The sequence below is a fragment of the Rhodococcus sp. P1Y genome (genome assembly GCF_003641205.1).
In the GTDB taxonomy this organism is placed as follows: Bacteria; Actinomycetota; Actinomycetes; order Mycobacteriales; family Mycobacteriaceae; genus Rhodococcoides.
In genome coordinates this window covers 343,180-400,850 of record NZ_CP032762.1, presented here as the reverse complement: position 1 = coordinate 400,850, position 57,671 = coordinate 343,180, and the positions used below count along the sequence as shown (strand labels likewise).

Below are 57,671 nucleotides of genomic sequence, written 5' to 3'. Positions count from 1 at the left end.
AAAGTACGACGCCACCTATCAGGCAGAACTTCGCTGGTGGGCCGGCCACTCGTTCGCTTCCGAGGGTATACCTGCGCGCGCTCTTGCCGATCAGCCGGAATCAGCGAATGTCGCTGTGGGAAGGAGTTTTCCGATGCCCCACGATGTCCGGAATCGACCGTCCACCGCTGATGCACCTGACGAATCGACCATCGTCCTGCTCAGCACGCAGTCCGATGAGCACCTCGACTGGCTGCACTGTGGACAGGTGCTCTCGTCGATTCTGCTCGACGCCACGGTCGATGGGTTGGCGACGTGCCCGCTCACGCACATGACCGAGCAGCCCGGCAGCCGAGCACTCGTCGAATCATTGGCCCCCCACAGCGGATTTCCGCAAGTTCTTGTCCGACTCGGTCTGGCACCTTCGGGGCGTGCACCCAAACCTACTCCACGGCAACCACTCTCCTCGATCCTCACGACCTCGTCATCCTCACCCCCTGCACATCCCACACCCTGAACATCCCATGAGAGGCCAGAGAGCGATGAACGACATCACTGAACCGACTGTCCCGATCCTCGTGTGCGTGGACGGTTCGGACGAAGCCCTTGCCGCGACGCGATGGGCAGCGGGCTACGCTGCGCGAATCCACGCGCCGCTGCGACTGGTACACACGGTTCCCGACGGAGATTGGTATGGATCGGCGGCGTTCGTCGACGGCGGCGCCTTGGAAGACGACCTGCGCCGGATCGGTGAGAATCATCTTGCCCTCGCTACGGACGCAGCTCACGCCGTCGCGCCGGACCAACTCGTCGAGACCGTGATCGCCGACGGAACCCTCTCCGACTTCGTTGCAACCACCTCGGCGAGCCTGATCGTGTTGGGTTCACGCAGACGGAGTGCCGCTCGTGATCTGCTGCTGGGAAGCAACACGATTGGCGTTCTCGAGCGTGCTACGGGCCCGGTGCTGATCTGCCGGCCCGGGTCCGAGCAAGCAGATGATCGACGGCCGATCGTGGTCGGTGTCGATGCGAGCACACAATCGGATCGGGCGCTGACCCTGGCCATGGACATCGCGCACACCTTCGGCCGTCCACTGGTCGCGGCGAATTACTGGGGTGTGGCCGCCCAGGCAGGCATCGGTCTCGGAGCCGGCTACATCGATTGGGAAAGAGTGCGTGCGGAGGAAAAGCGCTGGCTCGATGCGCACGTATCGGTTCTGCATGAAAAGTACCCTGATGTCCCGCTCACCACGATCAGCTCGGATCAGTCACCGGGGCGGGCCCTGACCGCCCTGTCCGCAGACGCCATGATCGTCGCGGTGGGCTCGCGCGGCCGCGGTGCATTCCTGGGGACGCTCCTTGGCTCGGTAAGCCAGAACCTGCTCCACCACGCCGAATGCTCGGTATTGATCGTGCGATGAAGTCGTGTTGCACAGGACCCAAGACCATGTCGTGAAGGTCCAAAGGCCCTGTGCAACAGGGTGCTATCGAATTCTAATGGAACTCGCACCCAGGCAAGGGCGCGATTCGGAACGAACATGGTTTCGTGACGAGCGAGCCGTGACCCGCACTCGAAAAAGGGGAGTACTCATGATTCTGGCAAACCATCAGCGAATAGTCGTGGGAGTAGACGGCTCGACGAGCAGTGCTCGAGCTGCGCAGTGGGCAGCGGCCACGGCTGCCCGCTTGAATTCACCGCTTCATGTCGTCAGCGCCGTGCAGGACCCGACCTTCTACATGGCGGAGTCCGCTCTCGTCGTCCCGGCAGAGGTATGGCAGCAGCAGCGGCGCACCGCCGAAGACATCGTGGACAACCTGGCTGCATCCATTCGCGAGAGCCACCCGGGCTTGGCGGTCAGTACCGGTGTCGACACGGCATCGGCGACCGACTTGCTCGTCGAGCTATCGCACACGTCTCGACTGCTTGTGGTCGGTAATTCCGGATCCGGATTGCTGATCTCGATTCTGCTCGGCAGCACAGCACGATACGTGATCGACCACGCGCGATGCCCGGTCGTGGTGTGGCGCGACACCCATGCGGCCGATCGATCCGATGAACCGGTGGTCGTGGGCGTCGACGGGAGTGCCACCAGCGAAGTTGCCGTCGAGAGTGCCTTCGACATCGCATCCCACCTCGGAGTACCACTGGTCGCCGTCCACGCCTGGGATGCGGTGTCCCGTACAGGCGGCGTTACTCTTCCCGGCCTGATCGACTGGCCCGCACTCGAACTGGAGGAGCGAGCTCTGCTGGCGGAGAGCCTCGCGGGATGGGCCGACAAGTATCCCGATGTAACGGTCGAACACGTGGTTCGGCAAGGTAGCGCGGCCCGCACCCTGGTCGAACTGTCCGCGAAGTCTCAGCTGGTCGTGGTCGGGAGCCACGGACGACGCGGTATCAAACGACTGATGCTGGGGTCGACGAGTAGCAATCTCGCTCATCACGGACGGTGCCCGGTGCTGATATGCCGGAACAGTGAGTAGCCACGAGAGCTGAACATAGCCGACCACGGTCACCCGCGTACTCACCTGGGGATCGTGGTCGGTGTCGTTCAGGCCGCAGGCACAATCATCGTCGGAATTTTCGTGTGATGCAGCACCGCGCGGCTCGTCGACCCCATCACCAGGGGCGGTATGGATCCACGGCTGCGGGCGCCGACCACCACCAACTGGGCGTCGTGGGAGCAACCCAACAGAGCACGCGATGGAAAGTCCTGCACGATCGTAGTAGACACCTGTACCGACGGGTACTTCTGCGCCCAGGACCCGACGCGTTCATCGAGCCACCTCTTCGTTGCTGCGGCCGGATCCATGTGCGGGGCGCGCTCGACGACTTCACTGAACACCGCACCAGCGTCTACTTGCTCGCATGCATGCACTACGTGGACTCCGACTCGAAGCCGCGCCGCTTGATCGAATGCGGCATGCAGTACCGCATCGTCGCGTGGTGAACGGTCGAGCCCGACGACGACCGGAGCATCAGCCGCGGTGTCGGCGGGTGTGTAGGTCTCGGGAACGACGACGATCGGGCACCGTGCGTTCGAGGCGACAACGGTGCTGACGGATCCGAACACTGCCCTGGCGAACCTGCCTTGGTCGTGTGAACCCAACACGATCAGTCGTGCGGTTACGGCATACTCGGTCAGTGCTTGTGTGGGACGCTCGGATTCGAGCACGGTCTCGATCGCCAGCGAATCGCGCGCGACGGACTGGGCAACGACTTGGGCCGTAGCCAGGGTCGACCTTGCTCGTGCGTGCGAGCTAGACGATCGCCCGCTGCGAAGGTTGACGGCGTCGGAGAGGGTCGTCCCGGACGCGACACCGGCGTGCATCAACACCAACGTGTGCCCCGATGCATCGGCGTATTCGGCAGCCCATCTGATTGCGCCCCGGGAGGACGCCGAACCATCGACTCCTACGACAATCGAGCTCGGATGTGTGATCTTCGGGTGTGTGATCTCTGCGTGCGTCATACGTTCGATCATGCTGCGGACAAGGCTGTATCGACAGGGCTGTTCAGTTCATAGCTGGCCGTCGAATGTCCCCATTGCCGGGGACTTTCGGCCCTGTGCGAGAGATCTGCTCCCCGGGCACGTAGGGCTGCACCAGTCAGCCACGCCGCGCTGTTGTCTCTGTCGGCAGTTGGGTGGCGCGGCGTGGCACGGCGTCGTAGGGCAATCGGGAAGGACAGACACGCTGATGAATTTCCGATGCCAACTCCGCGACCGCCTCGGTCAGTGCCGTATTCGCCTCGATCATCTCTTGCAGTGTCGCGGTGTTGGACAACGTGTGCACCGCTACTTCGCTGCTGACCGAGTCGGCTCTTTTGGCGGAAATGAGCAGTATCGCTCCTTGGAGGCCGGCGATCATGGACAGGAAGAGATTGAGAAGAATGAAGGGGTAGGGGTCGAAGCCGTCGCTTCCGTTGTATACAGCCCACACACCCATCGTGGTGAGGAAAGCGAACACGAACGGCCAGGAGCCCATGCCGTTGCGGACGTAGTCGGCGGCGCGTTCACCGACGCTGAGTGCGGTTCCTGTCCGAACGCCGGGATGTATTCTCCACCGGTTCATTTCGCACTTCGATCGCTCGACAGCGGTCGTTGTCGCGGCGCTCGGTGACCCGCGCGTGAGGGCGTCACGTCAGCGTGGATGTGGATGTGGATGTGGATGCGGCGAGCTGTGCACCGATGCCACGGGTCCACGCGTCGACGTCGGCGTGTGAGCGGTCGTCTCCGTCGCGGGCACGTATGAGCCGCACGACCACTCGCTCGCGGGCGGACAGTGTCGAGAGGTCGAGTTTCCCTCCGAACGTGCGGTGTTCGACCGCCCAGGACGCTTCATCCCACGACGATGTCGGCGACGAGGACCCACTCGCGCCGATCGGCCCGCTCGAGAACAGCCAGACGGGTCGTGTCTCGAGTTCGGCTTGCTCCCGGGTGACCAGGTTTCGCGCGCCCTTGAGCCAGCGTCCCATGTAGACGGCGCTGCCGATTATCACGGCGTCGTACTCTGCGATGCTCTCTACCTCGTCGACATCGCGCACGTCGATGACCGCGGCGATACCGGACCGGGTGAGTGTTTCGTTCAACGACTGCGAGATCCACTGTGCGATATCGCGAGTGGAGCCATGACGACTCGCGGTGGCGATCAGGATACGCATGTCGATTCTGCTTTCGTCGGAGAAGTGGGTGTTGTCGGGCTGTCGAGGCAAAGCCACGGCGCGGCGAGGTTCATTCGGCTACATGAACTAGGTTCTTCACGGTTTCGACGCCTCCCGCGCTGTGTGCTGCCCGGCCGATGGCGTTGCATTCGGCGACGGACCGCGCGGTCCCTGCGAGTACGACGTGCCCCGCTCCGTCGGCAGAGATGGAGATGCGGTCCATTTCGTCGGCGATGTCGCGCTCGAGTACTGCTTCGATGTGTCGGGCTATGTGCTCCACGGCAATTGACGGACTTACTTCGATGGAGTTGCGTACGCGTCGTACGCCCTGGACGGACGATGCCGCTTGTTCGGCTGCTCTACGTTGAAAATCCCAGGAAACGACGCCACCGAGAAAAACGCAACCGCGTGTGACGGTGGAGTGAACTGCGCCAGAGGGGATCTCCGCCGTCTCTGCCAGTACTGTCGCCAGGTCGTGGGCTATGTCAGTATCGCTGACGGGGAGGCTGTCACTCGCGATACCGATATCCTGCGCCACTGCGACGACGCCCGCGACTTTCCACGCCGCGCGCTCGGCGAGCGCGATCTGCGAGAAGTCCGCGACGCCCCCGGTCAGAGTGACGCTGCCGTCGGCGACAGCAATCCCGATATGCGTCCGGTCGAGGCCCGGCGTCCACTTCAATTCGAGCCGCACGCGATCTTTCAGCTCGGCATCGCTTGTCCGTGTCGTGTTCATGAAGCCAGCATCGAGCACGCCGCGCTGGATACACAGAGTCGTTGGTCCCACGAAGTCATCGGATCGAGCACAGTGTCGACCGAAACGGGCGCTGCAGCACGAGGACTCTTTCGAGACTTTCGGCCCTCCCAGGTGCCGTCACGACGGAGCAGTGTTGATGCGGTACCGATCCGCAATTCATGGGGAGTGAACATGGATACGAACACCACTGCTCATCGCAGGAAGCTGAGCGCACTGAAGGATGTTGCGGCAGAGGGCCTCCTGCTGGCCGGCGTCGCGGCTGTCGGTCTCAGCCTGACCGTGTCGGCGTCCGGTCGAACCGTGTGGGGTATCGCCGCCGGCGTCGTGGCGCTGGCCGCGTTCGTACTGGCCGTGGCTATTTTCCGCGCCGGACGGGGCGAGACGGCGGACGCGGTGAAACCTCCGGAGCCCGTGTCGGGCGATTCGGCGGTCAGACAGACCGAACGGGGGCACCTCGACACCGATGCGATCACCCTGGTTCTGCCCGACAGTGCGTCGCCTGTTGTCTTCCCCGTCACCACCGTGACGCGGAGCGGTGTGGTCGAGGCTGTGATCGTCGGGGAATACGGTCCGTCCGGTGGCACTGCCCCCGAGGGAAGTATGTTGAGATCCACTGTGTTGGGCCGATGGCCGCATGCTCGGGTGTTGGAGCGACGATCCACCGCCGACCGGGGTGCCGACCCTCGCGGTTACGAGGCGTTCTACGTCGAGTTGAGCGCCGACGGCACCCGGTGCGACGTCGACGACGAAGACGTCTTCGCGCTCGTGCGGTGATACCGGGCGGTCGCCACCGCCACGTGCCCATGTGGTGGTTGTGCGGCCTTTCACGAGATGTAGATCCGTTCTGCAGACCCCACCGTCGCAGGTCTCTTCCGAAGGCGCCGCAAGGGTCTTTCGTCCATACATTTCGGGACTTTGTGGAATCGCGGGCGCGAGCAGACGACAGCTACCGTGGTCTGACGGGCAGGGCGCGATCCGTTCCTCTGCGTACACGATCGGACAAACATGCTCTCCTACAGTCTCAACCATGAATGGCGGGGTCAGTGCCCGGAATGCCGCGGCGTCACACTCGGTGAGAACGTCATCGATACGGTGCGCGCCAGCGTGGTCGCCAACCGAATCTATGCGGTGTGCGGCACCTGCGGCTGGGAAGGGCAAGGTGCGCCATAACCCTCGATTCCTGCGGACCAGGTCGAATGCGAGCGTAGCGGCCGCCCTGCTACGCGAATGGCTGTTAACCTCGGGGTTCTGGGTCGGCCACGGTCGGCATTGCGCGAGGAGCGACCGATGGACTCGACAGAGGACGAGCGTCTTCGTCGAATCGTGGATTCCCTGCCGTCGTTGATCGGCTATTGGGATCGCGACTCGAGAAATGTCTTCGCCAATCACGCCTACCGTGAGTACTTCGGGCGGTCTCCCGAACAGATTCGTGGAATTCACATCAAGGAGTTGCTCGGGGACACCTTGTACGAAGCCAACCTTCCGTTCATCGAAGGGGTTCTCGCCGGCGACGAGCAGGTGTTCGACCGCACACTCACCGATGTGCACGGACGCTTTCGCTATACGCAGGCGTCGTACCCACCCGACTTCGTCGGCGGTGACGTTGTCGGCTTCTTCGTTCAAGTAGCCGATGTCAGCGAACGCGTTGTGGCCGAGAAGCAGCGCGACGATGCTATTCGACTGTTCGAGATCGCCATGGACAACGCACCGATAGGTAAAGCAGTCCTGACCGTGAACGGCAAATGGTTACGCGTGAACAGGGCGCTGTGTGATTTGACGGGATACAGCGCCGCCGAGTTGGAGGGGATGTCGTTTCGAGACATCAACCACCCTGCGGATCTTTCCGATGCAGATTCGGCTCTTGCAGCGCTGGTGACGGGAGCCTCGGAGAAGGTGTCGAGCGTCAAGAGATACGTTCGCAAAGACGGCTCCACAGTGTGGGTGCACCGCACTGCCGTACTGGTGCCAGGGGAGCAATACGGCGTCGACGACGTGGTGATTGCACAGATTCAAGACATCACCGCTCAGCGGGCGGCGGAAGAGGAATTGGCTCGCTTGGCTGTGACGGACGCGCTTACTGGCCTGGCCAACCGGCACGCCTTGATGCAGCGTATGCAGACGGAACAGAGCGAGTCCCGTGCGCTACGGGTGTTGTTCGTCGACCTCGACAAGTTCAAGGAAGTGAACGACGCGTTCGGGCACGCCGCGGGTGATGTCATCCTGGTCGAAGTCGCGAAGAGATTGACTGAGGCAGTAGGGAATTCGGGTCTTGCGTGCAGAATCGGAGGCGACGAATTCGTCGTGCTCGTCTTTCGGAACGAACTCGAGATGTCGGATCTAGCGGACGCAATCACACGGGCTGTCGACGGTGCGTACGCTGTCGACGGTAAACGTGTGTCTCTGTCCGCGTCGGTCGGCTGGTCGTGCGGCGAGGGAAATCCTGATCTGATTCTGGCGCAAGCCGACCGCCGCATGTACAGGGCCAAGGCTGCGAGCTCGTCCAATCGACGGCACGTGGATGGTAGCGGTCCCGCGTAGTTACGGAATCGGCACCGGACGTTCTCGCCGTCGCGGAAGGTCAGCTACGACGCTGGTCGGCGTGGAGCGTTCCGAGCAAGCTCAGTCTTTCGGCCGTCGCACTGCCGGGCGGCGCGCTGTAGACAACGAGTTGCTGGCCACGCGCGCCTCGTACGTCGAATGTGTGATAGTCGATGCTCAATTGTCCGACCTCGGGATGAACGAGTTGCTTTCTATCCCTTGTTTTCTCGCGAACCGTGGGTCGACGCCACAGTTCACCGAACTCTGCACTGGCCTCCAGGAGTCCGTCGATGACCTCTTTCAGTCTCGGATAGTCCGCGTTCGATCCGGTGGCATGACGCAGACTTGCGACTACGTTCTCGGCGGAGAGGGCCCATTGACCGTAGAACGAGCTTCCTGCCTGGTCGAGAAAAGTCATGTGCGCGAGGTTGTCCGCGTGCTCGAACGGTGAGAACAACGCCTCGCAGAGGGCGTTGGCCACGAGTATGTCCAGGGCCGGATTGAGAACGAATGCCGGCGTGTGAAGAAAACCGTGAAGCAGCTGGCGCAGCGAGGGATCGATGGTGTCGACGGGGAGTCGGCGCCGTCGGGTCGGTACCAGCCCGGTTAGTGCGTAAAGATGCTCTCGTGCTTCGTCATTGAGCTGCAATGCATCACAGAGCGCATCGAGGATCTGCGGCGACGGCCGGCGTTCTCGACCCTGCTCCAGTCTGGCGTAGTAGTCGGTGTTCATCCCGGCCAGGACCGCGACTTCCTCGCGTCGTAGCCCGGCCACACGTCGCCGGCCCATGGTCGTCAGACCTGCGTCTGCGGGTTGCACGCGTGAGCGCGCTGTTCGCAGGTACTCCCCGAGCGCAGAACCGGTCATCGATTCAGATTATGTGAAGGACGGCCCGCGTACCTGGGTACCTCATGCCCAGGCTCGAGCCGTCCTGGTGCCCCGCTCGTTCCACCGGCATCGTCGATCAGGTCAACGACACCTACCGGGAGAAGCACATGAAACAGCTGAAAAAGACCGTTCTCATCACCGGCGCCAGCAGCGGCATCGGGGAAGCAACCGCGCTACGTCTCGCAGCGGACGGTCACCGTGTCTACCTCGGTGCGCGGCGCACCGATCGGCTGGCGGTGTTGGCCGAAAGGATCACGGCCGATGGCGGAATCGCCGAGGTCCGGTCGCTCGATGTCACCGACGCCGCTGACACCGCGGCCTTCGTGGAGTCAGCGCGGGACCGCTTCGGCAGCGTCGATGTCATCGTCAACAATGCGGGTGTCATGCCGCTGTCCCCGCTGGCTGCGCTGAAGACCGACGAGTGGGATCGAATGATCGACGTCAACATTCGAGGAGTTCTTCACGGCATCGCCGCCGGATTACCGGTCATGCAGGAACAGGGCAGTGGACACATCGTCAACATCGCATCCGTCGGCGCGTGGGAGGTACCTGCGACGAGCGCTGTGTACAGCGCAACCAAGTTCGCCGTTCGCGCGATCACGGAGGGGTTGCGGATCGAAACCGACGGATCCATCCGCGTCACTCTGGTCTCGCCCGGTGTCACGGAATCCGAACTAGCCGAATCGATCTCCGACCAGGAGTCGCGAGAAGCCATGCGCACGTATCGCGCGGTCGCGCTCCCGGCATCGGCGATCGCCGGCGCTGTTGCCTACGCCATCTCGCAACCTGCTGAGGTGGACGTCAATTCGATCATCGTGCGTCCGACGGCAAGCATGCAATAGGCGACTGTCGACATCCAGCGGCTATTCGATGACGATGTCGACGCTGTCGGAAACGGGGACGGATTGGCACGCGAGCCGCATACCTTTGCCCAATTCGTAGTCGTCGAGCGTCTCGTTGACGCGCATGTGAACCTTGCCGCTTCTGAGAGTGAAAGCGCAAGCGCCGCAGGTACCTTCGCGGCACACGAACGGAGCGTCGATGCCCTGCGCGAGCATTGCGTCGAGTAGAACGGTGTCGGGCGGGCAATGGAAGGAGTGGTCCTCGCCTTCGACCTCCGCGGTGACGGGTGTGCCTGACCCTGGCTCGGCAGGACCGGGGGAGTGCACGGCGTGAAACGGGTTGGTCTGGATGGACGTGAAGATTTCGCGATGAATGTCGTCCGGGGACAGTCCTGCGGCGAGCAGAGCGCGGCGCGCTAGGTCCATGAACGGCGCAGGCCCGCAGAGATAGGCGTCGGCGCCGGGTTCGGTGGGGACGAGTTCGCGCACTCCGCTGTCGGTCGGCATACCGAGTTCGGATTCGAACCAGTGGCTCACCTTCAGGCGGGTCGGGTAGCGCTGCAGCAGATCGTTCAGGGTGTCGGCGAACATGACGGAATCCGGCGATCGGTTGGCGTAGATCAGAGTGACGGACTCGTCTTGAACCGCCAACGCAGTCTTGAGGATGGACATGATCGGGGTGATGCCGCTGCCGGCTGCAATGAGAACGAGAGGCCGATCCCATCTCGACGGCACGAAAGTGCCCGCAGGCGCAAGCGCCGAGAGGGTGAGACCGACTTCGGCGTTGTTGCACAACCAATTCGAGGCGTAGCCGCCTGACGTGCGTTTGACCGAGATTGCCGGGCGCGATTCGGTGTCCGGGCTGCTCGACAGCGAGTAACAACGTGCGACGGACATGTCCTGTTCGTGGGGGATCTCGAGCGTCAGGAATTGCCCGGGCCTGTAGTCGAACGCAGTGGTACCGACGGAAAAGACCAGGGTTACGGCGTCGGACGTCTCCTCGATGACCTCCTCGATCTTCAGGCGGAGGGTGCGCGCTCCGGTGGTGGCGGCGTCTACCGAATCGATCGTCACGACGGGTTCCTTTCGAGCGCGGGCGGGGTCGGTCACACGGCAAAGGCCGCGATCTGCCTGAAAAAATCCATTGCCGGATGTCTCACTGAACTATAGGCCATTGACAAATGGCACAATTAACGGTGATGCTTTCGTAATGACGACGACGTGGGTACCCCCACACCTGCCGACGCGTGGGTCGCGCCGCTCACGTTGTGCGGCGCGCATGACGGCACTGACGCTTCGCCCGATCGCGTCTCGGCTTCCGTCCAACCGGGCCGGGGTGCAGATAGCTCGGACTCTCGTCGAGGTCGCAATGCGTGCGGGCGGCGGCGTGGCACGTGGAACGGCGGTTACCGCGGTCGACGAAGACGGAGTCGTCGGCGAGTGGGTCGACGCCACCGGACGGGCGCAGCCGACCGAGGCGCCCGGCACAGAAGCCGGGGTGGTGCTGTATCTGCACGGCAGCGCGTACGCGATCTGCTCGGCTCGTACGCACCGCGGCCTCGCATCACGGCTGTCGCGTGACGCGGGCACGCCAGTGTTCGTCGTGGATTACCGACTAGCCCCAGAGTTTCCGTTTCCGGCAGCCGCCGACGATATCGAGCGGGCGTACCGATGGCTGCTCGATCAGGGTTACCAACCCGGCAGCATCGTTGTCGCCGGGGACTCCGCGGGCGGGCACCTCGCGCTCGACCTTGTCATCGACAACGCTCGACGGTCCGTACCGCAACCTGCCGCGGTGGTGCTCTTCTCCCCGCTCATCGACCTGACATTCGAGTTGGCCGAAGGACGTGAACGTGTACGGCGGGATCCGATGATCTCCGCTGCCGGTGCACGGTCGCTCACCGCGCTGTACACATCGAACGAGCAACCCGACATACCGCGTCTGCGACTTGCGGTCGAGGCCGGAACGCTACTGCCGCCTTTTCTCGTGCACGCGGGCGGGGCAGAGATGCTGGTCGCCGACGCCGAGTATCTGCGTGATCTCCTCGAAGCCAACGAAGGCACATGCACACTCGAAATCTGGCCCGACCAAATGCACGTCTTTCAAGCGCTTCCTCGGCTTTCCCCCGAGGCTGGCCCAGCGCTGCGCCGGGCAGCCCAGTTCATTCGCACCGAACTCGCCCACACCGCGCCGAAGCACTCCACCCCGTGACACGAATCGAGAAGCCATGTTCGGATTGAACTCGACCCCCAAACCGTCGTACGACGCCAACGCCGTCGTGACCGGCGCCGGCAGCGGTATCGGCCGTGCCTTCGCGCTCGAACTCGCCCGGCGCGGTGGCCGTGTCGTCTGCGCCGATATCTCACTCGAGCGCGCGCAGGAGACCGTCCGGCTTCTCGGCGACCGCGGCTATGCCGTGCAGTGCGATGTCGCCGTCCAATCGCAGGTCGAAGATCTCGCGCTGTTCGCCGAGCTCGAGTTCGGCGGCGCCCCCACCGTGGTCATCAACAACGCGGGCGTCGGCATCGGCGGTCAGCCGATCGGCAACGTCGGTCAGGAGGACTGGAACTGGGCGCTGGGCATCAATCTGTGGGGCGTCATCCACGGATGCGAGACGTTTGTTCCCCAGATGCGGGCAGCAGGACGGGGCGGGATCATCAACGTCGCCTCGGCCGCCGGATTCGCGGCGGCACCGACCATGGGCCCCTACAACGTCGGCAAGGCCGGCGTCATGTCCCTCTCGGAGACGTTGGCCGCCGAACTGTCGGGAACCGGACTGCGCGTGAGCGTGCTGTGCCCGACGTTCGTCAAAACCAACGTCGCCGTCGACGGCCGCATCACCGCGCAATCGTCACAGCTTGCGCAAAACCTCATGCGGTGGACCGGATTTTCACCCGAACGCGTCGCTGCATCGACTCTCGACGCGTTCGACAAAGGTCGTCTCTATGTCGTCCCGCAGCTCGACGCCAAGGCCATCTGGCTCGCCAAGCGTCTCGCTCCGACCCTCTACACCCGCGGCGCGGGCCTGCTCAACCGCCTCATGCCGAACGAGCCTGCTCCACAGACAATCTCCGTATCTTCTTCGACGACAGGAAAGTGACGATGACCGAGAACTTCGATTTCGATGCCATGTTGACCAAAATCAAGGATCGTCAGTGGTCTCTCGCCGACATCGACTGGGACGCACCCGGTGCCGAGTTGATCAGCCCGCAGCTGCACGCCAAACTCAAGCCCTTCATGTCCGACCTGATGTGGATCGAGAACGTCGGTGCTCGCGGCTTCGCCGCCATGGCCCGAAAGGCCCCCACCGAGACACTTCGTGACATCTACCGCCACTTTCATGCCGAAGAGCAAAAGCACGCGAACGCCGAGTTGGCGCTGATGCGGCGGTGGGGGATGCTCGAGAACGACGAAATTCCACAGCCGAACGTCAACGTCAAACTCATCATCGATTGGCTGGACAAATACTCCGACCAGACCTCACTCGCGGTGCTGGGCACCGTCATTCCAATGCTCGAAGTCGCCCTCGACGGCGCCTTGGTGAAGTTCATCGTCGACGAAATCGACGACCCGGTCTGCCAGGAAGTGTTCAAACGTATCAACGCCGACGAATCACGGCACCTGGCAGTCGATTTCGAGGTCATCGAACTTCTCGGTCACGCGAAGATGCGTAAGATCATCGTCGAAACCGTCGGCGCGTGGATGAACCCGTCGCTGATCATCGGCACGCTGCGATACATCCCGTTGCTGAACAAGATGCGCGACAACATCGTCGATATGGGTGTCGACGAGGAGCGTCTCTACACCGCCATGAAGCGGTTCAAGAAGGTCGGTGAGCGCAGCCCATTCCCGAAGCGCCTGCCCATGTACCGCTTCATCAGCTGGCACGGATCGGTTGTCATCGATCGCGCTCATCCCTATCACCGCTTCGCGGACTCGATGGTCAAGTTGACCGCGAAGTACCCCAAACGTCTGCTCCGCGGCCAGCCCACCTGGTCGAAGGAACTCACCTACGAGCCCGTCGCATGAGCGGCCGTGAGGTGTTGGACGTCGCGGTCATCGGCGGCGGGTTCGCCGGAATCGGTGCTGCTGTCCAGTTGACGCAGCGCGGCATACGAGACATTGCCATCCTCGAACGTGGCACGCGCGCAGGGGGCACGTGGCGCGACAACACCTATCCCGGTGCAGCGTGCGACATTCCGTCACGGCTCTACTCCTACAGTTTCGCGCCGAACCCGGACTGGTCGCACACCTACTCCGGCAGCGCAGAAATACTCGGATACGTCGACTCGATGGTCGACAAGTTCGAGCTGGGTCGCTATTTCAGGTTCGAGCACAACGTCGCGAACCTTGCCTGGCACGAAGAGTCATCGCTGTGGGAGATCACGATCGACGACCGCGAACCGGTCTTCGCCCGTAGCGTCGTCATGGCGTCGGGCCCCCTCGCCAATGTCAGCCTGCCGAAAATTCGCGGTATCGAGACTTACGAGGGCGAGAAGATCCACAGTGCCCGGTGGAACCACGACTACGACTTCGCGGGCAAGAAAGTGGCCGTCGTCGGAACCGGTGCCAGCGGGGTACAGATCGTGCCGGAGCTGGTGCGTGTCGCGGACTCGGTCAAAGTCTTCCAGCGCACACCAGGGTGGGTGCTCCCGCGCAGCAACTTCAGCACACGCAAGGCCACGCGTGAGGTCTATCGACGACTCCCGTTCACCCAGACTCTGGCCCGTAAGGCCTGGTTCTGGGGCCACGAGTCGGTCGCCTTGGGTGTGGTGTGGAAGTCACCGCTGACCCGCGTGGTCGAAGGCGTGTCCAAGCTGCATCTACGCAGCCAAGTGCGCGACCCGTGGTTGCGCCGTCAGCTCACACCCGAGTTCAGGGCCGGATGCAAACGACTGCTGATGACCAGCCAGTACTACCCGGCGCTGCAGAAGGACAACTGCACCCTGGTCACTTGGCCCATCGCCAATATCTCCCCGAAGGGGATCCGGACGGTCGAGGGCATCGAGCACCAATTCGACGCCATCGTGTTCGCGACGGGATTCGACGTGTCCAAAGCCGGCACGCCCATCCCGATCACCGGACGCGACGGACGCGTTCTGTCTGAGGAGTGGAGCAAAGGCGCGTACGCCTACAAGTCCGTCGCGGTGTCCGGGTACCCGAACATGTACTTCACGTTCGGGCCGAATTCCGGACCCGGCCACAGTTCGGCGCTGGTCTACATGGAGGCACAGATCGACTACATCGTCGATGCCATCGCCACCGCAGTGAACCAGAACTTCGTCCTCGACGTCCGCGCGGACGTGCAGGCGCAGTACAACGACGAACTGCAGAAGCGGCTGACCAAGACGACGTGGAACTCCGGATGCTCGAGCTGGTACCTCACCGAAGACGGGTTCAACGCCACCATGTATCCCGGCTTCGCGACGCAGTACGTCAAGCAACTCGAGACGGTGGAACTCCCGGACTACTCGGTCACCACCGCGAACGTCGCGATCGCCGTCGACGACCTCGTCGCCGGCTCTGTCTGATCGCGCGCGTACGGGCGTACCGCGAGCCAGGACTGCTCCCGCCCCCGCAGAAGCGGGGGCGGGTCGGCGTGTGCGACGACTCGCACCTCACGAACCGGCCAGTGCCGCGACGATGACATCGGCCAAACGATCGAGATAATCACTGTCCACGTCTGCTCCCCTGACGGTCGACCGCCAGTACACCGGCCCTGCTACCAGATCCAGGGCCAACTCGAAGTCCATGTCCTCCGGTAGTTCACCTCGTTCAACCGCGCGCTGGAAGATCTGAACCGAACGCTCCCTACGCGGAATGCCGATCATCTGCTTGTGAAGTTCACCGAGACGAGGGTTGCGGGCAGACTCGGCGACCAGGTCGGGGAGGATTTTGGAAAAGCGCGGTTCGTCGATCCAGTCGACGAATCCGCTGAGCGTCGCTCTCAGATCGCCTCGGAACGTACCGGTATCCGGTGCCTCCGAAACCCCGACGCTGAACTCGGACAGCACGGCGACCACCATCTCCTCCTTCGACGGCCATCTGCGATACAGAGCGCTCTTTCCTACGCGCGCTCGCTTCGCCACGCGCTCCATCGACAAACGGCCGTAACCTGTCTCAGAAAACTCGTCGAGTACTGCCTCGACGATCGAACGCGTAACTGTCGACTGAAGTACAGCCGCACCGGTCGGTCTTCCTGGACTCATGAGCCCTATCCTACCCAGTGGACGGGACGGTACCGTCTCGCGTACGTCGGGCGAGACGGTACCGTATCGTCCACCTGAGGAGGAAGCATGAACGAACACATCGTGGACCGCGCACTCCGACTTCTTCTGAGCCACGACATGGAAGGATTTTCGGACCTCTGGGCTCCGGATGGGGTCATCGAATTTCCCTTCGCTGCAGTCGGTTACCCCTCGCGGATCGTGGGCCGAGAAGCGATCCGCCAATACATGAGCGGGTACAGCGACATTCTCGACGTTCGAGAACTCACGTCGAAAACGATTCACGCAACGGCAGATCCAGACGTTACTGTCGCTGAATTCGAGCTTGCGGGCATCGCTCCCAAGACGGGAAAGCCCTACTCGATGAGGTATGTCGCCATCATCACGACAGACGGGAGTCAAATTAGAAACTACCGCGACTATTGGAGTCCGTTGGCGGCGGCGGAAGCGATCGGCACGACGAGTGAACTCACAGCTTTCGGCGGGGGTGCGGCGTGATACTCGTTCTCGGCTCGACCGGTACGACAGGAAGTCGCGTCGCTCAGGCGCTCGACGCGCGCAACGTTGAAACCCGTCTCGCTACACGGCATCCGGTATCACCCAACGACGTATTCTTCGACTGGGGCGATGTCGACAGTCACGCGCAAGCGCTTCATGACGTCACCGGGGTCTATGTCGTCGCACCCGTAGGCTCGGCCGACCCATTGCCGGTCGTCGCGCACTTCCTCGAACTTGCTGTGCAACAGGGTATTCGGCGATTCGTTGCACTGAGTTCCTCTGCCTTGGATCGGGGTACGCCGGGCCTCGGCGAGATCCACGACGCGGTCGCGTCGATGGTTCCAGAATGGGCCGTCCTCCGCCCGTCGTGGTTCATGCAGAACTTCGTCGGACGTACCCCTCTCGCCGATGGTGTTCGAGACGGCGAAATAGTCAGCGCAACCGGGGAGGGGCGAGTCGCGTTCGTCGACGCGCTGGATATCGCAGCCGTCGCTGCGCACGCCTTGACGGACCCCGAACCGCACAACACCGATCACATAGTCACCGGGCCGACACCTCTCAGCTACGGAGATGCGGCCGCACTCATATCCGCACGGACTCGTACCGAAATCTCACACCGTTCGATCACTGTCGACGAACTGGCACAACGCTACATCGAACACGGCCTCCCGGCTGATTTCGCAGGGATTCTCGCCGCCATGGACGCAGACATCTCCCGGGGCGCCGAGGATCGGGCAACCGACGTCGTCGAGCGAGTTACCGGGCAACCGGCACGGACGTTCGAGGCCTTCGTGAAGGCTCATTTCGCGACGATCCCGTCGGGGAACTGACTCACCCTATCTCCGATTTCGACGTCTCCCTCAACCGGTGGCGGCCTCGTCCATCGCCGCGGCGATGCATCTTCGAAGATGTCGATCCTGGCATCCCCACAGGTCGGTTCCACGTTCAGTCCACCGGTTTGGCGCTGCCGGCGATCGGCAGCTTGGGAGTGCGCGGGCGTGCGAGTGGTGGACGCCCGCTGATCCGCACTCGATCGATGAAGTGGCGGATCGGCTATGCCGAATTCGCCGTCGATGTCCCAGGGCCGGACCACAGAGCGGACCGCAACGTTTCTCGGAATCGCGTGGTGCTTGTGCAATGTGCGATGTGCATATGGCACAACGACCTTTGCACATCGTTTCGCAGCACCTTACGAAAGGACTCCTAGTGAGATTGATCGGCGGACGATATGCCCTCGTCATCGCGACGATATCCGCGGTTGTAGCAGCCAGTAGCGGCTGCGCAACCAATGACAGCACCTCGGACATTTCGGAGGCAACTTCGGACTCACGGTCGATAACCGTCGATGCGCCGGCCGGCGTCGTCGAGGGCGTGGCCTCTGACACGGGCAGCGAGTTTCTCGGGATTCCTTACGCGCAAGCGCCAATCGGTGATCTCAGGTGGCAACCGCCTGTGCCGGCAGCCCCGTGGGATGGTGTTCGTGACGCAACAGAGTTCGGTCCAACGTGTGCTCAGGCAGCGAAAGGCGGGGCGGACGCCATCGACAACGAAGACTGCCTCAGCCTCAACGTCTACACACCCTCGGGCGAATCGACGGAGCCGCGGCCGGTCATGTTCTGGATTCACGGTGGCGGGTTCACCTCGGGATCGGGAGATCAATACGACGGGTCTGCCCTGGCAGAAACCAACGACCTGGTGGTTGTCACGATCAACTACAGGTTGGGGTTTCTAGGATTTCTGGATGTTCCAGGTATGACTGGTGGCGAACGGAACTTCGGTCTACTCGATCAACAAGCTGCCATGCGTTGGACGCGGGACAACATTGCTGCGTTCGGCGGTGACCCGAATCGCGTGACCATTTTCGGAAGTTCCGCGGGCGGACACTCCGTGTGTGCGCATCTGGCCTCACCATCGGCAGTCGGTTTGTTCCAAGGCGCGATAATACAAAGCGGTGGATGCCCGAGTCATTCCCGAGACGAAGCCATGACGGACGGCAAGAACTTCGCAGCTGAGAGCGGCTGCGCCGATATCGACGCCGTGATCAGTTGTCTCCGAACGAAAACCGGAGAACAGCTTACCGCCGCGAGCGCGAAGTTCAGTGGCATCTTGACGGGTCCTCTGCCCATCGCTGGAACCCCCGAGCTACCTGTCCCGCCGAGTGACGCTGTGCGCTCGGGGAACTTCAACAATATTCCGATCCTCATCGGTTCGACACGTAATGAAACCCGTTCGTGGGCAAAGCCGTTCGCTGACGCGAACAAGCAGATGTACGAAATGGAGATCCGCAAGGAGTTCGGCCCGAATGCCGACGAAGTTCTAGCGCGATACCCGTACGACTCGTACCCCAGTACGAATGCAGCGACGTACGCATTGGGTGACGTGTGGACCGACAGTGGAGTGTTCTATGGGCTCGGCGGGTGTCAAGACCGGGAGCTCGCCCGCCGTATATCCGAGTATCAGCCACAGACGTACTCGTATCGGTTCGACGGCGAAAATACTCCGCTCGACGACGCGGCTGACCTCATCGTCGGATCGGCCCACTCGTCGGAAAAGCCCTACCTGTGGCCGAGCGAAAAGACCGAAGCATTCACTGACGACAAGCGTGAACTCTCACACGACATGATGAGGTACTGGGGAGCGTTCGCAGCCAACTCCGACCCGAACGTCGCAGGACAGGCCCCGTGGACCGCGACATCGAACGGAAGTGTCATGTCACTGCATGGCAACGACTCCGGTGTGATCAGTGACGCTCAGTTCACCGAAGATCACCACTGCGATCTGTGGGACCGTATCGAATACCCCTGGTTGACTTACAATCCGGCGCCGTGAGGGATACCTGATCCCAGGTCGGCATCCATCTCGATGCCTTGTCTGCGGGATCGTTTGCCCGAATGCACCGTCCTGCATCGCCGGGAGGCGGAGTGAGCGGGGACCATTCGCGTTCCGAACCGAGAACGCCCGCACGGCCACCGACAGGCGTCCGTGCGGGTGAGTGGTGTCCCGTCTGCTGAGCAGTTCGCTGAGCTTGAAGCGATTCGAGGTGACCAGAAACAATGCGGACGCCAATATCCCGACGAGGCAGGCGAGGAGAAACCCCGACGTAATCGAAACCCACAAAGCTTCCACCGCACGTGCTCCGATGAACCTCGTATCCAGGATTCTGGGTTCGAATACACTAGTTGCGTTTATCGGACGTCAACTGCTTTCCACGGCGGGCGCCGGTGTGGATGTAGTTGTCGATAACGATGGCACCGTTGACCATTACGAAGGGAGCTGCGTCAGCGTAGGCGGTTGGTGCTTTGAAAGTGGGCTGTTGTCGCAGGGCATTGGTATCGAAAATCGCTAGGTCCGCGCAGTACCCCTCGAGAAGTCGTCCTCGTCGGGCGATGCCGAAATGATCCGCCACCATCGAGGTCATCTTGCGGATGGCTTCTTCGAAGGTGAGCGTGTGCGTCGTCATGACGTGATGGGCGAGGTAGTGGGTGTGACCGTAGAAGAACAGGGGGTGTTGGGTTCGGGTGAAGAGTGGACCTTGGATTGAGCTGGTGAAACCGTCGACCCCGAGAGCAAAGAGGGGATGCCCGATGGCTTCGGACAGGTGGTCCTCGGTGAACAACGAGCCGATGAACTGGACTCCGGCCATTTCGCTCCCCGCGGATTCGAGAACATCGAAATAGCAGTCCCATTCGTCTTTCCCGAGTCGCGCCGCGATCTCAGGGAACGTGAGGCCTTCGAGCTCGGGTGTTCCTGGGCTTGTCGATAAGGTGACGCGCTCCCACTGGCCCCGATGGATGAATCTCCAGTACCGATCGCAGTCGTCCCTCAGTCGCTCGCGTACCGACGGATCGCGCAAGCTGGCGGCAGCGTTCGCTGGTGGTTCTTCGATGAACCACGGTGGCAGTATGCCCGTGGCCATTCCGATGCCGTGGGGGTACGGCGTCATGTCAGCGAGGACATCGATGCCGGCTTCCCGCTCGTGGACAAGACGATAGACTGCTTCGGCCCATGCGTGGTCGCGTGCCCCTGTGTTGTGTCGAACGTTGAGATGAGAGAGTTGGGCTCGAAGATCACCGCTGCGTACGATATCGAAGAATTCGTCGATCGCCGAGTCGAGGCTTTCATCTCTGTTTCGAATATGGCTGGCGTACATCGCGTTACGTCTTCCAAGGGTGCCGGCGAGTTTACGAAGTTCCTCGCGAGTACTGGATCGGCCGGACCCGTATTCGAGGCCCGTGGACATGCCGACCGCCCCAGCTTCCAGTGCTGCTTCGAGATGGTGAACCAACGAGGCGGCCTGCGTTTCATCGACTCGACTGCCGCGAATGCCCGCGGCGTCGCGCAAAGCACTGTGACCGACGAACCAGAGCAAGTTCTGCGCCGTGCCGCCGGAGTGGACGACGTCGAGGTACCCGGCAAAACTTCGCCATTCGCAGGCTCCGCTGTATCCGAATGACCTCAATCCTGCGAGGACTGTTTCTGCTGACGCCTGGCTCAGCGGTGCATGGGTCACTCCGCAGTTTCCTACCACCTCGGATGTGACGCCTTGTCGGATCGTGCTCTGTGCGTCTCTGTTCGCCAACAATGACCAATCACTATGGCTGTGTGGATCGATGAGCCCAGGGCAGATCGTCAAGCCTGTCGCATCGATGACGCGATCGGCGGCGATCTTCTGTCCGCGGCCGATGTAGGTGAGTGTGTCCTCGACAATCCCGATGTCGGCGCGGCTGGCGGGCTTTCCGGTTCCGTCGACAATGGTTCCGCCGACAATGGCAATATCGAACATCTGGTTTCCTCGCGTCCTCATGAAAATGATCAGGTCAGATCAGTGCTGTACCGGTCAGTTGTTCGGGTCAGAAGCGCGAGGGATACGAGCGCACCCACGACAAGATAGGTCGCCGGTGCGAGCGGACTGTGAGTTTGAGATGCCAGGAATGTGTTCACGAACGGAGCAGTGCCACCGAAGAGAGCCACACTGACGTTATAGCTGCTCGCGAACGCGGTGCTGCGAATCTTCGTTGGAAAGAACTCGACGAACATGGACGCCATCGGCCCGCTGACGGCGGCGAAAGACATAACGAACAGCAACTGCCCGATGAGAACTGGAACGAAACTGCCGCTCGTCACCAGCAGGAAGACTGGGAAAGTCACAATAGTCAAGGCGCTCATGCCGGCAATCATGAGTGGTTTCCGCCCGATCCGGTCGGACAGTGCGCCGAACCCCACGATCGCCGGTATCTGGAGTGAGAGCGCTATGACGTTACTGGTGAGCGCGGAGGAGAGCGGCAAATCCGTCACCCCTGAGATGAACGCTGGAAAGCTGGTCGCGGTGTAACCGGCGACAGTAATGCCGAAGACGATTCCAACAAGCATCAACCAGTCCCGTAGCGGCGTGTGCGCTTGCTGTGCAGTTTGGTTCGGCGTCAGATTTGCATTCGCATTCGCATTCGCATTCGCGGTACCGGTGACACCTTGCTGGGCGAGTAGGGCCTTGTACGCCGGTGACTCGTCGAGTTTGAGTCGCACATATAGTCCGATTGCCGCGACCGCACCCCCAAGGATGAAAGGTACTCGCCATACGCCGGCATCGATTGTCGATTCAGGCAAGGTGGTGATGAGGATTGTTGCGACACCGGTGCCCAGAAGAAAGCCGCCGACTGTCGACGCCTGCATGATCCCCCCGAAGAGACCGCGTCGTCCAGTGCGAGCGTGTTCGATGAGGTAAGTCGCACCGCCGGTCCACTCTGCTCCCACCGCGAACCCTTGGATCATTCTCAGCGCGATCAGCAGTAGAGGCGCCGCGATACCGATGGAGGAGAACGTCGGCAATAGGCCGATCAACACGCTGGATCCGCCGACGACGATCATAGTGATAGCCAGCATTTTTCGCCGGCCAGCACGGTCCCCCATGCGACCGAAGAAGTATGCTCCGAGGGGCCGGCAGACAAATCCGACGGCGTAGGTCCCGAGGGTGATCAGGAGTGAGACGGTGGGGTCGTCAGTGGGGAAGAACAGTCGTGCCATCACGACGGCGAGTGCGCCGTAGATTGCGAAGTCGTACCACTCCAGAACAGTGCCGAACATGCTGGACGCAATGACTTTCGCGGGCACTCGCTGCTGCTGGGAAACGCTTGTGTGGGTTGTGGCCATAGTAATTCCGATCCTGGTTGGAAGAAGATTCAGGTGAGCGGCGTCGATGTTTCTGAAGGGGGGGAGGAAGGTTCTGTATTTTTGATACAAAGCCCGGAGTCCGTTGCACCCTATGCGGACTCACCAATGAAGGCTTTTCGTGAATAAGGTTGCTTGACAAGGTCTGCGCTTGCCTGAGCCGATTGATGTCAGCGGGGCTGATTCTCGAGCCTCCGCTTGGGCCCTGCGATGAGACACGGGCACCGGTTGGCCAAGGGGCCGTTCTGTGATCGTCAGTCCCAGGTTGGTGCCTCGTCGCGGACGTAGTGGGTTGTGAACTTTTCTGCACGTAATCGCGAATGATGCGTCCGGTGAACAAACCCAAAGATGTTCCCGGAGTTACTATTGGGGGCCGATCTTCGATCTACTTTGCTGAACGGGACATCAGGTTGCTCGCGAACGTCGGATCAACGGGGAAGTAGGGCGTCGACGTCGGTGAACTGACCTAAAGATTCTCGATCGAGTTCGATTCCTAGCCCGGGTCCCTCGGGGATGGCGAGCATGCCGTCGGAGTCCAAGACCCAAGGTTCAGTGCAGATCCCATCGACGTAGTCCGATCCCGCGATGTACTCCACGAGATCGGTCTCAGCGAGGGCGGACGCGAGTTGGAGGTCGGCGGCGAGCCCGATTCCGGTGTTCCATCCGTGGGGAATCAAGCGGATTCCGCGATCTTGTGCCATCCATCCGATTCGGCGCTGTTCGCTGAGGCCGCCGACCTTCGTTACATCCGGCTGGACGATGTCGAATGCTCCCTGTTCGACCCAGGGGAGAAAGCTCTGACGCCTGGTGAACACTTCGCCACCAGAGATGGGGACCGGGGCGGACCTACGCAATTCCACGTAGTCGGCGAGCGCGTCAGGGGAGAGTGGTTCTTCGAACCAGGACACCTCGTACTGATCGAGCATGCGTGCGGTACGCAACGCCCATTTGAGGTCGTTTCTCCAGTTGCTGTCGCTTCCACCCGCGTCGACCATGAGTAGTGAATCCGGCCCAATCGCACTCCGTGCGGCTTTGACGATCTCTTCGTCTTGGCGTGTGTCGACCCGGCCGAACGGACCCCAGCCGATCTTGAACGCTGTCCAGCCCCGATCCTTCAGGTCCGACAGTTGATCGGACATCCGCTGTGGTTCGTCCATCAACAGGGAAGCGTAGGGGCGCACGCGCTCTCGGTATCGTCCACCGAGCAATCGGCCCACCGGTTGACCCGTTGCCTTGCCGAGAATGTCCCACAGGGCAATGTCGACGCCGGAGATCGTATGGGTTACGGAGCCGCCACGCCCCATCCAGAACGTCGTGCGATGCAGGCGCTCACTGACGCGTTCCGGTTCGAGTGGATTTTCTCCCAGAAGAGATGGTTCGAGTAGTTGGAGTGCCGCTCTGGCGAGATTTTCGGTCGTGAAAACGCTCCCGACCCCGACGATCCCTTCGTCGGTGTGCACCGCGACGAGTGTGTGCACGACGTCGTCTGCGCGCAGTTCTTCCTCCCACCCACCCAACGGTGTCTTTCCGCGTAGGCCGGCCACTGTCACCTTGATGATTTTCACGTTGTCTCTATCTGCTCGGTGTGAGATTCGTCGCCGAGTCTAAAGCCATGCATGGCAGATGGTCAACCATCTGCCATATTCAATGTGCCATGATTGAGAAAATCTCTCAGAGCTGGAAGGAACACATGACTACCCTCGATCTGGCTCCCGGAGAATTGCCGGAATCGCGACGAGAGTGGCTGTTGAAGCGTCTGCGGAAGGCAATCACGACGGGACAGCTCAGCCCTGGCGACAGGCTCGTCGAGCGAGATATCTCAGCGCAGACGGGGGTAAGCCGCGGGCCGGTACGGGAGGCCATCATGTTGCTCGAGCAGGAGGGGCTGGTTATCTCCTCTTCGTTCAAAGGAGCCGCGGTCGTCGCTGTCTCGCGCGAGGAGGCGGAGAACGTTCTGATTCCTATTCGTTTGGTGCTCGAAGAATTCGCGTTCCGGCACGCCACGAACAAGCTTTCTGATGCGGTGTTCGAGAAATTGGAATCGCTGATCGAGGAAATGCGAAGTGCTGCGGCCAACGATGATCGGCAGTTGATCGCAGACGCAGATACCCGATTTCACGAGACCGTCATTGCCGAATGCGGGTGGATTCATTGTGTGCAGGTGTGGAGGACGATCTCTCCGCGGGTACGGATGTACTTTGCCGCAGATGCAGTTCAACACGAATCGCTTGACACCGTTCCGGCGCAACATGTCGAACTGTTGGATGTTCTCCGCCTCGGAGATCCGGAGCTCAGTGCACAGGCGATTCGCAAACACATTGTCGACCGGCCGTAAAGCGTTCGCGCTGGCCGGGCACTCCCGGACGAGAGGCCGCCCAGGCCGAGGTCTACAGGTGATACGGACAAACAGAGCCCAGGGTGTTAGTCGAGCTTTCGAATGCGCTCTCCCAAGGCACTTTTCCACACTACTGGCAACTGCCGGCACTGGCGGCGACGCCTCGGCCCGCCGCTCGAAAACAGTCCACGAGGTCGTCGACCCAGGAACCGCAGACGAGCGAACCACCTCAGTCGGATCAACTTTGAAGGGCATCAGCTGTGAACAATCCCGACATTCGAATTGCTGCAACCGACGACCTAATCGCTGCCGCGGACACGCTGGCTGCTGCGTTCGCCGACTACCCTTGGACACGATGGGTGATCCCCGAGGACAACTACACCGCACGGCTGCACGAACTGCAGCATCTGTATCTGCAACACGCGCATCGACACGGGGTTGTTTTGATCACCGATGACTACGCAGGGGTCGCGGCCCTGCTCCCCGGGGACGCGCCAATGCCCGCGGACGAGACCATGGCGCGGATCATCGATCTATACGCAGATCGGATCAACCGCCTTTCCCCAGGTGAATCGACACCGGGATCGTGGACGCTGGAAACCCTCGGCGTGAACACGCACAGCCAAGGACGCGGGATCGGCGGGCGGCTCATCGAAAAAGCCATCGAGGAAGTCGACAAACGGAACGCTACTGTATTGGCTTTGGAGACTTCGGATTTGCGAAACGTCCGACTGTACGAACGGCACGGATTCAGTATAGTGAGCCACTCTGCGCCCCGTGACGAACCGGAGGTGTGGTCCATGATCCACGCGTTCTCAGACCTTCGGTGAGGGCCGCTCTCATTGGGCAAGTTCGTGAATGACGAGCTACGGGAAGTGGCGTGTGCGAGGTCAGCTCGAACACGTCGGTAGTGCGGTACGGGTCCCTACCCGCTGCCTCGCCGCTCACCGTAAGAGACGCCGGATCAAGGTTCGGCGTATCGGTTGCCGATGTGTTCTCCGACGATGTGGAGTAGGCGTGCTGCTTCCCTCATGGCGACGTCCACGTTCGGTTCGTAGGACGTCAGTGTGTAGATGTCGGACACCCCTGCTGCACGGGCCTCGTCATCGCTGACTTCGCTTCGACCCACCGCGGCAACAACGGTGACTCCCTGCTTGCGGGCAGCTCGGGCGACCCCGATCGGTCCCTTTCCGTGCAGGCTTTGTGCGTCGAGGGAACCTTCGCCCACTACGACGAGGTCTGTGTCGGCGAGGACCTCGTCGAAGCCGGTCAATTCGAGCATGAAGTCGATGCCGGGAACCAAGCGTGCGCGCAGAACGGCGGCGAGACCGAAAGCAAGTCCACCCGCCGCGCCTGCACCGGGGAGGTACCTCGCGTCGTGGCCTGTAGCCGATTCGACCTGATCGGCCCATAACTGCAAGTGCGCGTCGAGGATTCCGACGTCGTGTGGAGTGGCACCCTTCTGCGGACCGTAGACCGCAGCAGCACCTGTCGGACCCGTCAAAGGATTGTCGACGTCACAGACGACTACGACGTCGGTTGAAACAAGACGCGGATCGATGCTGTCGAAGGTAGCGCCGCCGGCGTGGACCACAGCGCCTAGTGCGCGCAGTGCTCCTTGTCCGCCGTCCGTGGTGGCGCTGCCTCCGACTCCGATGACGATGCGGTCCGCTCCTCGATTCAGGGCGTCCGCGATCATCTCACCGACCCCGAACGTCGTTGAGTCCGACGCAGACTTCGATGTGGGGCCGCCAGGCACAAGCGCAAGACCAGCGGCTGCCGACATCTCCATCACCGCGCAGCCATCGAGGAATGCGTACGCGGCGTCGACGATGTCGCCTGTCGGCCCGGTGACCGCACAGTCGACCTGCTCCCAGCCCCGCGCGAGCATCATCTGCACTGTGCCTTCGCCGCCGTCCGCGATGGGGAACTCGACGACGTCCGCATGCGGGATTGTTGTGCGGATTCCGCGAGCCACCGCATCGGCAACCTGCTGGGCGGTCAACGAACCCTTGAATTTGTCAGGTGCCACAACGATTCTCGGACCGGTCATGGCTGATCAGAAACCGACGTGTTCGGTGCCCTTGAGGCCAAGACGTGTCCGCGCCTCGGCGGGGCTGGCCGGGCTGCGATCGAACAACGCAGCAAGTTCGACAGCTTTGCCGACGAGGTCTGCATTGGACTTCGCCACCTCGGTGCGCCGGACGCGCAGGTTGTCTTCGATTCCGACGCGGATGTTGCCGCCGAGCATGAGAGACATTGCCGCGAGGTTGAATTCGTTCGGATAGCCCACACCGGCTGTCGACCAGGTGAACGAGTCCTGACCGAAAAGACGTTCCGCTGTGCGCAGCATGTGGATGAGCTGGTCCGGCTCGCCGCCGTTCGCCCCGAGCACTCCGAGGACGAACTGAATGTTGAACGGCGCTTCGAGATGGCCGTCTTTGATGAGCTGCTTGAGGTTGAACAGTTGGCCCACGTCGTAGACCTCGATCTCCGGACGCGTGTTCGATTCTTTCATCAGCGCGGCCATGTATTCCATGTCGGCGAAGGTGTTCTTGAAGATGTAGTCCCGGGTGCCTTCGAGGTACTCCCGTTCCCAGTCTGCGAACGGGAGGTCGCGCGCCGCGACCGGAAAGATGCCGAAGTTGAAGCTGCCGGCGTTGAACGTACCCATTTCCGGGCGGAACTTCAGGACCGACCCGCGTTCCTCGATGGTCATGCCGCGTCCGCCACCGGTAGTCGGCTGGAGTACAGCATCGGTTTCCTTCTTCAGTTCGGTCAGAAGTCGGTCGAACAGGTCCAGGTCCGCGACCGGCTTGCCGGTTGCTTCCTCACGGACGTGCAAGTGCAGGATCGAGGCGCCTGCTTCGGCTGCTCGAACTCCTTCGCGCACAATCTGATCGACGGTTACCGGGATGGCCGGGCTCTGCGCAGGTACGGTCATGCCGCCGGTGAGTGCACAGGTGATGATGACTTTGTCGTCCATGATGAAAAGAACTCCTAGGTGTGGTGGGTATCGAGCTAGTGGACTGGGAGGGCGGCAAGTTCGGCGAGGACCGAGCGTGTCGGTGTGCGTATCCCGCGCTCGCACTCGTGGACGATGTCGACGATGCGCGAATTCAGGGGGGCGCTGACGGCGACTTTCGCTGCCGTTGCGGTCACTCCGCCATTGATGACGTCGACCTCGGTCAGCGCGCCACGTTCGAGGTCTTGGAGCATCGACGCCTTTGTCGGTCCGAGTGTGGCCATCAGCTTCTCGAGCGACGCATCGGCAGATCGTCGGTCACTCGCGTCTCGCACCACCAGGGACTCCGGTCGGATCCCAGCCACTTCGTCGAGTTCGATGCCGAGAGACCTCGAGACGTCGTAGCCTTCGGCCCACAGGCGGAACGCGGCGTCACGGCCGTCCGCGTCGGCTGCGATCTCGGCGTACGTGAGCCCGCTGACAGCACCGAGTCCCGAAAATGTGCTGTTCAGAAGGAGTTTGGCCCATACCTGGCCGAGTACATTGTCAACGAGTCTGACGTGGGCAGCAGCGGACAGGATCGCCGCAAGTGTTTCTGCACGGCGGGAGCGAGTCCCGTCTTTCTCTCCGAGGACGAACGGCGCCACGGTGGTCTGCGCGAGGTGTCCGACACCGAGATTGGTAGCACCCCACTCGACGACTCCGATGAGGAACCTGTCGCTCCCGACGAGTTGTTCGACGGTGTCCTGGACGAGGCCGTTGCCGAAGGACACGTACGTATCGACCAGGCGGCGCTCGACGAGGGGGGTCAGAGCAGGCTCTATGTAGAGCGCCTTGAGGAACACCAGCGCGAAATCGAAGGTCCCGGTCAGCTCGGATGCGCTCGCGACCGCGTCGATCTTCACCAGCGACACCTGTCCGAGCTCGTCGAACGTCAACCCGGGATCTCGCATGGCCGCCACGTGCGCGGCGTTGGCGTCGAGGACTGTGATGTCGTGTCCGGCGCGCGCGAGATGCGCGGCAGTGACACCGCCGATCGCTCCGGCTCCGACGATCAGGACTCGGGGGCTCATAGGTGTGCCTCCTCGTTGGAAGTGACGCGGGCGGAGGTGATGCGGGGGAAGAGGGCGAGACTGATTGCTGCGCCGATGAGCAGCAGTCCGATGACGAACCAGAGTCCGGAGATGGGGTTACCTGTCGCCTCTTCGAGCAGACCCATGACGAACGGTCCGACGAACCCGCCGAGAATACCGAGGGTGTTGACCAATGCCAGACCGCCTGCCAGCGCGGCGCCGGCGAGACGAGACGCGGGCACGGTGAACAGGATGGCCTGCACGACGAAGAACATCGAGGCCGCGATGCAGAATCCGATCAACGCCAGCACAGGGGCGGACACTGCGGCGATGAGGAAGCCGATGATCATCGAACAGAGTCCACCGAAAAGAATGAAGCGGGAGCGACGGGGGTTGGTGGCGAAGCGGGGGAGCGCAAGTGTTCCTACTGCCGCTGCGATCCAAGGTAGGGCGGTGATGAGTCCGATGGTGAAGTCGGAGAACGTTCCCCACCCGGCGATGATGGACGGAAGGAAGTACGTCAGGCTGTAGACGGCGATCTGGTGGGTGAAGTAGACCAGGATCACCAGGATGATCTGCTTGTCCCGAAGGATGCTGAGGAATGAATGTGTGCCGGAATCAGCTGCTCCCTCGGCTTGTTCACGCTCGAGTCGGGCGGTGAGGTGTGCGGCCTGATCCGCGGTGAGCCACTTCGCGTCTTTGGGCCCGTTGGGTAGGAATTTCCAGACGATGAAGGCGAGTCCGACTGCCGGTAGTCCCTCGATGACGAACATCCATTGCCAGCCGTTCCAGCCAAGGACGCCGTCCATTCCGAGCAGTGCGCCGCCGATGGGTGCGCCGACGATATTGGCGATGCACACTGCGACGAGAAACATGCCGTTGGCGCGAGCTCGATCCTGCTTGCCGAACCAGTAGGTCATGTACAGCATCACGCCGGGGAAGAGTCCAGCTTCGGCGATACCCAGCAGCACTCGCAGGATGTAGAAGGACGTTTCGCCCTGCACGAATGCCATTGCGGCCGAGAGCAACCCCCACGTGATCATGATCCGGGTGATCCACCACCGCGCACCGACCTTGTGCATGGCGTAGTTGCTCGGTACCTCGAACAGTGCATATGCGAGGAAGAACAGTCCGGCGCCGAGACCGTATGCGGCGGCGGAAATCCCGACATCGGCCTCGAGCGCTGTCTTGGCCAGTCCGATGTTGGTTCGGTCGATGAAGGCCATGATGTACGCGGCGATGACCAAGGGCATGATCTTGCGGAAGATGAGCTTCGGCGAGACCTCGTGTTCACCTAGCTCGGGCGAGCGTGCGTGGGCGTGTTCGGACATGGGAGTACCCCCGTTCGGGTCAGTGGTGTCGAAAGCAATGGGTTGTAGCTGTATGGAGACAGTGCGGAAGGGAGTCGGCGGCTTAGGTCATGGTCCTTTTCTGACGCAGCCGCAGGTCGTGCCGATGCGCATTTCGTGTGCCCGCAGGACCGATTGGAACGATCCGCCGACCCCGTCGATGCGGCGCACCAACAGTTCGAGCGCCTGCTCGGCAAGTTCTCGGCGTGGTTGCCGGACCGTGGTCAGTTCGACGAGTGAAGACGCACCTGGGAACAGGCCGTCGAACCCGGTGACGGCGACGTCCTGCGGAACACGAATGTTGTTGACGCGCAACGCACTGATAGCACCGAGTGCGATCACGTCGCTGCCGCAGACCAGAGCTCGGGGGAGCACTTTGCTGCTCAGGAGCTGCTGCACGGCCTGCGCACCGCCGGATTCGCTGAGGTAGGTGGTGATGCCGCGCCCATTCGAGACACGCAACCCGTGTCGGTCGATCACGCTTCGGAAGCCGGCCTCGCGGGCCGCGGACGCACTCGAGGTTCGTGGTCCAGTGATGGTTACGATATCGGTGTAACCGTGCCCGACGACGTGCTCCATCATCTGCGTAGCTGCAGTGAAGTCGTCGATGCCGACGAAATCACCGGCGACGCTCTCGATACGGCGCGACAGTTGAACAAAGGGAATGTGCGCGCTGCGCAGAGAGCGGATGACATCTCCGTCGTCCGGATGCAGCACAGTGAGCACCACCCCGTCGACTTGGCGGGCGATCATGGCCTCGGTGATGCTGCGCAGCGTGTCCGGATCTTCTTGAGTGTGTGAAACGAAGACCTCGTACCCCTTGCCGCGGGCCGCGTCTATCGCGCCGGCGGCGATCTCGGCGTAGAAGGGATTGGCGATGTCGGTCAACACCAGACCGATGACGCGAGTGCGTTGGGCTCTGAGCTGATCGGCTCGAACACTCGAGGTGTGACCCAGGCGCTGCGCTACATCGAGAACATGCGAGCGCGTCTCGGCCGACACACCCGCTCGTCCGTTCATGACGTACGACACCGTGGCAGTCGAGACACCCGCTGTGCGTGCGACCTGCGCGGCGGAGATGCGAGGGCGAATCGTCGAACTCGCCGCAAAGCCGTCAGCGCTGCCGACGATGTCATTCTCACCGCTCGGTCTCACTGCCTCCACCTCCTCAGGTTCTGCCGTAGTGGGGTCCGAGATTAAGTGTGATGTGAATCATTAAGCAACGTTAAGCTACGGCGCGGTCCTCACCCCACTGAGACGGCGAGGGTGGGGGAGAACTCCGGCAGGTCACAACCGCTGAAGGCGCGTAGGTGGCCTTACAGAACAGCTGCGGAGCATGACCTCGGTCGCTGAAGGAGCCGAAAGTGACGAACCTCATAACTTAACGTTGCTTAACAGTGACGCCGTTCCTAGTGTTCCCTCGGTCGACCCGAACACCGGCACCGCCGCTGGGAAGTCGGCACGTTCACTGAAAGGACGAAGATGGACATCGGTCCTGTTCTCTCTCGACGGGCTCTGTTGCGTGGCACGGCCGGCGCATCCCTGATGGGTCTACTGGCGGCGTGTTCCGCGACGCCCGATACGTCGGCCGGTGGATCGGGCGGCTATCGCATCGGTTACTCGAACGGGGTTATCGGTAACTCATGGCGAGGTCAGTTCGTCGCGAACATCGAAGACAAGGGCGTGCAGCTGCGGCAGTCCGGGGTCGTGTCGGAACTGCGCATCGTCAACAGTGCGGCCGACATCACGCAGCAGATCAGTCAGCTCAACAATTTCCTGAGCTCCGACCTCGATGCCGTGCTGATCGATCCGGTGTCGGCCGGCTCGGTCCAGGCCGTCATTCCGCGCCTTCAGGCGGCTGGAATGCTGGTGGTGGTCTCCAACGATCCTGCGCCGACGCCGGACGCACTGAACGTTATCGGTGACAACAGCACGTGGTGGCGGATGCAAACACAATGGCTCGTCGAACAATTGGGCGGACAGGGCAAGATTGTGATGGTCACTGGAGTGCCAGGATCCACCGCAGACGTCCAGCGGGTGAAGGCTGCGCAAGAAGTGCTCGCAGATGCACCAGGAATAGAGGTGGTCGCCTCGGTTCCCGGGTTCTGGGATCCCGCAAAAGCGCGCACGGCGATGGCCAACGTCCTCGCCACGCAATCGCAGATCGACGGCGTCTTGATGCAAGATGTGATGGCGGAAGGCGTCATTCGCGCCTTCCAATCCTCAGACCGAGCACTGCCGAAGGTGATGACCGGCGACTACACGGCAGGGTTCTTGCGCACCTGGGCGTCGCTGCCCGATCTGGTGTCCATCGGGGTGCCGTATTCCCCCACCAACGGTGCGGATTCCATCGAGTTCACCGTACGTCTGTTGCAGGGCAGAGAGATCCGGCCGGACATGCTTTCGCCGAACCCCGAACGCGAGGACTTGCGCAACGCAGTCCTGCTCGCTCCGTCTCTGGCCATCACTCGTGACGGGAAACCCGGGCCGTGGACTCCGGCGGGGACGGATGTCATCAGTTTGGACGACGCTTTGGCCCGGGTGGAGGGCAAGCCGGACAACTACACACTCGAGGCACCCATGCCCGTCGATCGAATCGAGGAGTTCTTCTGATGACGCTGCGGGTACGGAACATTACGAAGGACTACGGTCACGTGCGGGCGCTCCAAGGCGCCGATCTTGTTTTGCGGCCTGGTGAAATACGGGCGCTGTTGGGCGGGAACGGGTCCGGTAAGAGCACCCTCACGAAAGTGCTCACCGGTGTCACAGCTCCGGATGGCGGCACGATCGACATCGACGGCGCCGAGGCTCTCGTCGCTGGCCCCAATGCAGCAGCTCGGCTCGGCATTGCGGCGACATACCAGGAGGTCGCGCTGGCCGGCGATCTCACAGTCGCCGAGAATTTGTGTGTACGGCGGATGCCGACCCGTTTGAAAGTGTTGGCCGCGCCGTCGCGTAGCAACGATGCCCTGTCTGCCGCCCTCGGCCGTGTCGGTTTGTCGGCGTCGATTCTCGGCAAGTACGTCCGCGATCTCGATCTCGAGCAACGATCGTTGGTCGAACTGGCGCGGGTGCTCGCATCCCGGCCGAAATACGTGGTGCTCGACGAGCTCACCGCATCCCTTCGGGCCGAACGTGTCGACCTCGTCGGTGACATCATTGCCGAGCTTTCCGCCGCTGGCACAGCGGTCCTCTTCGTCTCGCATCGACTCGAAGAGATAGAACGGTTCTGCACGAGTGCGACGGTGCTCAGAAATGGGCGCGTCGTCCTGGACGGCTCATTGTCCGAACTCAGTATCGAAGACCTCGTCACCGCCATGACCGGTGAGACTCAAGCCGCAGACGACCGCCGACGTGTGGTCCGAGCAGCGGGGGAGGCGGGAGGTGCGGTATTGGTCGCCGACGAACTCAGGGTTCCGGGCGCGTCCGGCCCGATCTCGCTGACCTTGGAGTCCAAGACCGTGACGGGTATTGCGGGACTGAGCGGACAAGGGCAGGGCGAGCTGCTTCGTGCTCTTGCCGGTACCGCACCGGCGGAGGGCACCATCACCGTCGGCGGTCGCGCGTTGTCATTGGGGAACGTGCGCGAGTTCGTCTCGCGCGGAGTCGGATTCGTATCCGGTGAGCGTGACCGTGAGATGTCGTTCGGGGTACGGACCGTGGACGAAAATGCGCGATCGGTCTCGATCTCGCGACGCACGCAGTTCGACGTCGGTGCGATGCTCGGCCGATTGCAGCTTCCCTCGACCCACCGCAAGGCGGCGATGAGTGGACTGTCCGGAGGGCAGCAGCAGAAGGTGATACTCGGCCGTTGGTTGGGGTCGAACCCGACGGTCCTCGTCGCAGACGACCCCACGCGCGGCATCGACATCGGGGCGCGCCGAGAGATTCACCGTCTGATCCGGGAGATAGCCGACGCCGGGTCTGCAGTGCTGATCACGTCGAGCGACGATCACGAACTGGCAGAGGTGTGCGACCGCGTGATCGTCATCTACCGCGGCGAGATGGTCGCAGAACTGTCCGGCGCCGATGTCACCGAGCAGAAGATCGCGGACGCGTCCGTCCGGAGCGGACTCCTACACAGCGCCAGGAAGGCAGCACGATGACCACACTGGACTCGACTCGATCACGGCCGGAGAGCCGCGACGTCGACGCGTCACCCACGAGGGTGCAGCAGATGCGTCGGTGGCCCGGCCTTCCCATCTTGGTTCTGTTCGTCATCATGCTGCTCGTGTGTACCGCGCTTCGGCCCCAGTTCGTCACTGCACCGTCGTTGTCCGGCTTTCTTGCGATCTTCGCGCCGTCGATCTGTCTCGCAATCGGAGTCGGCTTCGTGATGTCGGTAGGAAGCATCGACCTGTCCATCGGCCCGTTGATGGGTGTCGCGAACATCCTCACCGTGCTGCTGGGCTCGGTTGGCTTCTCGCTGTTCACGGCAGGACCGAGCGGGGCTGCTGCCGCCTGCTCCGAACCTGGATTATGTTCGCAAGGACTGCCGTTCGCCCTCGCAGCGACGATCGCGATTGCGGTGACCGGACTGTTCGGATTGATCAACGGGCTGCTCGTGGCCTGTGTTCGCCTGCAGCCGCTACTGGCGACGCTCGCCAGTGGGTTCGTCGTCACCGGAATCGGCCTGTGGTTCTTCCCGAAACCCGGCGGCAGCGTCAGCTCGGCGGCAGTCAGCGCGTACGGCACACCTGCACTGCTCTCACTACCACTGCTGGCCATCGCTGTAGTCGTACTGGTTGCGGTTCTGCTGGCGAAGTCGCCGCTGGGAGTGCGGATGCGGGCTGTCGGTAGCGATCGCCAGCGCGCGTATTCCGCTTTGATCGACGTCTCCCGCACCACGGTCCTCGCCTTCACCACAGCCGGCGTACTCGCCGGCGTCGCCGGAGTGTTGTTCACGCTGTCCGTCGCGTCCGCCGACCCCACCATCGGAGTGACATTTACCCTCAACGCCATTGCGGGAGCTGTTCTCGGTGGGGCAGCACTTCGCGGCGGCCGACTCGACCCGCTCGGGCCACTACTGGGAGCCGCAACTCTCGGTCTCGTCGGGGTTCTCATCGACGCGCTCGACGTTCCCACGTACTTCCAACAACTCGCATCGGGAGTGATCATCGTCGTCGCCCTCGCGGCGACCACCCGCACCGCACGCGCCAGAAAGGCACGATCATGACCGCGACAACAGTGACCGACTCGACGGACGCAGGCCCCGGAATCCGTGCGCGGATCCGGCGGGCGACGTGGATCCCGGCGGTTGCCACCGCGGTGATCCTGTTCGTCCTGGGAGGTGTGCTCTCCCCGGGTTACGCCACGTGGCAGAACCTCAACGACATCCTCGCGGTCGCCGCCATTCTCGCGATCGCCGCGGCAGGGCAGACTCTGGTCATCATCGCGGGCGACTTCGGTATAGACCTGTCCATCGGCGCGGTCATGTCGCTGACGGCTGTGCTCGCATACATGACCATGGCAGGCGGCGCGTCGATGCTGCCCGTCGCACTGGTCGTCGTCATCGTGGTCGGTGCCGTATTCGGCCTTGTCAACGGCCTCATCGTGACCGTGTTCAAACTGCCCGCGCTGGTCGTGACGCTCGGTACCCTCGTCATCGCCGCCGGGCTGACCTTTGCCATCGCCCAGGGAGGAACACCCGCCGGATCCGTACCCGCTGTGTTGTTGGATCTGTCATCGGCCAGCATCGGAGGCATCAGACCGATCACCCTGATCGCCGTACTTCTTGTGGGACTCCTGGCTGTCTACCTCAAACGCAGTCGGTTCGGACGTCAACTGCTCCTCGTCGGCAGCAATCGTGAGGCGGCCCGGCTCAGTGGAATTCCCGTCCGGCGTGTCGTGATCACCGCGTTCGTCGGAGCCGGTGTTCTCGCTGGCATCGCAGGAATCCTGCTGCTCGGATACGCGGGCACTGCGAACCTCTCGCTCGGCGCGGACTACCAAATTCTGACCATATCGGCAGCGGTGATCGGCGGTGCAGCACTGTCCGGCGGCGACGGCAATGTCGTTCGCACCGCCGCAGGAGCGATCGCGCTGCAAGTGCTCACGACTTTCCTGTTGACTGTGGGAGTGGGCAACGCCGTACGACAGATCGTCACGGGGTTGATATTGCTCGTACTATTGCTGGCCAATTCACGAACCCCGCGCCTACGCGCATGACCAGGAGCCCAGTTATGACCCCCTCTGTCGCATCCGATGGGTCGATTCCGATCTACCGAGTCACGGCCCTGCGCCAAGGGTGGCTCGAGGTGGACCGCAGCTCCCAGACATACCTGCACGGCTACGGCGAATCCCTCTGGGTGCCGGTATGGGCCTACCTCGTTCAGGGCGAGGCGATCCCGAACATCCTCGTCGACACCGGCATTGCTGATCCCGGCTGGGTCACCGACGCAGTCGCACCGTGCCGACAGTCGGCGGACGAAACCATCACCGGATCGTTACGCACACAGGGTCTCGAGCCCGAGGACATCGGGATTGTCGTCAACACGCACCTGCACTACGACCACAGCGACAATAATCCGCTCTTCGCGCACGCCAAGTTCTTCGTATCGCGTATCGAATGGGACAGTGCAGCAGAACCTTTCGAACTACAGGAAGACATCTACACAGGCCGATGGCTCGCCGGAGCTCTCACGCCGTTCCACTACACGTTGATCGAGGGCAAGTACTTCGACATCGCCCCCGGCATCCGACTGATGCAGACCCCTGGGCACTGCCCGGGTATTCAGACGGTCCTGGTCAACACCGCTGAAGGGGTCGCGGCGATCTGCGGCGACACGATGAACTCGCCCGAGAACATCAGACTCAACACGCCACCGGGTATCGTCACCGACGTCGTCGCGGCAATGGACTCCATTCACCGCATCGTCGCCAACTCCGACGTCGTGCTGACCGGGCACGACCCAGGCCTCGACCACGGCCAGAACTCGGCTTTTCCTCGTGTCGACGATTTCAGCCCAGCGGCAGGCAGGACACCGAGCGCTGGGGATGGTGAGCGGATCGTTGCGGCTACCGTCGGGCCTGCCTGACGCGATTGGCTAGCCGCCTACGGCGCAGGCGTCACTCACACAAAAGGTTCCCGAGGTTGATCGGTCGCGAGCTGGGTACCTTCCGGCATGGACGATTCGCGCGAAGGACCCGAAGACGGCGATTCCGGAGCCGATCAATCCACCCCGGTGTTCCAGCCACCTGAACTTCGGACCGCGGACGACCGTGCCGCAACGCGGCTCGAGCTGTTCTTCGACCTCGCCTACGTACTGGTCGTCCACCAGCTCGCGATAGGTCTCAAGGACGATCTGGGTGTGCACGGGGTAGCTGTGTTCGCCGGGTTGTTCGCGATCACGTGGTGGTCGTGGGTAACCACGACGTTGTATGCCAACCGGTTCGACACCAACGATGTTCTCTACCGGGTGCTCAAACTCGCCGCCACCTTCGCGGTCGCGGTGATGGCGGCGAGCGCGACCACGGCCATCGGGGGTAGTGGAACGGTTGCGTTCGGCATCGGCTACATCGCGACGCGAGTGATTCTTGCCGGCCTCTACTTCCGTGCGTGGCGCCATATCGCCGACGTGCGCGTCACCATCGACCTCTATCTCGCGGCGACGGTCATCAGCGCGATTATCTGGACGATTTCGCTGTTCATGCCAACCCCGGTTACGTACATCCTGTGGGCGGTGGGTATTGCTGTCGAGGCGGCGGCTCCGTTCGCGGCCACCCGGTGGGGCCAGAATGTGCCGTTGCACCTCGACCACCTTCCGGAGCGATTCGGACTCTTCGTCATTCTCGTTCTGGGGGAGTCTATTTCGGCCGTCGTGCTCGGAATGCACGACACGTCGTGGGCGTGGTCGTCGCTCTCGGTGGCGGCGTTGGGGTTCACCATCGCGGCTGCAGTGTGGTGGATGTACTTCGACATCGCCGGTGCCGAAGCGAAATTCGAGATTCAGGACGACGACGAGGCGGTGGGCAGCGGCCGCGCCGACGGCTATATCTACGGGCACCTTCCCCTCACTCTGGGGATCGCCCTGCTCGGTGTCGGGATCCAGCAGTACGTTCTGCATCCCGTCGGAGAACTCACCGACGCCGGCCGCTGGATCCTCTGCGGCGGGTAGCTCTGTTCGTCGTCGGAATCAGTTCTATCCTCGGATGGAGCTCGGGTGACTGGAAGACGGTTGTCCCGTGGCCGGGGTTGGCCATTCCGGTTGTGTTGGTCCTGGGCGCCGTCGACAACGCTCTTCCGTTCGCGTCCGCGATCGTGCTCGCTCTTGGTGCCATCCTCGCAGTGGTCACCGGAATCATTCGGCGGCAACGAAGTGCCGTCGAGACCTCTGAAACCTGACCCTAGGACGCCCGCTCGAACGTATCGTCTCGGTACCGACACTTGCGTCCGGCATGGCCGCTGAAGACAGCGCAACACAGACAGGTGAGGGTGGTTTAGATTAGGGGATCCAAACTACGCTCGAAGGAGACTCGATGAACCCTGTGGTGAATCGACGGACTGCGTTGTCGATGACGTTCGTGTCGGTCGGCGGTCTCGTCGTTGCCGGCTGCACCAACGGCTCGACGGCACCAGTGGAGACTTCGGACTTCGATTCGCATGCGGAGAACGGCGCGTTCCCTGTGACGATCGAGCACAAGTTCGGGTCGACGACCATCGACGCCCCTCCTGCTCGTATCGCTGCGGTCGGCATCGGCGATTCCGACGTCCTGCTGTCGTTGGGTCTGACGCCGGTGTTGGTTCCGGTGTGGAAGGGCTCGACCGACGACGGCATCGGCATCTGGGCCGAACCGACCGTCAAGGGCGACGACCCGGTAGCACTCGCGAATGCGACAACCGGGTTCGATGTGGAGACAATCGCCGCCGCATCCCCTGATCTGATTATCGCCGTCAACAACGCCATCGACGAGAACGTCTATGCACAGCTCAGCGCCATCGCGCCGACGGTGCTGCACGCTGCCGATCAGACCGACTGGGTGCTACCGTGGCAGGAAGTGACCACCAGAATTGGACGCTCGGTGGGCCAGCCGAGCGCGGCTCGAGCTGAGGTAGATCGCGTCGAAACCCTTGTGTCACAGGCTCGCATCGACAACCCACAGTTCGTCGGAAAGACGGCAGCGTTGGTGATCAGGTGGAGTGACGGCAACCTACGCGCATTCAGTCCGAACTCGGCGCGGGCCCAGCTGTTGACAGCACTCGGCTTCGAGCCTCCCGCCGCGTTGGCCTCCCGCTTCGAGGGCAAGCTGAATACCGAACTGTCGGCCGAAAGCTACAGCCTGCTCGAATGCGACTACCTGTTCTTCGACAATTACGAACTGGCTCGCGGGTCGATGGAGTCGCAGGAGACGTTTACCAATCTGGGCGTCGTCCGCAGCGGTGGATTGATCGCACTGGATCCGATTGTTTCCGACGCGGTTTCGATGCCGAACCCGTTGACCATCCCGTTCGTGTTGTCGGCGTTCATCGACGACATCAAGGCAGTCGACGCGGCCAGATAGCGTCCGATATCGACGACCAGATGCCGAGCACGAGCGCAGGCGCGGCGATGCAGCCGGCGACCACCAACCATGGGGTCGCCGCTGCTACGCTGCCGTCGTCGAGGCGGTCGTAGAGATACCCGACACCGATCGTGCCGATCAGCGACAGGCATCCGCCGATGGTGTTCAACAGCCCGAAATGTGCACCGAGATAACGTTCCCCGGCAGTTTTGGCGAGCGTGTCTCGCATCGACGGCACCATCAACATCTGCCCGAGGTGCAGTAGTGCGATCCACCCTGCAATCTGCAGATACGGCCACACCGAATCTGTGAGGTTCCCGGGCCCGAAGGCCGGAATCACGAACGATGCCGCCATCACGGCCAATCCGATAGTCGTTGCAGCCCGCGATCCCATTCGCGCCGCAACGGCAACCATCGGCCGTTGACCGACGATCACCAGTACCGCTGCACCCACGTAGAACCAACCGAGTAGGTTCTGCGAGCCGACTCGCAACGATAGTTGCTCGGGCAGCATCAGATACAGCTGCGCGAGCGCGACGAACTGCGCGCTGCACAGGGTGGCCAGGACGACGTAGCGGCGATTGCTCAGAACCGCGCGCCATACCCGGGTGATGGAAGTGCCGACGACGCTGTCGCCTTCGGTTGCGGTGGGAAACAGGAAGTAGAAGCCGATCCACATTCCGGCGAACAGGACCGCGGCAACTGCGGCCGAGGCCGAGAACGGAAAAATCAGGAGCACCGCTCCCAGTGCGGGCCCGAGGACGGTGCCGAGCCGACTGCTCATCTGTTCGTAGCCGAACAGTTCCGTGCGCTTCATAACACCTGAGTCTTCGAGCTGTCGGCCGATGTCGGCGTTGGCCGATTCCACCGCCGGCGCGAACAGCGCAGCGGCGAAACCGATCAGCAGAATCCCGACGATCACCGCAGCGAGGCTGCTCGCAACGGCCAGCGTAACGAAGCCGACAATGCGTATTGCTATGCCCCACAGAATGACCGGTCTACGCCCGAAGCGATCGGCGATGCTGCCGCCGAGAAAGAACATGCCCTGCTGACTGAACGTGCGCAGACCCAAGACGAGCCCGACGATCCAACTCGCGAACCCGAGCTCCTCGGACAGGTGCACCGCAAGAAACGGAACCACCAGATAGAACCCGACATTGAACAACACCATCGACGCCAGCACGAGCTTGACCACCGGCGGAAGGTCACGCAGTCGACCTCGCGCCGAGGCAGAACTGGGTCCAGGGTTGATCGTCACGAGCGTCGACACTACTGGCGCGGTGGCCGATGTAGTGGGCTGGCCGAGTCGGACCGTCGCGGGGTCAGGCCGGACACTGCTATTTCGAACAGTGTGTGTCGAACGTCGACCGGTCGACCTCGATGAATGGGTGGTGGTCGTAGTACTCACATGTGCAGTCCACGACGTCACAGAAGTATGGTCCGTCGCGGTCTTGCCCGGTCGGGCCCAGCACGTGTCGAGTCAGCGGATGATCACACGCAGCGCAGATGTACGCATAGACGTCCATGATGACGTACTCCGATCCGATGGGTGAACGTACGAGAAGACCCTACGAACTCTGATACGGCGGGCGCATCAGGGAACACCCCCTACCCCACCCTGAGACAGCAGGCGACGGCCACTCCCTTATGGGTGCCCCGAAGAAGTGCGTGCAAGCACCCGGCCCAAAGCCATTGCCGCAGTGCGGACCGCGGGGGCGAGCAGTTCCGGTGTGAACTGGTCCTTGGGTACCGACACCGACAGTGCCGCAATGGGTTCGCCGGCCAGCATCACGGGCGAAGCCAGGCAGCATCCACCAAGCGCGGCCTCCTCGCGCTCGATCGCGATGCCGGTACGGCGAATTGCATCCAGTTCGCGAGCGAGGGTTTTCGGATCAGTGATCGACATCGGCGTGTATCGACGCAGTGGACGGGAAAGGACCTCGTCCTGCACAGCCGGGTCCGCTGAAGCCAACAGCGCCTTCCCGACCGCGGTACAGGTCAGCGGTAACCGACCGCCGATCTGCGAGGGCAGAGGAAACGAGGAATGGCCGTGAATCTTCTCGACGTAGACCGCTTCGTGTCCGTCGCGAACCGCGAGGTGTACGGTCTGCTCGGTCACCGCGAACAGGTCCTGCATGAACGGCACCGCGGCAGTGCGCAGTCGGTGTTTGAGCCCGACGCGTTCCCCCAGTTCGAACAATGCCATTCCCAGCTCGAAGGTGTTTCCGCGACGTGTGAGCCAGCCGAGATCCGCCAGATCGACCAGCAACCGATGTGTGGTCGAACGCGGCAACCCCGTTCGGGTGGAGACCTCGGCCAGCGTCAGTGCCGCCCCGCGAGGAAACACGTCCAGCACCAGCGCTGATCGCTGCAGCACCGACAAGGCGTCCCGTTTCATGGGACGGATCCTATCCATATCGGCGACGTGGGAATAGCGTCGCACTCATGACCACTGTGGAACAGCACACGATCGACGACGCGGCCGCCCGCCTGGCCGATGCCGCGAAGACAGCCACACCGTGCGCGCCGGTCCGCGACCTCATCGGACGCGAGGACATCGATGCCGCATACCGCATCCAATCACGCAACATCGATGCATTGCTCAGGTCTGGCCGCACCGTCGTCGGCCGCAAGATCGGACTGACCTCGCCGGCCGTGCAGAAGCAAATGGGGGTCGATCGACCTGATTTCGGCGTCCTACTGGACGATTTCGACGTCTCCCGCGACGCCGAAGTGGATTCGGGGCGGCTGTTGCAACCTCGGATCGAAGCCGAAATAGCGTTCGTTCTCTCTTCGGACATCGACGAGCCCATCACGGCAGAGAATGCACCGTCGTTCGTCGACCAGGTCTTCGCGTCGTTCGAGATCGTCGACAGTCGGGTCGCGGGCTGGGACATCAGCTTGGCGGACACCGTCGCAGACAATGCTTCCTCTGGTCTGTACGTCCTGGGTGATTCCATCTCCCGCGGGGCTGCGCCAGACCTCACCGAGGTCACCATGACAATGACAGCCGACGGCGTGCAGGTCTCGTCCGGTAAGGGTTCGGACTGCCTCGGCAGCCCCTGGGAGGCGTTGGCGTGGTTGGCCAACACCTCCTTGTCCTATGGATCCCCCCTCCGCGCAGGCGAAGTGATTCTTTCCGGGGCCCTCGGCCCCATGGTTCCCGTAACCCCCGGCTCGACGTACGCCGCCTCCATTTCCGGAATCGGCTCCGTCACCGCAACCTTCAGCGCAACGAAAGCAGGACGAGAATGAGCAAGACCAAAGTAGCGGTGATTGGGTCCGGCAACATCGGGACCGATCTCGTCATCAAGTTGAAGCGCGTCGCGAAGAATGTCGAGATCGCCGTTCTCGTCGGCATCGACCCGGCGTCGGACGGTCTCGCGCGGGCACGTCGGTTGGGTATCAGCACTGTGGACTCGGGCGTGCAAGGACTGATCGAGCACCCCGAGTTCGCCGACATCGACATCATCTTCGACTCGACCTCCGCCAAGGCGCACATCGCCAACGAGGAAGCTCTCCGGCCGTTCGGCAAGCGACTGATCGACCTCACTCCTGCGGCGGTCGGGCCGTATGTCGTCCCGGCAGTGAATCTCGACGAGCATCTCGACGCACCCGATGTGAACATGGTGACCTGCGGTGGGCAGGCGACCATCCCCATCGTCGCCGCGATCTCGCAGGTGACGCCGGTGCACTACGCGGAGATCGTCGCCTCGATCGCGTCGAAGTCCGCCGGTCCCGGTACCCGCGCGAACATCGACGAATTCACCGAGACCACCTCGGAAGCGATCGAAAAGGTCGGGGGAGCGGCGCACGGCAAAGCCATCATCGTCCTCAACCCCGCCGAGCCGCCGCTGATGATGCGCGACACCGTTCTGGCGCTGGTATCGAACCCGGACCAGGACGCGATCCGTGCGTCCGTTCTGGACATGGTCGACAAGGTTTCGTCGTACGTGCCGGGTTACCGTCTCAAGCAGGAAGTGCAGTTCACCCAGCTCGACGACGAAGAATCCGTCGCCACCCTGACCGGCGGCGTGGACAAAGGACCCGGCCTGTGGAAGGTCTCGGTGTTCCTCGAAGTCGAAGGCGCCGCGCACTACCTGCCCGCATATGCCGGCAACCTCGACATCATGACCTCCGCCGCCCTGCAGGTAGCGGAGAAGATCGCGGAGAACGCAACACTGGAGGCAGCACGATGAGCAGTGGCATCACGACACGACCGAATGCAACCGACGGGGCGGCCCTGTACATCCAGGACGTCACGCTGCGCGACGGAATGCACGCTATGCGGCACCGCATCAGCCCCGAGAACGTCGCACGAGTAGCCAGCGCTCTCGACAGCGCTGGCGTGGACGCTATCGAGGTCACGCACGGTGACGGTCTCGCCGGCCACAGCCTGACCTACGGTCCGGGCAGCAACACCGACTGGGAATGGATCGAAGCGGCTGCCGCTGTGGTGCACCGCGCCAAACTCACCACCTTGCTGCTCCCCGGAGTGGGGACTGTGAAAGAACTCGAACACGCCTTCAAGCTCGGTGTCACCTCGGTCCGTGTGGCGACGCACTGCACCGAAGCCGACGTCTCCGCGCAGCACATCGGCAAAGCCCGCGAACTCGGAATGGATGTCTCCGGGTTCCTGATGATGTCGCATCTCGCCGAACCGGCTCAGCTGGCGGAGCAGGCGAAATTGATGGAATCGTATGGTGCGCACTGTGTGTATGTCACCGACTCGGGCGGCCGACTGACCATGAACGGCGTCCGTGACCGAGTGCGCGCGTACCGGGACGTTCTCGACGCCGACACCCAGATCGGAATCCACGCACACCAGAATCTGTCGTTGTCGGTGGCGAACTCTGTTGTGGCAGTGGAAGAAGGCGTTACCCGAGTCGACGCATCTCTCGCCGGCCACGGGGCAGGTGCGGGCAACTGTCCGATCGAGCCGTTCGTTGCGGTGGCCGACCTGAATGGGTGGAAGCACAATTGCGACTTGTTCGGTCTGCAGGACGCGGCCGACGACATCGTTCGACCGTTGCAGGACAGGCCAGTTCAGGTCGACCGCGAAACGCTGACCCTCGGGTACGCCGGTGTCTACTCGAGCTTCCTCCGTCACGCCGAGGCGGCTGCGAAGCAGTACGGACTCGACACCCGAGCGATCCTGCTCGCGGTCGGTGAGCGCGGACTCGTCGGCGGTCAGGAAGACTTGATCACCGACATCGCCCTCGACTTGGTTGCGTCCAAGAGCTGACAGGCAAGCCCGCGGAGATCTCACACGTGTTGCCCCTGATCGTGCGTGTTGCGTCCGGTCGCCGAACCGGACGCAACCACGGGACAGGATGTTGTTAGGCTCACCTTCCTAAGATCCCAGGAGGCGCAGTCGGCGTCGGGACCACATCTGCGGAGGCTCACGTTGACTTCTCGATCGTACGACTGGCGGCGGGTCGGCCTCAGTGCCCTTGTTGCGGTGACTGCTGCTGCGTTGGTCGGGGCGTGTGCGGGCACGTCGACCGAGGACACTCGCTCGTCCAGCACTGTCGTGACGGACTATTTCGGTGAGGTCGAGGTACCTGCGGATCCGGTCAGAGTGGTTGCTGCGGACCCTGTTTCATTGGCGATGATGCTGGCGCTCGACTCACCGCCGGTTGCGGCGTCGTTCAATCCGTTGTCGTTGCCTCCGCATTTGCAGCAGTCAGGTACCGACATTGTGAACGTCGCCGGCGAAGGTGGCGGGTTCGACCCGAATATCGAGTCGATCCTGGCGCAGGATCCGGATCTTGTGATCATGGTCGCCGGATACGACGGTGAAGGTGAGCAGGCATGGAACAAGCAGACGTACGACCGGATAGCTGCCAGTGGGGTACCCACGTACGGCTTTGCCTACAACGACGGGGTATCGATCGAGGACGTCTCGGCCGGCCTGGCCCACGTCGGCGACGCGTTGGGATTGCAGGACCGTAGCGAGACCTTGATGTCTGAGCTAACCGAACGTGTGGATGCCCTGCGGACCCGAGTTGCCGCTGCTGGTCTCGCCGAACGGCCGGTGTCGGCCGTGCGGCTCAGCGCTGGCGGCGAGTATTCGATCCGGGTCGGCACGGGCGAGAGCATCGCGTTCCGTGGGCTGGGAATGACGCAGCCAGAGGGCCAGCGTGATCCGAGCCTGTTTCGCATCGACATATCCGAAGAGAATCTGAACGTCCTGGACTCCGCGGACGATCTGTTCGTCTACACCGACACGGGCGCCGACGCCGAGAGGGCAGCGATCGAGGCCTCGCCGTTGTGGCCGACGCTTCGTGCGGTGCAGAACGGCCGGGTGCACTGGGTCGAGGCGAGTGTGTGGAACGCATCGGATCCGATCGGGTTGAACAAGATTCTCGACGACATCGAAGCGAAGTTCATCGAGCCGAACGAGCAGTGATGGGTACATCTCCGTCGGGGTACATCACCGCTCGGGTAGCCGAGGTCACTCGCCTGTCGCCGTCGTTCATCCGTGTCGTGTTCGACAACCCCGAACCGGAGCAGTTCGTGTCCAGCGGCGTGCCCGACGAAATCGTGCACCTGTACTTTCCGGCCGACGGCGAATCTGCGCCACCTTCGATGGAGTTCAACGGCGAAACCCTGGGCCATCATCGACCCGAGGACGTTCGGGAATGCAGAAACTACACCGTCCGCCGGTGGGACCGAGACACCATCACTATCGATTTCGTCGACCACGGTGGCGGAGTTGCGTGTTCGTGGGCACGCTCGGCGACGCCCGGCCAGTATCTCGGAATGTGGGGGACTCGTTCCTGGTACCGACCTCCCGGCGATACCGACTGGATGCTCCTCGCTGCTGATCTCCCTGGAATCCCGGCCATGCTGCGGGTCATCGAACAACTTCCGCCCGGACAACGTGCACTTGCCATTGCGGAGGTTGCCCACGCCGACGACGTTCTCACGGTGAACAGCGTCGCCGACGTGACCGTCGAGTGGTGTATCGGTGGAAACGACCGAGCAGAATCGCAACTTGCACAACGGGTGACATCACACCCCGTGCCGGACGGGCCAGGGTACGTGTGGTTCGCCGGAGAAGCTTCGGTGGGAAGAGCTGTGCGCAAGCACTTTCGTAAGGATTCACCGGTACCCCCGAACCGGCTCGCGATCGTCGGATACTGGCGCGCCGACAAACAAGAATGGCTCGATCGGTACCGCGACAAGTCCGAGCAACTCATGACCGAATTCGAACGCATCGACAATTCGAGCATTGGCGATGCCGAAGCCGAACTGTACTGGGATGAAATCCTCGAACGCGAAGGATTGTGACGGCTCGCGAAACCTGCTCCGTGCGTGGGTAGTTACGTTCCTCTGTCATTACGCACGCACGGGTCAGGGCTCGCCGTACATCTCTTCGATCTCATTGCGGTAGTTCGAATGTAGTGTCCGGCGCTTCAGCTTCATCGTCGGCGTCAGTTCGCCGCGGTCCACGGTCCACTCGGACGGCAGGACGGCCCACTTCTTGATGTGCTCGACACGCGAGACGGCCCGGTTCGCGACGGCAACTGCACGCTCGATTTCCTCCGCGACGAGCGGATGTCCCGCCGGGTCGCTGGCAGTCGACACGCCTCTGGAGGTCAACCAGCGCTGTGTTTCCTCTGGATCGAGGGTCACCAGCGCGACCAGATAGCGTCTGTTGTCGCCGTACACAAGTGCTTGCCCGATCAGCGAGCTCCTCAACAAGCGGGCTTCGATGTTGTTCGGGCCGATGTTCTTTCCGCCGGCCGTGATGATCAGTTCTTTCTTACGGTCCGTGACACTGAGAAACCCGTCGCCGTCGATCGTTCCCACGTCGCCGGTGCGGAGGTAACCATCGTCGGTGAACAAGGCCTCGTTCGACAGACCTCGATATCCCGACGTGTTGAACGGGCTACGGATGAGAATTTCGCCGTCGTCGTCGATCCGTATTTCGACGCCCGGTAGTGGTTCGCCGACGGTGCCGATCTTGATCCGGCCTGGCCGGTGGCTGACGGTTGCGCCGCAGGTCTCGCTCAATCCGTACACCTGATGCAGGGGTATTCCGAGTGCGAGGAAGAATTCTTGGACATCCGGTGACAGAGGGGCACCACCGGTGACGGCGTGCGCGCACTGATCGAGTCCGAGTCCGGCGCGAATCATCGCGAACAATCCTTGATCGGCCTCGCGCGCCCGCGATTCCATCTCTGGGTCGACCGACTCGCTGTTCAGTCGCGCCAACGCCACCGTGCGCGCGTCCGACATCGCCTGGTCCACGGCGCGCCTCTGCTCTTCGCCCACCTCGCTCAATTTGACCGTCAGCGAGGACCGAATCTTTTCCCATACGCGGGGCACGCCGAAGAACATGGTCGGCTTCGTCCGCTGTAGCGATGGAAGGAGATCGTTCATATCAGCGCAGAAGGCCGTCGTGCCACCCAAGTGCAGGGGGAGGTACAACGAGCACACTCGTTCAGCGATGTGCGCCAACGGCAGATACGACAGGAAACGAGGGTTGGTGGGGAGTGAGAAGTGTTGTGAGGCAGATTCGCACGCGGCCACGAGTTGGCGGTGAGTGAGGGGCACACCCTTCGATGGTCCCGTTGTGCCCGAGGTGTAGATGAGTACGGCGGGTGCATCGGGATCGATCTGTACCGCAACGTCATTGGAAGAACGCCCCAGTTCCAGGAGCCCGCTCCACGTGATCACTCGGCAGTCGAGGTCGCCGGGTTCGCTCACGTCGTCGGTCAACACGATGAGGCGGAGCGACGTCATCGACGCAAGCGTGGCTCTGAACCGTTCGAGCCCGATCGAATCGAGGATCAGGGTGCCGATATCGGAATCCTCGGAGATATGCCGCAGTTGATCGTCGGATGCGGTGGCGTACACAGAAGTCGTACATGCGCCGATGTGCAGAGCGGCGAGGTCGCCGAGGATGTGCTCGACCCTGTTGGCTAGAAGTAGCCCAACGGTTTTCGATGGCTCGACGCCGAGGGCGATCAATCCTGCGGCGGCCTCGCGAACCACGGTTCGAGCCGCACTCCAGGACCACTCGTGGTCACCGTCGACATACGCGAGAGCCTCGGGATCGGATTCTGCCCGCAGCGTCAGCATGTCGCACGCCGTCGTGCTCACTGCCCGGTCCATTCAGGATCGCGCTTCTGCAGGAACGCGGTGATTCCCTCGACCACGTCGTGTGTGGTCGTGAGCTGATCGAGTTCCTTCTGGTTCTGCAGCCACGAATCTTCCTCGTGGGCTTGCGCATTGTCGACGATACGTCGGGCGAGTCGCTTGGATGCACGCACCGCCAGCGGAGCGCCCGCCGCGCACAGGCGTGCAAGTTCCATCGCCGCGTTCATGACGTCGTCCGGCTCGACGACGCGGTTGACCAATCCCCACGTCGCGGCCGTCTGCGCTGTCATGGGCTTGCCGGTGAGCAGAAGTTCGAGCGCGATGTGTTCCGGTATCGCGGACATGAGGCGAAACGTTCCGCCTGCTCCCGCGATGAGGCCGCGGTGAACTTCCGGCAATCCGAACGACGCCGTAGTCGAGGCCACGACCATGTCCGACGCCAGAGCCAGCTCTGTTCCTCCTCCGAGCGCCGAGCCGTTCACAGCCGCAATGACGGGCACGGAAATCGGATGGCGGACGATGCCGGCGAATCCCCAGTGTGCCGTTTCCGGTGGGGTCACGGCGCCTGGGCCACCGGTACCGAGAGCCTTGAGGTCGGCACCGCCGCAGAACGTCGTCGTTCCGGCCCCGGTGAGAACGATCGCTCTGATATCGCGGTCTGCCTCGGCGGATTCCCAGGCCTCGCCTAGCAACGTGTGCACGCGTGCGTTGATGCTGTTCGCGGCTTTGGGGCGATCGATGGTCACGACGAGTACGTGCCCGACGCGTTCGGTCCTGACGACTTGTTCAGTGCTCTCGTACACGAATGTGCCCTTCGACTGATTCGATAGTTATTGTGGTGCCGACTATTTCGGTGGGAGTGGAAGTTCGGTACAGCGACAGCCTCCGCGCGCTCTCGGTGTCACCGGGGGCAGTCTGGGCGGCGATGCGTCGGCCGTGGGTGTCCCGGGCGACCAGGAAGGCCTGAGCGGGTTCCTGTTGCCGAGAATGTTCGACGGACACTGTTTCCACAGTGACGTCGCCGCTCTCGGCGTGTGCCCGTGCCGGCGAATCGTGTTCGACCGCCACAGGTTCAGGGCTTCCGATGTATCCGTTGGAATGCTCGATGTCAGCCAGCAGTATCGAATGCTGATACGTCATGTAGCCGCCGTTCGCATGCACCAGCGCGCAGTGCTTGCCGGCGCGGATCGCGCGGACAGATGCAGCGATCGAGTGAACCGAGTGGCTGCTGAGCGGCCCACCGAATGACGAATGACCCCCAGTGACGCTGGGAACCAACGACTCCAGTGTACCGAGATGCCGGGTAGCGAGTGTAGGGACGATCGGAAAGCAACTGTAAACGTCCAGAACATCGATCTCGTCGACGCCGGTCGATGCAGCATGCAGTGTCCGGTCCAGTGAAGATTCCAGTGCGCGTGAGCGCCCGAAGCTGCTGCGGTCCAGGATGTCCGTGGTGTCGTCGGCTCCGGCGCCGCCCCAGACGTACACGATGTCGTCCTCCGGCACTCCATGTTCGCGCGCTTCGGCGAGGCTCGTCACTATCAGGCATGCTGCCTGGTCGACGAACGGCATTGCGTTCATGGACAACGGATACGGTTCGCAGACCACGCGGTTCTTCTGTGAGGGGGTGCCGATGTCCTCGGCGGTCCGTGCCTTACCGTTCCACGAGTACGGGTTGCTCTCGGCGACGCGAGAAAATGCCGCATACAATTCGCTGCATCGCGCCATCTGCGCCTGCGGACTCTCCGAGATCTCGAACCTGAGGCGGTTCTCGAACAACGGATAGATTCGCACGGGGGTGATGAGGCCTGCGAGTTGCATTGCCGGACTGCCGAGTTGATCCAGGTCGAAGCTCGGCGGTCCGCCCGGATCTGCTGCCCATCCCTCGTCGGCGGGGTTTCGTCCGCTCTTGGTCATCGCGCTCACCGAGGCTTGAGCTTCACCGCCCGCTACCACCGCAACGGTCGATTCTCCGAACGCGATGCGTGATGCCGCTCGATCCAGAAGTCGCGTCGGCCACTGTCCTCCGATCGGGGCGTCGAACAGATCGGTGGGCTGAGCACCGAACTTCGATGCCAGCGTGGCGGCGGGGTGAGCGTAGGACCAGCTTGCGATGTGACAGACGGAGATGCTGTCCGCGCGGGTGATCCAGGGTGCTGCCGCTACCCCGGAGACCGATTCCGCGGCGCGGCGGATGAGCTCGAGAGGTTCGAGGTTCAACGGGGTTCCGCAACCGCTGACCTCGCCGACGCCGATGATCACCGGAATGCGGTGTGGGTCGTTCATGGCTTGTTTCGTCTGTGGAGCATCAATGGAACCTATTACAGACAGTGACTGTCCGCAATGCCTGTGGATGCGACACTATGTCGGTGAGCGAAGAATCTTCGGTTCGACGGGGCCGACCGCGCGACCCGCACCTCGAGGAACGGGTGTACGACGCGGTCCTCGAGGTGTACTGGGAACGAGGGTGGTCGGGGTTCACGCTCGATGCTGTCGCGCGCACGGCGACGGTCGGAAGGGCGGCACTGTATCGGCGCTGGGCGTCCAAGGGTGATCTGCTGGTCGACGCCCTCGAAGCGCGTAGTCCGCTTGCCGAACCGATCGATCTCGGGACTCTTCGGGCCGACCTGGTCGAACTCGCTGTCCAACTATTGACGGGTTACCGGGGAACCGCCGGCCTGGTGAGCCTGAGAGTCGCACTCGACGCGCGGGTTCACCCCGATCTTCTCGGGCACATGATGGACACGCTCAACAAGAGCCGACTGGTTGCCGCTCGGTCCATCGTGCACCGCGCGCAGCAGAGAGGTGAGGCGTCCGAGTCGGTCGATACAACTCGAATCCTCGAGTTGGTGACGGGCGCCGTCCTCAGTCACGTCATCTTCTCGCATCAGAAGGCCGGCGCGCAGACGTCCGAAACCGATCGCCTGTACGCCGAAAGCATGGTCGACGCCGTGCTCGGTGGTATCTGTATCTGATTCGCCTCATGCCCTGTCCATGACGCTGTGGCTCCGAGGTACGAACCCGCGTCCGATTCAGTGGCCCGTCACGTCGAGGGCGGCACTGACGATGGAATCGGTGTCGATGTGGTGGTACTCGTACACCTCATCGAGAGACCCGACCTGGCCGAAGTTGCTGACCCCCAACGATGTCGACGCCACTCGGTTGACGGTGGCCAGGAACGCCAAAGTGTGTGGATGGCCGTCGAGCACCGTCACCATCGGTGTCGCGCGATCTGCTGGTAGGAGCTGGTCGAGGATCCACGTATCGCCGTCGCCGTGCCCCTGCCTGGCTTGCAGTGCGCGGTAGAGCTGGCCGGGACTGGTGATGCAGAGGACGTCGGCGATGACTCCGGCCTGTTCGAGTCGGTCGGCGGCGGCCAACGCCTCGGTCATCAACGCACCCATCGCAGCGATGGTGACCCTTGCGCCGACGCGTCGGACAAGCGCGTAGCCTCCCGCGACGACCTGTCGACGACGACGTTCGCGTGCCGCAGGATCCGCTGGAACGTCGGCGAGGCTCTGATCCACTGGGCGGGTGGACAATCGGAGGTATGCCGAGGTGCCGTCCGGGCGCCCGAGTCGGCCGATGCTGGCGAGGAGAGTCCACTCGACGTCGATGGCAAAAGCCGGCTCGTACGCGATGCAGCCTGGCTGCTCCAATCCGATCGATGGCGTCTTGATCGATTGGTGCGCACCACCTTCCGCAGCAAGAGTGACTCCCGACGGGGTCCCGACGAGGATCGACTGCCCGCCGGCGTAGATGCCGTAGGACCAGGGCTCGAGGGCGCGTTCGACGAACGGGTCGTACATGACGCCGATCGGGAACAGGGGCTGTCCCCACCTGCTCCAGGTCGCGCCGAGTTCGCCCATCAGCCCGACAAGGTTGGTCTCGGCGATGCCGAGTTCCATGTGTTGACCCGTGGGGTTCTCTCGCCAATGCATGATGGTCTCGGAGTCGTCTTCGAACCAGTCGCGGCGCTCGGTCGACGACCACACGCCGACTTTGTTGACCCATCCGCCGAGGTTCGTCGTCGAACTGACATCCGGACTGACCGTCACGACGCGTGCGGCTGCCTCGGGTGCATCGCGCGTCAGATCGATCAGGACGCGGCCGAGCGCGGCTTGAGTCGTCGCAGTTCCCTTGGGCGTTCGTCCGATGTCGACCGGAATGGCTGGGGGAGCCGACACCGGCACAGGTTCTCTGTGCAGACGACGTGCGGTGTCCGCGCACAGTGCTGCCGACGGTGAATCAGCGGGGAACCGCGACCACGGCTCGGCCGGATCGGCGCCGAGCGTTTCGGCCAGAGCGGCATACTCGTCGACGGTCAGCAACGACGAGTGGTTCTGCGGATGGCCCTGAGTCGGCAGCCCGAAGCCTTTGACGGTGTACGCGATGATGACGGTTGGTCGACCGTCGTCGATCCGGGAGTATGCGTCCCGCAACGCTGCCATGTCGTGGCCGCCGAGATTGCGAATGGATTCGGTCAGCACTGCGTCGTCGAGGTCGGCGATCACCGTGGTGATGGTCTCAGCGTCGGGACCGTCACCGGGAAGCCGGGTCCGCACTTCGTCCGGCGAGCACCGCAGAAGCCGTTGATACTCGGGGTTGGGCATGTCGACTATGCGTCGACGAAGAGCCTCGCCGCCCGGGCGTGCGAAGAGGTCTTCGAGAAGTCGACCGAACTTGACCGTGATGACCTGCCAGCCTGCCGCGTCGAACATCTTCTCGAGGCGCCCCGCCGCGATGTTGGGGACGACCCGGTCGAGTGACTGGCGATTGAGATCGACGATCCACACGATTTCACCGAGTTCGGCGATGCCGGGATCGAGAATGGCTTCCCAGACGGCACCCTCGTCGAGTTCGGCGTCGCCGACCAGTGAGTACTGTCGACCGGCTCCGGCGCCGCCGAAGCTGGTTTCGACGTACCGGCGAGACAGCGCACCCCAGATCGGCGCGGTGGCACCGATGCCCACCGAGCCGGTGGAGTAGTCCACTGGGTCGGGATCTTTGGCGCGCGACGGGTACGACTGCAATCCGCCGAAGGAGCGAAGCGTCGTCAAGTACTTCTCGTCGAGCTCGCCGAGAAGGTAGTTGATGGCGTGTAGAACCGGGGACGCATGCGGTTTGACCGACACCCGGTCCCCGGATTCGAGTTGCTCGAACCACAGCGACGTCATGATCGACACCATCGATGCACAGGAGGCTTGGTGACCACCGACTTTGAGCCCGGTGTGGTTGGGGCGAATTCGGTTGGCGTGATGGATGATCGATGTCGAGAGCCACAGCACCTTCTCTGCGATCTCGTGCAGATCGTCGCGAGCGATCCGCGGCGAATTCTGCGCGGCGGGAATGATGCTGGTCAAAGCGCTGCTCCTGTCGTGCCGAGAGAACCGAATGTGCAGACCGCGCTCAGTCGATCAGATTCCGCCGATGTGCACAACGCTTGCATCCGAAACTGAGCGTTCCGCACGGTTTTGGTCTTAGTTCATGTGGGGTGGCTGGTCACAATGCTCAGTCGTCCATGAGTCCGAATCCGTCCGGGTAACTGTTCGCACGACCAGCTGTCCGACCTGACCGTTCGGGTAGTTCGGGACGGCGGGCGGATGGTTTGGTTCGAATCCTCTTGTAAGCGCTCGCCGCCGACCGCACAGTGAGTCAAGTCACACCGACTCACCAGGAGGATTTCGATGGCAATCGAGCTCAACCAAATTTGGGACTTTCCGATCAAGGAGTTTCACCCCTTCCCCCGTGCACTTCTGGGGGTGGGCGCGCACGACATCATCGGCGTCGAGGCGAAGAACCTAGGATTCAAGCGATCGCTGCTCGTGACGACCGGACTTCGCGGATCGGGCATCATCGAGGAACTGATCGGCAAGATCGAGTACCAGGGCGTCGAGGTCGTGCTGTTCGACAAGGTCGAGTCGAACCCCAAGGATTACAACGTCATGGATGCCGCCGCGATGTACCAGAAGGAGAAGTGCGACAGCATCATCTCCGTCGGCGGTGGATCGAGCCACGATGCAGCCAAGGGCGCTCGTATCGTCATCGCTCACGACGGCCGCAACATCAACGAGTTCGAAGGATTCTCCAAGTCCACGAACAAGGAAAACCCTCCGCACATTGCCGTATCGACAACCGCGGGAACGGGATCCGAAACGTCGTGGGCCTACGTCATCACGGACACCTCCGACATGGACAATCCGCACAAGTGGGTTGCCTTCGACGAAGCGTCCATCGTGACCGTCGCAATCGATGACCCACTGCTGTTCTACACCTGCCCTCAGCATTTCACCGCGTACTGCGGATTCGATGTCTTGGCGCACGGCAGCGAGCCGTTCGTGTCTCGGCTCGACTTTGCGCCGTCGCTCGGAAACGCGCTGTACTCGGTGGAACTCGTTGCGAAGAACCTGCGTGAGGCCGTGTACGAGCCTCGGAATCTGAAGGCCCGAGAAGGCATGATGAACGCGCAGTACATCGCAGGCCAGGCCTTCAACTCCGGCGGCCTCGGCATCGTGCACTCGATCTCGCACGCAGTGAGTGCCTACTTCGATTCGCACCACGGTCTCAACAACGCCATCGCATTGCCCAGGGTGTGGGAATACAACCTGCCTGCGCGATACGAGCGCTACGCACAGCTGGCGGGTGCGCTGGGAGTGGACACCAGGAATCTCACGACGGTGCAGGCAGCCGACGCGGCCGTGGAAGCAGCTATCCGCTTGGCGAAGGACGTCGGTATTCCCGACAACTTCGGCGAAGTCAACACGGCGCTGTACGACAAGAACCGGATGAACACCGGAAAGTACACGGGTCGAGGCGAAGTCATACCAGGCGACGAGAAGACGGTGCTCAAGATCGCCGAGCACATCCAAGGTGACTGGTGCACACCGGGTAATCCCCGTGAGGTCACCGTCGATTCGATGATTCCGGTCGTCGATCACGCCATCAATCTGTCGTACTGAGCCACAGGATCGAAGGAGTAACACAGTCATGACGTCGGCAGGCCTGAAAACATGCAGTGAATCGACATTGTCCGACAGCGCGGACACTGTCCGCGACGGACTTCGAGAGCAGGGCTACATCGCAGGCGACGATCTCGCCGTCGTAGTCCATCTTGCACTCGCGCTGGATCGACCACTGCTGCTGGAAGGGCCGGCCGGCGTCGGCAAGACCGAACTGGCCAAGGCGCTCGCCGCTGCAGGCGATCGTCGGCTGGTTCGCTTGCAATGCTACGAAGGGCTCGACGACAACCGAGCCCTGTACGAATGGGACTACGCCAAACAGCTGCTGCACGTGCAGATGCTGAAGGACCGCATCGGCGTCGAGCTGTCCACCGTCGACAGCACCGAAGAAGCATCGAGACTTCTCGCCGGCATGGACTTCGGTCTGTACTCCGAGAAGTTCCTGTCGGTACGACCACTTCTCGACGCGATCCTGTCCGAGGAGCCCGTCGTACTCCTCATCGACGAGGTCGATCGAACCGAGGAATCGATGGAGGCACTGCTTCTCGAGATTCTCGCGGAGAAGCAGATCACCATCCCTGAGATCGGTACTTTCACTGCGAGATCGAGCCCGTGGGTAATACTGACCTCGAACGACACTCGCGAACTTTCCGCTGCGTTGAAACGTCGCTGTCTGCACTTCTCGGTGGGATACCCGACGCCTGAACGTGAACGCGAGATCGTGTCCTCGCGTGCCCCCGAGGTCGAGGCAGCGACGGTGGCGGATGTCGTCGAATTAGCTCGGTCGCTGCGGGACCTGCCGCTGAGGAAGAGCCCGTCGGTATCCGAGGTGATCGATGCGGCGCGTGCGGCAATGCTGCTTGAGGGGCTCGACCCCGAACGCACGCGGGAAATCTTGATGGCAGCTCTGTTGAAGTACGGCAGCGATGTCGACCTCGTCCGCCAACGTGGCTCGACACCCCCGGTCGACCCCGGCGAGCGGGCCGTCGAACAACCTCGGGCCAGCGTCGCTTCGAGGCCTCCCAACACGACGACCGCTGCCTTCCGCGGTACCGGAGGGCGTGATCCTCGAAGCTCGGACAGTCAGGCCCGGCGCGGCGGAACCGGCCGAAGATGACGGGCGCACCGGGCTATGTGCTCGATGTGATCTCGGCCGTCTTCGGACGGATTCTGCGCAAGCACGGTGTTGCCGCGTCGCCGGCCGAGATCATCGAGGTGCGCCGAGTCCTAGGTCTTCTCGGAGCGAGTGACCTTCCGGTTCTGGAATCGGCCCTACGAGCGACGTGCGCGAAATACTCACACGAAAGCGTCGGTTTCGATGCGGCTTTCGCGCAGTTGTTCCGTCCGAGTCCCGTCGCCGAGCTCGACGAGCACCGACCTGGTCGGAGGTCGGAACCCGAGGGCCTTCCCACCGATCTCGACATAGCGAACAACGACGAGGATGCCGGTCGATACGCCGACTACAACGAGCAAGCCGCGGAAGTCGGTGAATTCTTCGATTCGCCCGACGCAGACAAGGGCTTCAATCCGCACAAGGACGACGACGACTTCTCCGTCACCGGTAGTGATTCGGAGCTCGCGGTGGACACCGAGAGCGACAGCGGACGACGCGGCGTGTCGTTCACTGTCGACGTGGATCGTGCCGACTCGGCTACCGTCGGCGACCTGTCCTCGGCCCAGGCAATGACGTCTCGGGGAACATTGAGCTGGGACGATCCAGAAGGGATTCTGTCCTGGCTCGACGCGTACGACCCGAACAGGATGTACAGCAATCAGGGTGACGACGACCCGCTGACTGCGGCGCAGCTGGAGAAGTTGATCG

Annotated in this window: 53 protein-coding genes (2 of these 53 only partly in view); 32 read left to right on the top strand and 21 right to left on the bottom strand. The window is 62.5% G+C overall.

The window, feature by feature from the left end; all coding sequences use genetic code 11:
- The 3 genes from D8W71_RS01915 to D8W71_RS01905 all read left to right on the top strand — a co-directional run.
- On the top strand, positions 1-496 hold the 3' portion of the coding sequence (locus tag D8W71_RS01915) for an Acg family FMN-binding oxidoreductase (protein ID WP_121110518.1). The gene continues 515 nt to the left of window position 1, outside the view; the window shows 496 of its 1,011 coding nt (coding positions 516-1,011); the start codon falls outside the window, past its left edge; the stop codon is at positions 494-496.
- A gap of 25 nt (positions 497-521) precedes the next feature.
- Entirely contained in the window at positions 522-1,400 is an 879-nt protein-coding gene (locus tag D8W71_RS01910) for a universal stress protein (protein WP_161965384.1), read from the top strand.
- 169 nt (positions 1,401-1,569) lie between these two features.
- Positions 1,570-2,460: a universal stress protein gene (locus D8W71_RS01905; protein WP_121110514.1), complete on the top strand. Its 891-nt coding sequence runs from the start codon at positions 1,570-1,572 to the stop codon at positions 2,458-2,460.
- A gap of 68 nt (positions 2,461-2,528) precedes the next feature.
- Here D8W71_RS01905 and D8W71_RS01900 read toward each other — a convergent pair whose 3' ends face one another.
- From D8W71_RS01900 to D8W71_RS01885, 4 genes are all read right to left on the bottom strand, one after another.
- Positions 2,529-3,449 (bottom strand): universal stress protein, encoded by a 921-nt coding sequence (locus tag D8W71_RS01900; RefSeq protein WP_161965383.1) that lies wholly within the window; start codon positions 3,447-3,449, stop codon positions 2,529-2,531.
- 136 nt (positions 3,450-3,585) lie between these two features.
- A complete protein-coding gene (locus D8W71_RS01895; RefSeq protein ID WP_121110510.1) occupies positions 3,586-4,050 on the bottom strand; it encodes a DUF1003 domain-containing protein in 465 nt (154 codons plus the stop codon).
- Positions 4,051-4,114: 64 nt separating this feature from the next.
- Positions 4,115-4,639 carry a flavodoxin domain-containing protein gene (locus tag D8W71_RS01890; RefSeq protein ID WP_121118398.1) on the bottom strand — a complete coding sequence of 175 codons (525 nt, stop codon included), beginning with the start codon at positions 4,637-4,639 and terminating at the stop codon, positions 4,115-4,117.
- A 70-nt stretch (positions 4,640-4,709) separates the two neighbouring features.
- On the bottom strand, positions 4,710-5,375 hold the full coding sequence (locus D8W71_RS01885) for a BON domain-containing protein (protein WP_153275286.1): 666 nt from the start codon (positions 5,373-5,375) through the stop codon (positions 4,710-4,712).
- A 192-nt stretch (positions 5,376-5,567) separates the two neighbouring features.
- On the opposite strand from D8W71_RS01885, the gene D8W71_RS01880 reads away from it, so the two are divergent.
- Together D8W71_RS01880 and D8W71_RS01875 are read left to right on the top strand one after the other, a co-directional pair.
- The gene (locus tag D8W71_RS01880; RefSeq protein ID WP_121110506.1) at positions 5,568-6,170 is read left to right on the top strand and encodes a hypothetical protein; all 603 of its coding nucleotides are present in this window, start codon (positions 5,568-5,570) and stop codon (positions 6,168-6,170) included.
- A 513-nt stretch (positions 6,171-6,683) separates the two neighbouring features.
- Positions 6,684-7,934, top strand: a complete 1,251-nt coding sequence (locus tag D8W71_RS01875; RefSeq protein WP_161965382.1) for a GGDEF domain-containing protein — start codon at positions 6,684-6,686, stop codon at positions 7,932-7,934.
- A gap of 40 nt (positions 7,935-7,974) precedes the next feature.
- Here the strand turns inward: D8W71_RS01875 and D8W71_RS01870 are convergent, their stop codons facing one another.
- The gene (locus D8W71_RS01870; protein ID WP_121110502.1) at positions 7,975-8,802 is read right to left on the bottom strand and encodes a helix-turn-helix transcriptional regulator; all 828 of its coding nucleotides are present in this window, start codon (positions 8,800-8,802) and stop codon (positions 7,975-7,977) included.
- A gap of 128 nt (positions 8,803-8,930) precedes the next feature.
- On the opposite strand from D8W71_RS01870, the gene D8W71_RS01865 reads away from it, so the two are divergent.
- Positions 8,931-9,665 (top strand): SDR family oxidoreductase, encoded by a 735-nt coding sequence (locus D8W71_RS01865; RefSeq protein ID WP_121118396.1) that lies wholly within the window; start codon positions 8,931-8,933, stop codon positions 9,663-9,665.
- Between the two features lie 21 nt (positions 9,666-9,686).
- Here D8W71_RS01865 and D8W71_RS01860 read toward each other — a convergent pair whose 3' ends face one another.
- Complete coding sequence (locus D8W71_RS01860; protein WP_236077884.1) at positions 9,687-10,733, bottom strand: ferredoxin--NADP reductase; 1,047 nt, start codon at positions 10,731-10,733, stop codon at positions 9,687-9,689.
- 211 nt (positions 10,734-10,944) lie between these two features.
- On the opposite strand from D8W71_RS01860, the gene D8W71_RS01855 reads away from it, so the two are divergent.
- The 4 genes from D8W71_RS01855 to D8W71_RS01840 are packed head-to-tail and all read left to right on the top strand — an operon-like array spanning position 10,945 to position 15,197.
- The gene (locus tag D8W71_RS01855; protein WP_236077667.1) at positions 10,945-11,877 is read left to right on the top strand and encodes an alpha/beta hydrolase; all 933 of its coding nucleotides are present in this window, start codon (positions 10,945-10,947) and stop codon (positions 11,875-11,877) included.
- A 16-nt stretch (positions 11,878-11,893) separates the two neighbouring features.
- On the top strand, positions 11,894-12,766 hold the full coding sequence (locus D8W71_RS01850) for an SDR family NAD(P)-dependent oxidoreductase (protein WP_121110498.1): 873 nt from the start codon (positions 11,894-11,896) through the stop codon (positions 12,764-12,766).
- Positions 12,767-12,768: 2 nt separating this feature from the next.
- Positions 12,769-13,695: a ferritin-like domain-containing protein gene (locus tag D8W71_RS01845; protein ID WP_121110496.1), complete on the top strand. Its 927-nt coding sequence runs from the start codon at positions 12,769-12,771 to the stop codon at positions 13,693-13,695.
- Positions 13,692-15,197, top strand: coding sequence for a flavin-containing monooxygenase (locus D8W71_RS01840; RefSeq protein ID WP_121110494.1), 1,506 nt, complete (start codon positions 13,692-13,694; stop codon positions 15,195-15,197). The genes D8W71_RS01845 and D8W71_RS01840 overlap by 4 nt, the downstream gene beginning before the upstream one ends.
- Before the next feature lie 87 nt (positions 15,198-15,284).
- On the opposite strand, the gene D8W71_RS01830 is transcribed toward D8W71_RS01840, so the two are convergent.
- Positions 15,285-15,875 (bottom strand): TetR/AcrR family transcriptional regulator, encoded by a 591-nt coding sequence (locus tag D8W71_RS01830; protein ID WP_121110492.1) that lies wholly within the window; start codon positions 15,873-15,875, stop codon positions 15,285-15,287.
- A gap of 87 nt (positions 15,876-15,962) precedes the next feature.
- On the opposite strand from D8W71_RS01830, the gene D8W71_RS01825 reads away from it, so the two are divergent.
- From D8W71_RS01825 to D8W71_RS01815, 3 genes are all read left to right on the top strand, one after another.
- Positions 15,963-16,391, top strand: a complete 429-nt coding sequence (locus D8W71_RS01825; RefSeq protein WP_121110490.1) for a nuclear transport factor 2 family protein — start codon at positions 15,963-15,965, stop codon at positions 16,389-16,391.
- Positions 16,388-17,221, top strand: coding sequence for an NmrA family NAD(P)-binding protein (locus D8W71_RS01820; RefSeq protein WP_121110488.1), 834 nt, complete (start codon positions 16,388-16,390; stop codon positions 17,219-17,221). Before D8W71_RS01825 ends, D8W71_RS01820 begins: the two co-directional genes overlap by 4 nt.
- Before the next feature lie 382 nt (positions 17,222-17,603).
- Positions 17,604-19,220, top strand: a complete 1,617-nt coding sequence (locus D8W71_RS01815; RefSeq protein ID WP_161965381.1) for a carboxylesterase/lipase family protein — start codon at positions 17,604-17,606, stop codon at positions 19,218-19,220.
- A gap of 346 nt (positions 19,221-19,566) precedes the next feature.
- Here D8W71_RS01815 and D8W71_RS01810 read toward each other — a convergent pair whose 3' ends face one another.
- The 3 genes from D8W71_RS01810 to D8W71_RS01800 form a co-directional block, all read right to left on the bottom strand.
- The gene (locus D8W71_RS01810) at positions 19,567-21,174 is read right to left on the bottom strand and encodes an N-acyl-D-amino-acid deacylase family protein (RefSeq protein ID WP_121110484.1); all 1,608 of its coding nucleotides are present in this window, start codon (positions 21,172-21,174) and stop codon (positions 19,567-19,569) included.
- A gap of 29 nt (positions 21,175-21,203) precedes the next feature.
- The gene (locus D8W71_RS01805; RefSeq protein WP_201265226.1) at positions 21,204-22,538 is read right to left on the bottom strand and encodes an MFS transporter; all 1,335 of its coding nucleotides are present in this window, start codon (positions 22,536-22,538) and stop codon (positions 21,204-21,206) included.
- A 446-nt stretch (positions 22,539-22,984) separates the two neighbouring features.
- The gene (locus D8W71_RS01800) at positions 22,985-24,121 is read right to left on the bottom strand and encodes a mandelate racemase/muconate lactonizing enzyme family protein (protein WP_121110480.1); all 1,137 of its coding nucleotides are present in this window, start codon (positions 24,119-24,121) and stop codon (positions 22,985-22,987) included.
- Between the two features lie 20 nt (positions 24,122-24,141).
- Here D8W71_RS01800 and D8W71_RS01795 point away from each other — a divergent pair, with 20 nt between their 5' ends.
- Both D8W71_RS01795 and D8W71_RS01790 read left to right on the top strand, forming a co-directional pair.
- A complete protein-coding gene (locus D8W71_RS01795; protein ID WP_201265225.1) occupies positions 24,142-24,891 on the top strand; it encodes a GntR family transcriptional regulator in 750 nt (249 codons plus the stop codon).
- Positions 24,892-25,151: 260 nt separating this feature from the next.
- Entirely contained in the window at positions 25,152-25,721 is a 570-nt protein-coding gene (locus tag D8W71_RS01790; protein ID WP_121110476.1) for a GNAT family N-acetyltransferase, read from the top strand.
- 134 nt (positions 25,722-25,855) lie between these two features.
- Here the strand turns inward: D8W71_RS01790 and D8W71_RS01785 are convergent, their stop codons facing one another.
- From D8W71_RS01785 to D8W71_RS01765, 5 genes are all read right to left on the bottom strand, one after another.
- The gene (locus tag D8W71_RS01785; RefSeq protein WP_121110474.1) at positions 25,856-26,944 is read right to left on the bottom strand and encodes a glycerate kinase; all 1,089 of its coding nucleotides are present in this window, start codon (positions 26,942-26,944) and stop codon (positions 25,856-25,858) included.
- 6 nt (positions 26,945-26,950) lie between these two features.
- Positions 26,951-27,877 (bottom strand): 3-keto-5-aminohexanoate cleavage protein, encoded by a 927-nt coding sequence (locus D8W71_RS01780; protein WP_121110472.1) that lies wholly within the window; start codon positions 27,875-27,877, stop codon positions 26,951-26,953.
- A 35-nt stretch (positions 27,878-27,912) separates the two neighbouring features.
- Complete coding sequence (locus D8W71_RS01775; protein WP_121110470.1) at positions 27,913-28,929, bottom strand: ketopantoate reductase family protein; 1,017 nt, start codon at positions 28,927-28,929, stop codon at positions 27,913-27,915.
- Positions 28,926-30,260 (bottom strand): MFS transporter, encoded by a 1,335-nt coding sequence (locus D8W71_RS01770; protein WP_121110468.1) that lies wholly within the window; start codon positions 30,258-30,260, stop codon positions 28,926-28,928. Before D8W71_RS01770 ends, D8W71_RS01775 begins: the two co-directional genes overlap by 4 nt.
- Before the next feature lie 87 nt (positions 30,261-30,347).
- A complete protein-coding gene (locus D8W71_RS01765; RefSeq protein WP_236077666.1) occupies positions 30,348-31,433 on the bottom strand; it encodes a LacI family DNA-binding transcriptional regulator in 1,086 nt (361 codons plus the stop codon).
- A 327-nt stretch (positions 31,434-31,760) separates the two neighbouring features.
- On the opposite strand from D8W71_RS01765, the gene D8W71_RS01760 reads away from it, so the two are divergent.
- The 8 genes from D8W71_RS01760 to D8W71_RS01730 all read left to right on the top strand — a co-directional run bounded on the left by D8W71_RS01760 (position 31,761) and on the right by D8W71_RS01730 (position 39,779).
- Complete coding sequence (locus tag D8W71_RS01760) at positions 31,761-32,891, top strand: ABC transporter substrate-binding protein (protein WP_121110466.1); 1,131 nt, start codon at positions 31,761-31,763, stop codon at positions 32,889-32,891.
- Positions 32,891-34,384, top strand: a complete 1,494-nt coding sequence (locus D8W71_RS01755) for a sugar ABC transporter ATP-binding protein (RefSeq protein WP_121110464.1) — start codon at positions 32,891-32,893, stop codon at positions 34,382-34,384. Before D8W71_RS01760 ends, D8W71_RS01755 begins: the two co-directional genes overlap by 1 nt.
- Positions 34,381-35,454 carry an ABC transporter permease gene (locus D8W71_RS01750; protein ID WP_121110462.1) on the top strand — a complete coding sequence of 358 codons (1,074 nt, stop codon included), beginning with the start codon at positions 34,381-34,383 and terminating at the stop codon, positions 35,452-35,454. The genes D8W71_RS01755 and D8W71_RS01750 overlap by 4 nt, the downstream gene beginning before the upstream one ends.
- Positions 35,451-36,446, top strand: a complete 996-nt coding sequence (locus tag D8W71_RS01745; protein ID WP_121110460.1) for an ABC transporter permease — start codon at positions 35,451-35,453, stop codon at positions 36,444-36,446. Before D8W71_RS01750 ends, D8W71_RS01745 begins: the two co-directional genes overlap by 4 nt.
- A 14-nt stretch (positions 36,447-36,460) precedes the next feature.
- Positions 36,461-37,315: an N-acyl homoserine lactonase family protein gene (locus D8W71_RS01740; protein WP_161965380.1), complete on the top strand. Its 855-nt coding sequence runs from the start codon at positions 36,461-36,463 to the stop codon at positions 37,313-37,315.
- Between the two features lie 87 nt (positions 37,316-37,402).
- Positions 37,403-38,395: a low temperature requirement protein A gene (locus tag D8W71_RS01735; RefSeq protein ID WP_236077665.1), complete on the top strand. Its 993-nt coding sequence runs from the start codon at positions 37,403-37,405 to the stop codon at positions 38,393-38,395.
- A 77-nt stretch (positions 38,396-38,472) separates the two neighbouring features.
- A complete protein-coding gene (locus tag D8W71_RS27785; protein WP_236077664.1) occupies positions 38,473-38,622 on the top strand; it encodes a hypothetical protein in 150 nt (49 codons plus the stop codon).
- Between the two features lie 134 nt (positions 38,623-38,756).
- Positions 38,757-39,779 (top strand): ABC transporter substrate-binding protein, encoded by a 1,023-nt coding sequence (locus D8W71_RS01730; RefSeq protein ID WP_121110455.1) that lies wholly within the window; start codon positions 38,757-38,759, stop codon positions 39,777-39,779.
- Here the strand turns inward: D8W71_RS01730 and D8W71_RS01725 are convergent.
- Both D8W71_RS01725 and D8W71_RS01715 read right to left on the bottom strand, forming a co-directional pair.
- Positions 39,754-41,037 (bottom strand): MFS transporter, encoded by a 1,284-nt coding sequence (locus D8W71_RS01725; protein WP_236077663.1) that lies wholly within the window; start codon positions 41,035-41,037, stop codon positions 39,754-39,756. The two genes, D8W71_RS01730 and D8W71_RS01725, sit on opposite strands and share 26 nt — an antisense overlap.
- A gap of 387 nt (positions 41,038-41,424) precedes the next feature.
- Positions 41,425-42,177, bottom strand: a complete 753-nt coding sequence (locus D8W71_RS01715; protein ID WP_121110451.1) for an IclR family transcriptional regulator — start codon at positions 42,175-42,177, stop codon at positions 41,425-41,427.
- Between the two features lie 47 nt (positions 42,178-42,224).
- Between D8W71_RS01715 and D8W71_RS01710 the strand changes: the two genes are divergently transcribed.
- The 5 genes from D8W71_RS01710 to D8W71_RS01690 all read left to right on the top strand — a co-directional run bounded on the left by D8W71_RS01710 (position 42,225) and on the right by D8W71_RS01690 (position 47,075).
- Positions 42,225-43,034, top strand: coding sequence for a 2-keto-4-pentenoate hydratase (locus tag D8W71_RS01710; RefSeq protein ID WP_121110449.1), 810 nt, complete (start codon positions 42,225-42,227; stop codon positions 43,032-43,034).
- Positions 43,031-43,978, top strand: a complete 948-nt coding sequence (locus D8W71_RS01705; RefSeq protein WP_121110446.1) for an acetaldehyde dehydrogenase (acetylating) — start codon at positions 43,031-43,033, stop codon at positions 43,976-43,978. The genes D8W71_RS01710 and D8W71_RS01705 overlap by 4 nt, the downstream gene beginning before the upstream one ends.
- Positions 43,975-45,024: a 4-hydroxy-2-oxovalerate aldolase gene (dmpG, locus tag D8W71_RS01700; RefSeq protein WP_121110444.1), complete on the top strand. Its 1,050-nt coding sequence runs from the start codon at positions 43,975-43,977 to the stop codon at positions 45,022-45,024. The genes D8W71_RS01705 and dmpG overlap by 4 nt, the downstream gene beginning before the upstream one ends.
- A gap of 162 nt (positions 45,025-45,186) precedes the next feature.
- Complete coding sequence (locus D8W71_RS01695) at positions 45,187-46,191, top strand: ABC transporter substrate-binding protein (protein WP_153275284.1); 1,005 nt, start codon at positions 45,187-45,189, stop codon at positions 46,189-46,191.
- A complete protein-coding gene (locus D8W71_RS01690) occupies positions 46,191-47,075 on the top strand; it encodes a siderophore-interacting protein (RefSeq protein ID WP_121110440.1) in 885 nt (294 codons plus the stop codon). Before D8W71_RS01695 ends, D8W71_RS01690 begins: the two co-directional genes overlap by 1 nt.
- Positions 47,076-47,138: 63 nt before the next feature.
- On the opposite strand, the gene D8W71_RS01685 is transcribed toward D8W71_RS01690, so the two are convergent.
- Genes D8W71_RS01685 through D8W71_RS01675 form a run of 3 tightly spaced genes read right to left on the bottom strand, consistent with a single transcriptional unit; the run spans position 47,139 to position 51,176 of the window.
- A complete protein-coding gene (locus D8W71_RS01685) occupies positions 47,139-48,893 on the bottom strand; it encodes an AMP-dependent synthetase/ligase (RefSeq protein ID WP_161965379.1) in 1,755 nt (584 codons plus the stop codon).
- Complete coding sequence (locus D8W71_RS01680) at positions 48,890-49,693, bottom strand: enoyl-CoA hydratase-related protein (RefSeq protein WP_121110436.1); 804 nt, start codon at positions 49,691-49,693, stop codon at positions 48,890-48,892. Before D8W71_RS01680 ends, D8W71_RS01685 begins: the two co-directional genes overlap by 4 nt.
- Positions 49,677-51,176: an acetyl-CoA acetyltransferase gene (locus tag D8W71_RS01675; protein WP_121110434.1), complete on the bottom strand. Its 1,500-nt coding sequence runs from the start codon at positions 51,174-51,176 to the stop codon at positions 49,677-49,679. Before D8W71_RS01675 ends, D8W71_RS01680 begins: the two co-directional genes overlap by 17 nt.
- Positions 51,177-51,253: 77 nt before the next feature.
- Between D8W71_RS01675 and D8W71_RS01670 the strand changes: the two genes are divergently transcribed.
- Positions 51,254-51,865 carry a TetR/AcrR family transcriptional regulator gene (locus tag D8W71_RS01670; protein WP_121110432.1) on the top strand — a complete coding sequence of 204 codons (612 nt, stop codon included), beginning with the start codon at positions 51,254-51,256 and terminating at the stop codon, positions 51,863-51,865.
- A gap of 57 nt (positions 51,866-51,922) precedes the next feature.
- Here D8W71_RS01670 and D8W71_RS01665 read toward each other — a convergent pair whose 3' ends face one another.
- A complete protein-coding gene (locus D8W71_RS01665) occupies positions 51,923-54,244 on the bottom strand; it encodes a transketolase-like TK C-terminal-containing protein (RefSeq protein ID WP_236077883.1) in 2,322 nt (773 codons plus the stop codon).
- Positions 54,245-54,577: 333 nt separating this feature from the next.
- On the opposite strand from D8W71_RS01665, the gene mdo reads away from it, so the two are divergent.
- The 3 genes in view from mdo to madC are tightly spaced (at most 28 nt apart) and all read left to right on the top strand, a layout consistent with a single transcriptional unit that may run on beyond the window.
- Positions 54,578-55,849 carry an NDMA-dependent methanol dehydrogenase gene (gene mdo / locus D8W71_RS01660; RefSeq protein WP_121110428.1) on the top strand — a complete coding sequence of 424 codons (1,272 nt, stop codon included), beginning with the start codon at positions 54,578-54,580 and terminating at the stop codon, positions 55,847-55,849.
- 28 nt (positions 55,850-55,877) lie between these two features.
- On the top strand, positions 55,878-56,966 hold the full coding sequence (locus tag D8W71_RS01655; protein ID WP_121110426.1) for a MadB family AAA-type ATPase: 1,089 nt from the start codon (positions 55,878-55,880) through the stop codon (positions 56,964-56,966).
- Positions 56,963-57,671, top strand: partial view of a MadC family VWA domain-containing protein gene (madC, locus tag D8W71_RS01650; protein WP_121110424.1) — the 5' portion only. It continues 791 nt past the right edge of the window; 709 of the gene's 1,500 nt are visible here — the first part of the coding sequence; its start codon is at positions 56,963-56,965; its stop codon lies off the right edge, out of view. Before D8W71_RS01655 ends, madC begins: the two co-directional genes overlap by 4 nt.

Excerpts from the sequence above, each read along its gene's own strand:
- D8W71_RS01845 (WP_121110496.1), top strand. The coding sequence starts at position 12,769 with ATGACCGAGAACTTCGATTTCGATGCCATGTTGACCAAAATCAAGGAT.
- D8W71_RS01775 (WP_121110470.1), bottom strand. The coding sequence starts at position 28,929 with ATGAGCCCCCGAGTCCTGATCGTCGGAGCCGGAGCGATCGGCGGTGTC.
- D8W71_RS01840 (WP_121110494.1), top strand. The coding sequence starts at position 13,692 with ATGAGCGGCCGTGAGGTGTTGGACGTCGCGGTCATCGGCGGCGGGTTC.
- D8W71_RS01885 (WP_153275286.1), bottom strand. The coding sequence starts at position 5,375 with ATGAACACGACACGGACAAGCGATGCCGAGCTGAAAGATCGCGTGCGG.
- D8W71_RS01905 (WP_121110514.1), top strand. The coding sequence starts at position 1,570 with ATGATTCTGGCAAACCATCAGCGAATAGTCGTGGGAGTAGACGGCTCG.
- D8W71_RS01755 (WP_121110464.1), top strand. The coding sequence starts at position 32,891 with ATGACGCTGCGGGTACGGAACATTACGAAGGACTACGGTCACGTGCGG.
- D8W71_RS01910 (WP_161965384.1), top strand. The coding sequence starts at position 522 with ATGAACGACATCACTGAACCGACTGTCCCGATCCTCGTGTGCGTGGAC.
- D8W71_RS01865 (WP_121118396.1), top strand. The coding sequence starts at position 8,931 with ATGAAACAGCTGAAAAAGACCGTTCTCATCACCGGCGCCAGCAGCGGC.
- D8W71_RS01870 (WP_121110502.1), bottom strand. The coding sequence starts at position 8,802 with ATGACCGGTTCTGCGCTCGGGGAGTACCTGCGAACAGCGCGCTCACGC.
- D8W71_RS01760 (WP_121110466.1), top strand. The coding sequence starts at position 31,761 with ATGGACATCGGTCCTGTTCTCTCTCGACGGGCTCTGTTGCGTGGCACG.
- D8W71_RS01875 (WP_161965382.1), top strand. The coding sequence starts at position 6,684 with ATGGACTCGACAGAGGACGAGCGTCTTCGTCGAATCGTGGATTCCCTG.
- D8W71_RS01850 (WP_121110498.1), top strand. The coding sequence starts at position 11,894 with ATGTTCGGATTGAACTCGACCCCCAAACCGTCGTACGACGCCAACGCC.
- D8W71_RS01655 (WP_121110426.1), top strand. The coding sequence starts at position 55,878 with ATGACGTCGGCAGGCCTGAAAACATGCAGTGAATCGACATTGTCCGAC.
- D8W71_RS01855 (WP_236077667.1), top strand. The coding sequence starts at position 10,945 with ATGACGGCACTGACGCTTCGCCCGATCGCGTCTCGGCTTCCGTCCAAC.
- D8W71_RS01690 (WP_121110440.1), top strand. The coding sequence starts at position 46,191 with ATGGGTACATCTCCGTCGGGGTACATCACCGCTCGGGTAGCCGAGGTC.
- D8W71_RS01705 (WP_121110446.1), top strand. The coding sequence starts at position 43,031 with ATGAGCAAGACCAAAGTAGCGGTGATTGGGTCCGGCAACATCGGGACC.
- D8W71_RS01785 (WP_121110474.1), bottom strand. The coding sequence starts at position 26,944 with ATGACCGGTCCGAGAATCGTTGTGGCACCTGACAAATTCAAGGGTTCG.
- D8W71_RS01730 (WP_121110455.1), top strand. The coding sequence starts at position 38,757 with ATGAACCCTGTGGTGAATCGACGGACTGCGTTGTCGATGACGTTCGTG.
- D8W71_RS01830 (WP_121110492.1), bottom strand. The coding sequence starts at position 15,875 with ATGAGTCCAGGAAGACCGACCGGTGCGGCTGTACTTCAGTCGACAGTT.
- D8W71_RS01805 (WP_201265226.1), bottom strand. The coding sequence starts at position 22,538 with ATGGCCACAACCCACACAAGCGTTTCCCAGCAGCAGCGAGTGCCCGCG.
- D8W71_RS01895 (WP_121110510.1), bottom strand. The coding sequence starts at position 4,050 with ATGAACCGGTGGAGAATACATCCCGGCGTTCGGACAGGAACCGCACTC.
- D8W71_RS01880 (WP_121110506.1), top strand. The coding sequence starts at position 5,568 with ATGGATACGAACACCACTGCTCATCGCAGGAAGCTGAGCGCACTGAAG.
- D8W71_RS01770 (WP_121110468.1), bottom strand. The coding sequence starts at position 30,260 with ATGTCCGAACACGCCCACGCACGCTCGCCCGAGCTAGGTGAACACGAG.
- D8W71_RS01810 (WP_121110484.1), bottom strand. The coding sequence starts at position 21,174 with ATGTTCGATATTGCCATTGTCGGCGGAACCATTGTCGACGGAACCGGA.
- D8W71_RS01780 (WP_121110472.1), bottom strand. The coding sequence starts at position 27,877 with ATGGACGACAAAGTCATCATCACCTGTGCACTCACCGGCGGCATGACC.
- D8W71_RS01825 (WP_121110490.1), top strand. The coding sequence starts at position 15,963 with ATGAACGAACACATCGTGGACCGCGCACTCCGACTTCTTCTGAGCCAC.
- D8W71_RS01745 (WP_121110460.1), top strand. The coding sequence starts at position 35,451 with ATGACCGCGACAACAGTGACCGACTCGACGGACGCAGGCCCCGGAATC.
- D8W71_RS01675 (WP_121110434.1), bottom strand. The coding sequence starts at position 51,176 with ATGAACGACCCACACCGCATTCCGGTGATCATCGGCGTCGGCGAGGTC.
- D8W71_RS01740 (WP_161965380.1), top strand. The coding sequence starts at position 36,461 with ATGACCCCCTCTGTCGCATCCGATGGGTCGATTCCGATCTACCGAGTC.
- D8W71_RS01890 (WP_121118398.1), bottom strand. The coding sequence starts at position 4,639 with ATGCGTATCCTGATCGCCACCGCGAGTCGTCATGGCTCCACTCGCGAT.
- D8W71_RS01750 (WP_121110462.1), top strand. The coding sequence starts at position 34,381 with ATGACCACACTGGACTCGACTCGATCACGGCCGGAGAGCCGCGACGTC.
- D8W71_RS01670 (WP_121110432.1), top strand. The coding sequence starts at position 51,254 with ATGTCGGTGAGCGAAGAATCTTCGGTTCGACGGGGCCGACCGCGCGAC.
- mdo (WP_121110428.1), top strand. The coding sequence starts at position 54,578 with ATGGCAATCGAGCTCAACCAAATTTGGGACTTTCCGATCAAGGAGTTT.
- D8W71_RS01715 (WP_121110451.1), bottom strand. The coding sequence starts at position 42,177 with ATGAAACGGGACGCCTTGTCGGTGCTGCAGCGATCAGCGCTGGTGCTG.
- D8W71_RS01710 (WP_121110449.1), top strand. The coding sequence starts at position 42,225 with ATGACCACTGTGGAACAGCACACGATCGACGACGCGGCCGCCCGCCTG.
- D8W71_RS01735 (WP_236077665.1), top strand. The coding sequence starts at position 37,403 with ATGGACGATTCGCGCGAAGGACCCGAAGACGGCGATTCCGGAGCCGAT.
- D8W71_RS01900 (WP_161965383.1), bottom strand. The coding sequence starts at position 3,449 with ATGACGCACGCAGAGATCACACACCCGAAGATCACACATCCGAGCTCG.
- dmpG (WP_121110444.1), top strand. The coding sequence starts at position 43,975 with ATGAGCAGTGGCATCACGACACGACCGAATGCAACCGACGGGGCGGCC.